The sequence below is a fragment of the Actinosynnema sp. NPDC059335 genome, assembly GCF_042752395.1.
Classification (GTDB): domain Bacteria; phylum Actinomycetota; class Actinomycetes; order Mycobacteriales; family Pseudonocardiaceae; genus Actinosynnema.
The window spans coordinates 1-46,077 of sequence record NZ_JBHYXZ010000060.1; the positions used below are offsets into that span (position 1 = coordinate 1).

Genomic DNA, 46,077 nt, shown 5'->3' on the forward strand with positions numbered 1-46,077 from the left:
CCACCAGGACGGCCGGCAGCGCCGCCAACGCGACCGCCGCGGGCCGGCGCCGGCGCGCGGGCCGGGACGGCGGGGCCTCGACCGAGGCGGCCACCGGCGCCGACCGCCGCGCCGGGTCGGGGGCCAGCATCCGCCCGATGGCCGTGGCCAGCGCGACCGGCACGTCGGGCCGGCTGACCGCGGGCACCGGGTCGCCGAGCACCCGCAGGATCCGCTCGCCGGGCAGCTCCCCGATCCGGCCCGGGTGCGGCGACCGCCCGGTCAGCGCGAAGTGCAGCACCGCGCCGAGGCCGTACACGTCGGTCGCCGCCTCGACCACGCCGGTGCGCAGCGTCTCCGGCGACACCCACTCGATGCCCGCCAACGGGTCGCGCCGGAACTGCCGCCGCTGCGCCACGCCGAAGTCGGCCAGCACGACCTCGCCGTTCGCGCGGAACAGCACGTTGGCCGGGGTGATCCCGCCGTGCAGCACGCCGGCCGCGTGCGCGGCGGCCAGGCCGCGTGACAGGGTTCCGCACAGCGCGTCCACCTCCTCCGACGACAGCGGTCCCTCCCGCCGCACCCGGTTCTCCAGCGAGTCGGCGCACAGCTCCATCCGGAACGCGTGCTTCACGCCGTCGACCAGCTCGACCCCGTCCAGCGGCAGCACCGGCGCGGACAGCCCGGCGAGCCTGGCCCGGTCCCGCTCGATCGTCGCGAGCGCGTGCCGGTCGAACCGGCCGGGGAACACCTTCAACGCCACGCCGTCGACGGCGTAGACCTCGGCGACCGGACCGGTGCCCACCAGCCGGGTCATCGGAGGGCGAACGCCGCTCGGACCCGCGCGCCGAACGACCGCCCGGCGAGCGCCCCGCGGATCTCCGCGACGGCGTCCCACGCGCCCGCCACCGCGTCGTCGTCCGCCCCGGCGCCCGACCACAGCGCCACGTCCAGGTGGCCCGCCAGGCGGTGCAGGCCGGCCACCACCGGGCCGGCGGACGCGGCCGCCACGTCGCGGACCGTCATGCCGGGCGTGATCCGCACGCCGTGCGCGCGCAACAGGTCGCGGGCCTCCCACCACGCGCCGACCACGCCGCGGACGCCGGTCCGCTTGCGGCGCGCGGTCCGGAGGGCCTTCGCGCCCGGGACGGCCAGCAGCACCACCACGGGCAGGGCGAGCACGCCCGCCAAGCCCCGCAGCACCACGTCGCGGACCCCCGTCCAGGGGATGCCCCCGTCCCCCGGTTCGACCGCGGCCACGGGCGGGTCGGGCAGCCGCTGGTCCGGCGGCGGCAGCTCGGCCCGCGCCTTGGCCACGACCTCGGCCAGCCCGGTCCGCGTCGGACCGGCGTCGGCCGCCGTGCCGGTCGGGTCGAGCGGCACCCAGCCGACGCCCTCCACCGCGACCTCGGGCCAGGCGAGCACGTCCCCGTTGCGCACCACCGCCTCGCCGGCCACCGGCCCGCGGGGCGCGCGGTACCCGACCGCCAACCGGGCCGGGATGCCGACGATCCGGGCGAGCACCACGTAGGACGCGGCGAACTGCTCGCTCGTGCCGCGCCGGGTCTCCAGCAGGAACTCGCGCAGCTGCGGCCAGCCGCTCCCGGTCGGCAGCTCCCCGCCGGTCGCGACCTTGAAGTGGTCGGCGAGGTACCGCTCCAGCACCAGCGCCGTCCGGAACGTCGGCCGCGCGGCCCCGGTGGCCTCCTCCGCCAGACCGGCGATCCCGTCCACGACGGTGCCGACGTCGCCGGGCGGGACGTCGGTCGACACCCCGGCGTCGGCCAACCCGGAGAGGTCGCCCGACGGTTCCCGCCACCTCAGCTCGTACTCCACCCGGCCGCCCCGCTCCGGCAGCAGCAGCGTGCCGGCGTCCTCGTCGACGAGGGGCCGCACCGCGCCCGTCACCGACGTGGGCACGGCCTGGCTCGGCAGCCACCGCGGTCCACTCGGGACGGTCACCCGCGCCGAGCGGGACGTCGTCGGCACGGTCACCCCGGCCGGCGGCGCGATCTCCGCGCCCAGCCTGCGGTACCGGTCGTCGGCCGTCCACGCGACGCCGTCGAAGCGGTCCAGCACCACCAGCCGCCAGCGGTCCACCGGGGCGTCGCTCGTGTACCGGAAGACCTCCGCTCCGGGGTCGGCCAACCGCGCCGCGACCTCGGTCAGCGGGCTCACCTCGCGCGGCAGCGGGACCTGCGCGACCTGGTTCTGCCGCACCGAGTACGCGGGTCCCACCGGCACCACCAGGGCGACCACCCCGGCCACGACGCCCAACCCGGCCGTCAACGCGACCGCGGAGCGCGCCGGGGTGAGGAACAGCCCGGCGACCGCCACCCCGTAGCCGAGCGCCACCAGCACCGCCACCACGCCCGACACCGCGACGAAGGTCTGGCTGAGCAGCAGCAGGGCCAGGCTCGGCAGCACGGCCGCGGCCGGCCACCGCAGCAGCTCGACCCCCGCCGACGCCGCGAGGAGCACGAGCAGCGGCACGAACAGCAGCAGGTCCGCCTCCGGCCGCACCGGCCACGTCGACTGGAGGGTGAGCTGCCAGGAGTCGGTCACGCCGGCGACCAGCCGCGCCACGCTGCCCGAGGTCGGCAGCCCGCCCCGCGTGGTGTCGAAGAGCGCCACCTCGACCAGCGCGACCGCGCCCACGAGCACCGCGCCCACGAGCACCGCGAGCAGGGGCCGCCACGGCCGCAGCGCCGCGACCCGGAGGCACAGCTCGAAGACCGCGTAGCACGCCACGACGACGGCGAGCACCGGCGGCGCCAGCGCACGCAACCCGAACACCGGCGCGAACAGCAGGCCCGGCACCGCGGTGGCCAGCAGCAGCCCGACCGCGTGGCCCCTCGTCACGCGATCACCTCCTGCCACCGGCGGATCGCGTCCACGGCGTTCGCCGCCCGCAGCACCCGCACCCCGGGCGCCTCGGGCGCGGCGCCGGCCTGCCCGACCAGCAGGATCACGTCGGCGTACCGCGGCCGCACGCCGACGAGCGCCGCGCGGTCACCCGCCGAGACCGTCGTCGAGGACGAGATCACGACGAGCGTGCCGCCGCCCGCACGCGCCAACGCGGCGGGCACGAGCGGCAGGCCCGCGTCCTCGGCGCGCGTCACGACGCACAGCTCCTCCAGGTACCGGTGGACCGCGTCCCACCCCGAGTCCGTGCCGACGTCGACACCGCCCGGCGTGACCAGCCGACACCGGTGATCGGCAGTGGCGGCGGCGACGACCAGGGACGCCGCGAGTTCGACCGCCTCCTCGAACTCCGGCGCCGCCACCTCGCGCCGGTCGTCCAGCAGCACGGTGAACTGCGGCCGGAGCGGGTCCGCGTAGTCGCGGACCATCAGCTGCCCGGTCCGCGCCGTCGCCTTCCAGTGCAGGTGGCGCACCTCGTCCCCGGGCACGTAGGGCCGCACCTCGCGGACGTCGAGCGACCCGCGCGGCGAGGTCTCCGCGGCCTCCCCGTCGTGGTGGTGCAGCGGGAGCCCGCCGGTGACGGCGCCGACCGGGTGCGTCCTCGGGTACACCCACAGCGTCGCCGTCGCGCCGAGGGTCACCTCGGCCCGGCCGAGCCCCAGCGCGTCGGTGCGGACCAGGGTCAGCGGGCCGACCCGGTGCCTGCCCCGCCGCCCGGTCGGCAGCTCGTCGAGGTAGACCTGTTCCGCGCCGGGCGCGAGCGGCCGGACCGCGACGGTCACCCGGTCCCCGCCGATCCGGTCGACCGCGGTGAAGCCGCCCTGCCGCCGCGGGCCCGGGTTGTGGACGCGCAGCGTGATCCCGGCCCGGCCGTCCCGCTCGACCCGGTCGGGGAACAGCTCGCGGATCACCTCCACCCGCGGCCCGCGCCCCGCGACCCCGAGCGCGGCGGCCACCGCGCCCAGCGCGATCGCGCCGAGCGCGACGGCCAGCGGGTACCCCGCGACCACACCGAGCGCGAGGAGCACGACCGCGACCGCGAGGGTGCACGTGCCACGTCGGGTCAGCCGCACGGTCAGGCCCCCGACGCGCTCACGACGGGGACGGGGACCTCGGCCAGCAGGTCGGCGACGACGCCCGCGGCCTCGCGCTGCCGCAGTTCGGCCTCCGGCTTGAGGATGAGCCGGTGGTCGAGCACCGGGTGCGCGACCTCCTTGACGTCGTCGATCGTCACGAACGCGCGCCCGTACGTCGCCGCGAGCGCCTGCGCCGCGCTGACGAGCGCGATGGTGCCGCGCGGGCTCGCGCCGTACCGGACCTCCGAGTGCTGCCGTGTCGCGGACGTGACGCTCGTCGCGTAGTCGATCACCGCGCGGTCGAGCCGGACGGCGCGCACCTGCGCGATGACGTCCCGCAGGGTCGGGAGGTCCACCACGGCCCCCAGCTCGTCGGGATCGACCCCGGCCCGGTTGCTCATGACCACCAGCGCCTCGGCGACCCGGTCCGGGTACCCCATCCGCAGCCGCATCAGGAACCGGTCGAGCTGCGCCTCCGGCAACCGGTACGTGCCCGCCATCTCGATCGGGTTCTGGGTGGCGATCACCAGGAACGGCCGCGGCACCTCGTGGGCCACCGCGTCGACCGTGACCCGCTGCTCCGACATCACCTCCAGCAACGCCGACTGCGTCTTGGGCGTGCCGCGGTTGATCTCGTCGGCCAGCACCACGTTCGCGAACACGCCGCCGGGGTGGAACGCGAACTTCCCGTCGCCCTGGTGGTAGACCTGCACGCCGGTGATGTCGCCGGGCAGCAGGTCGGGCGTGAACTGGATGCGGTTCCAGGTGCCGCCGACGCTGCGCGCCAGGCACCGGGCGAGCGTGGTCTTGCCCAGCCCGGGGACGTCCTCGATGAGCAGGTGCCCCTCGGCGAACAGCGCCGCCACGGCCAACCGGACGACCTGCGGCTTGCCCCGCACGACCTCCTGGACGTTCGCCGCGATCAGCTCGTACACCTGACCCGGGGTCAGCGTCACGATCTTCTCCTCCCGGATCGCCGGACCGCCGGGTTCGGGCGGACCGCCGCGGTCCCGTCGCGGTGGGCGAACGCTTCGAACGCCCCCGTCCCGTCGGCGTCGGTCCCCGCCCCGCGCCCGGGGTTGTCGTAGGGGCGCGCCGCGCAGTCCGGTCGGTCACCGCAGGGCGCGCCGCCGCTCGCGTTGATCCGCGCCCCGGCGTCGGCTTCGTGCGTGACCGACGCGGGCGCGCCGGTGAGGGTCTGCCCGTCCGGGGTCCGGGTCACCGCGAACACCGTGAAGGTGACGGCGCGGGCCGCCTCCACCTGCGGGTACACCACCTGCGTCCCGGTCACCCGCTGCGCGCCCAGGCCGGTGGCGGTGACCTCGTAGTGCACCAGCACGCCGCCGTTGAGCGGCGGCTGCCCCCAGGTCAGCGTGACGTCCCGGGTCGGCCGGTCGTCCACGTCGTAGTCCGCCCGCAGGCCGACCGGCGCCCCGGCCGGGGAGACCGGCGCGATCGGCGTGACCGGGCCGGACGTCGCGCCGGGGCCGGTGCCCGCCTGGTTCGTCGCGGCGACGGTGAAGGTGTAGCCCACCCCGTTGGCCAGGCCGCCGGCCCGGTACCCGCGCTCGCCGCCGCCGACCTGCGCGGAGCCGGCGTGGCCGTTGCTCCCCTGCCAGGTCACCAGGTACGCGGTGATCGGGGCGCGGTTGTCCGGGGCCGGGCCCCAGCCGACGTCGGCCCAGCCGTTGCCAGGCCGCGCGGTGACCGCGGTCGGTGCGCCGGGACGGCTCGGTGGCACGGGCGGCGGCGGCTCCGGGGTCGCCGGCGGTGCGGGCGGGGGAACCGCGGTCGGCCGGTCCGGCTGCCGGCGTTCGTCGGGCGAGGGGCGGGAGTCGGGCGGCGTCGGCCGGTCGGGCGGGGCCGGTTGGTCGGCCGGCTTCGCGGTCGGCGTGCCGGTCGACGGGGAGGGCTTCCGGGCCACCTCGACGTTCGTCACGCTGCCGTCCTCGGCGACCACCAACACCTGCGTGCCCCGGGTGTCCTCGACGTAGACCCGCTTGTCCTCGCCCAGGGTGAGCCGCGGCTCGCCGGCCTTGTCCCCGACCGGCTCCTCGTCCTTCTTGCGGCCGTTCGCGTCGTAGGTCAGCACGGTGCCGTCGCGCCGGTCCACCAGCGCGACGACCTCGCCGGTCGACACCGGGCCGTCGTAGTCCCCGGCGCCGAGCGCCACCGTGACCGACCGGGCCGGCGTGGTCGTGGTGTCCACCAGGACCAGGCTGCTCTGCGCCGTGCCCTCGTCGAGGACGGCCAGCCGCCCGCCCACGTCCTGCGCGGCCGGTCGCGCCGTGGGCGACAGCGGGACGCCCAGCTCGACGCCGTCGCCGAGCGCGTCGCCCTCGATCGCGTGCAGGGTGCTCGTGAACAGGTCGAGGAACGCGGGCCGGCCGTCCACGACGGTCAGCGCGCCGGGGTGGTCCGGCGGCACGGCCACCGGGCAGCCGGAGATCTCCACGGCGTCCTTGGCCAACGTGCAGATCCGGCCCTTCCCGGTGCGGTGGAACCACATCGTGCCGTCCTGGGTGACCACCGGGACGCCGATCGCGCCGTCGGTGGCGATCGACGCGGCCGGGTCGCCGAGCCGGACGATGCGGCCGCTGTCGGGGTAGACCGCGTACGGGCCGCCGACGACCTCGAAACCGACGGGGGTCCCGGTCGCGGGCGACCTGGTCGAGCGCCGCGGCGTCAGCGACTCCTTGTCGAACCCGGTGATCCGGTTGGGCCCGACGACCCAGCCGCCGGTGTCGCCCTGCAGCACCCGGCTGCCCACCTCGGCGTCGATCGGGAACTCGGCGTCGAGGTGGGCCGTCGCGCCGTCGAGGTGGAACACCACGCCGAGGACGGAGTTGTAGACCCAGTGGCCGGTGTTCGCGAACCTCGCGGCCGACAGCGGCGGCGTGACCCCGGCCAGGACCGCGCCCGCGACCGCCACGCAGACGACGGCGAGCAGGACGAACGGCTGGCTCGCGCGGGCGGCCGAGCGCTTGCTGGTCACGGTGCGGGAAGCTACCGGCGGTGCCCGGGGACCGGTCCCCGACGCCGTGACCTGCGGTGTCAGCGCTCGATCAGGTGGAAGCTGTCCCGGATCGCGGCGATCAGCGGTTCGGCCGCCGCCCAGCGCTCCGCCAGGGTCTCCTCGTCCGTCGCGTACAGGGAGAACGTCAGCTTGTAGAGCGCGCCGGCGGCCACGGCCCTCGTCCGCGTGCGGTAGTGGACCCCGCCCGCGCGGTAGGAGCACTCGAAGTCCGCCGACGCCGCGTTGCCGGACAGCTCGATCGGGCGGTAGTCCGTGATCTGCTGCTTGGTGCTCTGCGCCCGGTGGTCGGCGGTCAGCGCGTCGCGCGCCGACACGCCGGGCTTGTCGGTGATCCGCTGCACCTCGACCTTCAGCGCCCCGACCTTCGGGTCGGTCCGCTCGCCCTCCCAGGTGACGGAGCTGATCGTGCCGTCGATCGAGGAGGTGCGCGGCCACCCGGGCGGGATGCCGATCCCGAAGCCGAGGCGTTCCCGGTGGTCCTCCAGCGTGAAGTCCCGGGCGGTGGTCGTCGTGGGACCGGTCGACGTCGGCGACGCGCCGCCCCGGCCGCCCGGTGGCAGGTTCGTCAGCACCACCGCCACCACCGCGGCCGCGGCCACCGCGCCGAGGGCGAGCAGGGTCACGCGGCCCGACCGCGACTTCCCCGTCCGGGCCGAGGGCGGCGTGGGCGCGTCCGGCGACACCGGTCCGGCGGCGGGGCGGGGCAGGAAGGGCGGCACCGCGGTGCGGGTGTTGGGCACGGTCCCGTGGGCGACCGTCTGCTCGCCGGCCGGGTTGACCTCCCGCGTCGGGTACTCCAGCCGCACCCGCGTGCCGGGCGGCGCGGACGCCGGCAGGGCCGCGATCGCGGTCAGCCGCTCGATCGCGGCCCTGGCCGTCATCCGCTCGGCGGGCTTCTTGCGCAGCAGCCCGTCGATCACCGGGGCCAGCCGGCCGACCCGGGGGTCGGGCGCGGGCTCCCACGACAGCACCGCCCCCAGCGTGGCCTGGACGTCCCCGCGCGCGAACGGCGTCCGGCCGACGACCATGCCGTAGAGCATGATGCCGACCGACCACAGGTCGGCCGCCGGTCCCGCCTCGTCACCGCGGATCCGCTCCGGCGAGATGTACTCCGGCACGCCGGGCAGCTGCCCGGTCGCGGTGAGCACGGAGTCGCCGTCGATCAACGCGATCCCGAAGTCGGTGAGCACGACCCGGTCGTCCACGAGCATCACGTTGCCCGGCTTGACGTCCCGGTGCAGCACGCCGTTGCCGTGGGCGAAGTCGAGGGCCTCCAGCACCTGGACGCCGATGCGCGCGGCCCGGTCCACGGCCATCGGGCCGTCGGCCGCCAGGGCGTCGGCGAGCGAGCGCCCGTGCAGCAGCTCCATCACGATCAACGGCAACCCGGCCGCGTCCGTCACCACGTCGTGCACGGTGATGACGTTGGGGTGCTTGCTCAACTTCGCCGCGGCCCGCGCCTCCCGCAACGCGCGCCGCACCTCCGGGTCGTCCTCGCGCACCACCCGCCCCCTCGGCGGCACGATCTCCTTGATCGCCACCTCGCGGTCCAGGAACTCGTCGTGCGCGTGCCAGACGACACCCATCCCACCCCGACCGAGCGACCGCCGCAGCCGATAGCGCGCCGCGACCAGTCTCCCCTCGCCCTCAGTCACGTCGGTAATATAGCCACCACTCTCCGTCGCCGAGCCTGGTCGCCGTGCGCACGGGCACCCTGCCGACCAGCGTGATCACGCCGCAGCGCACCACACGTCCGGGTGAGAATGGTCGCCCGACCGAACGGTCCGGGCCGGCGTCAGGCCGACGTCGACGCACCACGCCGCAAGTGCCCGACCCGGGCACCACCACGCAATACCGAGGCACTGTCAACGCCGACCCTCGCCGGTGAAACTACGGCATACAACCCAATCAGACGGTTAATTCTTCACCAAAACCGGGATACTGGCGGTCCTGCACCTCTTCCCTGCGGAGGCGTCATGACCGTTCGAACCCGAGCCGCGGCGACCATCGCCGCGCTGCTGTCCACCACGATCGCCGCGTCACCCGCGACCGCCGCGCCCGCGCGGGCCGACCTCACCGCCGCCGTGGCCGACCGCCTCCACGACCGCGTCAGCGACCCGACCACAGCCGACCGGGCCACTGTGGTCACACCCGCGCGGCAGCACGGCGACTGGGCGATCGGCACCGCGGTCCTCACCACCCGCCCCGGCTCGCCGGACTTCCCCGACGGCCGGCTGTTCCTCGCCCGCCGGACCGACGGCACGTGGACCGTCGCGCTGGAGGGCGAGCCGCGGTTCGCCGAACTCGCCGGTCAGGCCCCGATCGTCGGCGACGCGGAACGCGCCCTGCTCGTCCAGCACGACGGCCGGCATGACGGCCAGGTCAGCACAACCGCCGGTGGAGACCTGCGCACCGGCATGGCGCTGCCGTTCGCGGTGGGCCAGGCGTGGACGATGTCCGGCGGGCCGCACGGCTGGTCCGGCGCCGCCGCGCCGTGGAGCTCGCTCGACCTGGCGGGCGGTGACCAGCGCGTGCTCGCCGCCCGCGCCGGCACCGCCTACACCATGTGCACCGGCTGGGTCCGCGTCATCCACGACCGCGGCTACGCCACCGACTACTACCACCTGTGGAACAACATCAACGTCAACGGCGCCGCCGTCGGCCAGGGCGCGTTCCTGGGCAACACCGGCACGGACGTCACCTGCGGCGGCTCGGCCTCGGGCAGGCACGTGCACTTCGCGTTGCGGCAGAACAACGCCTACGTCGGCATCGGCGACCACAACGTCGGCAAGTGGGTGCCGCAGAACGGCGCGTCGGCGTAACAGGGCTCGGCGCTGCACGGCAGCACCCGCGTGTACGCCGGTGGAACAGTCCACAACTACGGCGCGCTCGGCTTCACGCAAGGCGTGGTCGACGCCAACGGCGGCGGCACGGTGAACAAGCGCACCGGTCCCGGCGCCGGCTATGCCGTGGCGGGCAGCGTGGGCGACGGCGCGACCGTCACCATCTCGTGCTCCGCCAACGGCACCTCGCACACCGGGCGTTGGGGCGCCACCGCCCTGTGGAACAGGCTCTCGGACGGCGCCTGGGTGAGCGACGCCTTCCTGTGGACCGGGGTCAACGGTCCCGTCAACGGCTACTGCTGACCACCGGCCTGTCCGGATGTGACAGAACACCGTCATTGCGGCCACGCCCGCCGGTGGTGACGATGGGTGCATGCCACCCGCCCGCCGCGTCGTCATCGCGGTCTTCCCGGACGTCGACCTCCTCGACGTCACCGGCCCCGCCGAGGTGTTCGCGCTGGCCAACCGGCAGACCGCCGGGCGGGCGGGGTACGTGGTGCAGCTCGCCGGCCGGTCACCCGGCGTGGTCACGACGTCCGCCGGGGTCCGGCTGGTGACGGACCTCTCGTTCACGGAGGTGGACGGCGCGATCGACACGCTGGTGGTGCCCGGCGCGGTCGACCTGCGCCCCGGCGGTCCGGTCGCCCGGATCGACCGCGACGTGGTGGCGTGGCTGCGGACGACCGCGCCGCTGGCCCGGCGGGTGGCGTCGGTGTGCGTGGGCGCGCACCTGCTGGCCGCCGCCGGGCTGCTGGACGGCCTCACGGCCACCACCCACTGGTCGACCGCCGAGCAGTTGGCGGCCGACCACCCGGCGGTGGTCGTGGACCCGGACCCGATCTTCGTGCGGTGCGGGAACGTGTGGACCGGCGCGGGGATCAGCGCCTGCATGGACCTCGCGCTGGCGCTGGTGGCCGAGGACCTGGGCGAGGCGGTCGCCCTGACCGTCGCCCGGCAGCTGGTCATGTACCTCAAGCGGCAGGGCGGGCAGAGCCAGTTCTCGGTCCCGTTGAGCCGCCCGCCCGCCGCCCGCCGGGACATCGACGAGCTGCGCGCGTTCATCACCGACCACGTGGACGGCGACCTGTCGACGGCCGCCCTCGCCGCGCGGATGTGCCTGAGCGAGCGCCACTTCGCCCGCGTCTTCCGCCAGGAGACGGGCACCACCCCGGCCGCCTACGTGGAGGCCACCCGGGTCGAGGCCGCCCGCCGCCTGCTGGAGAGCACCGACCAACCCCTGGACCGGGTCGCCGCCGCCTGCGGCCTCGGCTCGGTGGAAACGCTCCACCGGGCGCTGCGCCGGCAGATCGGCGCCACGCCGGCCGCCTACCGCCGCCGGTTCCGCACCGCCGGCTGACCACTCACCGCACCGTGCCCACCACCCCCACCGAACGGAGTTCCGCCATGCCCGCTTCCCCGAGCCTGCGCGACGTGATCGGCCTCGGCGACCGGCTGCCCCGGCTGGCCGACGCCACCCTCGTCCTGATCGACTTCCAGAACACCTACCGCACGGGCGTCATGGCCCTCGACGGCGTCGACGCGGCCCTCGCGGCCGGCTCGCGCCTGCTGGCCGCCGCACGCGCCGCCGGCACGCCGGTGGTCCACGTCGTCAACGACGGCGGCGAGGGCTCCCCGTACGACATCCGCGCCGAGACCGGGGCCATCAGCGCCGAGGTCGCCCCGGTCGACGGCGAACCCGTCGTGGTCAAGCGGTTCCCCGACGCCTTCCACGACACCGACCTGGAACGGACGCTGCGCGCGCTCGGCCGGGGCGAGGACCTGGTGCCGGCCGGGTTCATGACCCACATGTGCGTCACCTTCACCGCCCAGGGCGCGTTCAACCTCGGCTTCCGCCCCACCGTGGTCGCCGACGCCACCGCCACCCGGCCCCTGGCCTCGCCCGACGGCGCGGTGATCCCCGCCGCGACGCTCTAGGCGGCGGCCCTCACCACCATCGGTGACCTCTTCGCCACCATCGCCCCCACCGTCGACGACCTCGTCGGCTGACCCCCTGGGCGCGGTCCGGCGGCGCGGGCCCCTGGTCAGCCGATCGCCACCTGCATGCCGCGCAGCTCGTACCCGGCGATCTCGTCCTTGAACGCGATGCGCGGCGGCCGGACCATCCGCACGCCGTCCGCCGACAGCAGCCTGTGCAGGAAGACGTCGGACTCCAGCATCGCGATGTGCGAGCCGGGGCACTTGTGCGGGCCGTCGCCGAAGGACAGCCCGGTCGAGCCGCCCCCGTCGCGCACCGGACGGCCGGGGCACAGCGCCAGCGGTCGGTCGCCGACGACCTCCGGGTCGGTGTTGGCGTGGTCGAGCTGCACCCGGACCAACGAGCCCGCGGGCACGGTCACCCCGCCGACCGCGACGTCGGCGGTGGTGCGCCGCTTCAGGTGGCCGATGACCGGTTCGAGGCGCAGCACCTCGTGCAGGATCAGCAGCCGCTCGGGTTCGGCGGCGGCGAGGTAGCGGGCCCGCAACCCGTCGTCGGTGAACAGGTGCCACGCGGCCATCACGATGAACTCCCGCGTGGTGACCATCCCGGCGGCCGCGAAGGTCAGGCACTCGCCCAGGATCTCCGCCGCCGTGCAGCCCTCGTCGAGCAGGTGCGAGATCAGGTCGTCCCGCCGCCGCGCCCGCCGCGCCCGCACCGCGGGCCGGACGTCGTTGAGGTAGATCGCCGACCAGCCCCGCAGCTGCCGCCAGATCCAGTAGAGGCCGTGCGGGCTGGTGAACCCCGGTCGGCCGAACTTCTCGGGGAAGAAGTAGTCCAGCCGCCGCCGGATCCCCGGCCTGCTCCCGGTCAGCCCGATCACCGCCGACGTGACCTCGATGACGAGCCGGAAGCCCACGTCCGCGAGGTCCACCGCCCCCGCGCCGCGCATCGACGCCACCTGCTCCTCGGCGACGCGTTCCATCACCGGGCGGTAGGACTCGTCCACCCGCCGGGGCGTGAAGAACCGCGCCGTCTGCCGGCGGTGCTCGCGGTGCTCGGGCCCGTCGCGGTAGAGCACGGGACGGCGGATCCGGCTCGGGAAGTTCTCGGTCGTCTCCACGCCCAGACCGGCCTGCACCGTGTTGTGGTCGCGCAGGAACAGGCGGGCGGCCGCGTACCCGTCGACCTGCCACGTCCCGTCGCGGTCCCGGTGCACGGGGCACCCGGCCGGCGGCGCCCCGCGGTCGACCTTGCGAGTGTTCACGACCCCCACGCTCCCCTCCGGAAGGCGGCGCCACGCCCCGCCCGCCTCCGCACCGCTACCGGTCGAGCCGCAGCACCGTTTCCTCGATCTCGGCGTCCCGCGCGGTGGCGTACGACGTCTCCGTGCCGACGACCGTGAACCCGGCCTTGCGCAGGACCCTGAGCGATCCGATGTTGTCGCTCGCCGCGCGGGCGTACAAGGGCCGAACCGGCACCAGGTCGAGGAAGAGCGCGAGGGCCGCACCGGCGACCCCCTGCCCCCAGACCGCGCGGTCGATCCAGTAGGTGATCTCGGTGTCGCCTGCCACGACGAAGCAGCCGATGCTGCCGACCAGGCGTCCCCCACGCGTCACCGCGCGCGAGGTGACGTCCGGCGAGTCCCGCAACCTCGCCATGTGGCGGTCGAACGCCTCCCGGTCGTCCGGGTCCTGCGCGGTGAAGGCGGCCATCCGCACCGCCTCGGGGTCGCGCATCTGCTCGAACAGCGCATCGAGGTCGGCGTCCTCGATCGGCCGCAACGCCACATCCGTCATCGGTGCCCCCCGGAGCCGCCCGTCACCCGCCTGCCCGCCTGCCCGCCGAACGTAGCAGCGGGGTCCGACAGTGTGGCCGTGCAGCGGAAGCGCAGGTCGCCCCCAGAGAGATCACGGAACGTCAACCACGGACGCCTACGGGCGGATCGATCGGTTCCGCGTAACCTTCAAGGCGCGCAGCAGCATGTCCGCCACGACTTGGGTGATCGAACGGGTACGCAGGGCCGGACAAGCGGTGACGACCTTCGACGAGCAGCGGAACGTCGCGGTGGGGCACGGACGGGTCTTCCCGCTCGGCGGATGGTGGTGACGCCTCCATCCGCGTCGCTGAAAGACCCGCCTCTCGTCTCACCCTCTACCTGCCGTCACCAACGTCATCTAGGCGGCGAGTGCGCCCCTCTTTCGCTTCGCCACGTACGGAATGTCGGCGAACTCCAATCGGAGACCGAGCCGCCGCATCCGTCGATCAAGGCGGAGAAGGGACAGCTGCGACAGGCTGAACAACCGGTCGACGTGCCACGGGCGACCGGCCGCGGCCAACACCACCGTGGTGGGCCCGTCCGGCGTCACCATGGTCGGGTCGACTGCCGCGACACGCCGGTTGAACTCGATCAACGCTTCCGGCTCGAACCGCAGTGACTCCGCCGAGACCTGTGCTTGGGTGAACAGGTGGCTGGCCGCCGTCGCTCGGCTAAGCCACTTCACGTGCACCATCTCGCCGGACGGTCCGACGAGGTCACAGAGCTCGAACTTGTGGTGCAACGGAGTGGCGGCGAGATCGCGGTCCAGGACGATGCCGCCTAGGTGAGCGGCTGCGTGTCCGCAATAGACATGCTCGTCGTTCCGCTTCCCGGTAGGGGTCCACAGCGGGAAGGAAAGCGTGCTGCGCCTACTCAGCAGTTCGTTGACCTGGTCGTGGATCTGCTCGACGAAGCTCTCACCGATCCTTACCCACTCGCCGTGGTGGTAGCAGTAGCGGACACTGTCGATGGTCGTCTCGAAGCTCACCCACCTGCGGAGTTGGGTCGCGGCCGCGAGCGCGTCCCGGCCCGAGTCGTCCGCGCACGGCGTCACCCGGACGCGGGCGATCTCCGCCAAGCGCTCGTCAAGCGGAACACCAGTGAGCAACTGCAGGATGTCGGCGATCTCCAGTGGCGCGACGATGGGTGCCCCACCACGACTCGACACCGCGTACGAGTGCGCGTCATCGGCGGCCCTCACGACGTTCGGTGGCCACGCCACGTCCAAGGGGCCGAAGCGGTCGTCACCACCGAGCGCTCGGGCCAACCGCTGCTCCAGTTCGGTGTAGTGCGGATGGCCGCGCTTGACCGGCCGGAGCTGCCCGATGAACTGCAGGCGGCTGTCCACATCGGTCTGATCGACGATCTCACCGATCTTCGCCAGGTCGCGTAGGAGCGCATCGGGATCCCGTGCCAACGGCACGGTCAACGAGTTCGCCGTCTTGATCCGGTAGGGCTTCGCGTTGTCGCGGTCGTAGGTCAGCCCGGACAGGTCTGCCAAGCCTCCGACGCGATTGACCAACTCGCCGAACCGCTCCAGGTCGAAGCTGCCGATGTCGCTCCCTCCTGGGAACGACGTCTCGATGTGCCGGGCGGTGGCGTCCAGCGCCGACCGGGCGACCGTGCCCAGGCGGTCCGGGTCGAGGCGGCGGATCCCGAACATCAGGCCGAAGCCCTGTTCCATCATCTGGTCGTCGAGCAGGTGGTGACCCGAGCCGCAGGCGATGGCATAGGTCCACGGCGGCAGCGGCACGAGCAGGACGGCGAACGGCAGGGAGCTCGGAAGATTGACGGTGACGTCGGTGACCGACTGGATGAAGGACGCCCACTCCGGCTGCTCGGAGCCGAAGCGCCCGGTCACCAGGCGACCGGTCACCTCTCCGATGCGCACCTCGCGGTTCTCATGGATGTCGTGCTGGGTAAGGGAAACAAGGTAGTCGACCAGGTCCAGGCCACCCTCGAAGCGGTAGAGGGTCTTGGGCGTGGTCGAAGAGCGGAGTCGAGGCAAGGTTGCATGTCCTTGGCGCGCGGCGGCACGGCGCTCACCACGAGGGCGGCGCACAGCCGGGAAGCAGATACCCATGGAGTCGGCTGCGAAGACGTTCGAAGTCGACTGGGGTCTGAGCAGGCAGCAGCCTGCTCAGACAGCCGGGATCGACAGCCGTGTGACGTGGCTGTGAACGATCGTGGCGGATCAGCCGGTCGGCAGAGCTGTCAAGTCCAACCGATCCAGTGATTCAGAACGGAAGTCCGCATTCCTGTGGCGTTTTCAGACAGCCTGGACTTAGAATCACAGGCGTTCCTCCTGACGGTTCTCTGGTGGGTAGCCAGTTCAGTTGGATGGGACGACATCACGCGGCTCCCTGTTGGCGCAGGGGGCCGCGTTCTCATGAAGAGACCATGCTAGGCCGTCATAGGGGCATCCTTACGTGCCGACACTCCAGGCGGTCCGGCGAAGCAGGAGCAAGGCGCTGGGCGGCCGTCACCCGACGGTGAGCGGTCAACCCCCATCGGTCGAGCCGATACACCGTTTGCGAACGTTCCGTCAGAGGTACGCCCATAAGTAGACCCCAACGTGTCCGAGTGTTCTCCGGAGGATACACCTCGTGAGCACAGGGAGTGCGCGGCGACAACGGAGGCCACCCACCGCGCCTACCAGGGCTGGAGCGCCGTCCGGCCTTGCAGCTCGCACGTCGTGACGGTGCATCCGAACGTCGCGGATGCCGTCCGGTGGCCTGCGTGGGCGTCGGACCGCTGAGGGTGGATCCGACTTCAGAGGTTGGCGTGGGCGGTGCGGATCGACTGCTCGGCCTGGGCGTCGCGGAACTCGAAGGTCGAGCCGTCGGCGAACGCGATGCGCACGAACCACTCCGGCCGCGCCAGCCGCCCCAACGGCACGGCCTGCAACCGCGCGGCGGCCACCGGGGACTCCCACCACGTGACCAGCGGCGGGACGTCGGGTGACGACTGGCCGAGGCCGCGGACCCGGCCGAGCAGTCCGCCGGACGCGGGCGCGGCGGGCCTGGTCGCCTCACCGTCCACGACCAGCGCGAGGCGCCGGTTCGTCAGCAGCAGGCGGCACTCGTCGCGGCCCGCGGTGAACAGGTCCGCCCACCGGGCCGCGGCCTGCTCGGGGCCCTTGGCGTGGGCCCACGCCCACACCGCGGGGTCGTGCACCCACTCGTCGTGGTGGAACCGCCCTTCGGCGACCGCGCGCGTCGGCAACGGCCACTCGGGCTCGGGCACCTCCAACGCCGCCGTCGCGGACCGGTGCGGCGCGGCGCGGGTCGGGCCGACCGTGCTGCCGACGTGGCCTTCCGGGTCCACCACCCACACGACCTGCTCGCCGGGCCCGACCCAGCGCCGCTGGGCCACCTCGCCGATCTTCAGCCTGTTCTTGGGCACCGCGGTCCGTCCTCTACCGACCGTTGACCAGGGCGAGCAGCCGCTGCGCGAGCCCCGGTTCGGCCCCGCCGACCACGTCGACGCCCGACCCGTCCGCGAGCGAGACGCGCAACACGTGGACCGTGCCGGGCGTGTAGTCGTAGGGCAGCCTGCGCTCGGCGACGGCGACCCCGGTGATCCGCTCGCGCGGCACCTCGGCCACCGGGACCACCCCCGCGGTCTCGACGGGCACGTGCGGCGGGAACGCGCTCCGGCCCGCGAACGCGTCACGGGCGCTCTTGGCGAAGCCCCACACCTGGTCGAGCAGCGACTTGTCCGGTTCCGCCCCCTCGGCCGGGGCTTCGGGCTCGGTGCGCAGCCAGGCCATCCGCCGCGGCGTGAGCACCCACCACGCGGAGGACTGCTCGCGCACGGCCAGGCCCGCTCCGGCCGCCACCGCGTCCGGCCCCGGGCCGAACACCACGACCTTCGGCGGCGACTGGGCCTGGTCACGGGGTCCGCCGGCGGTCACGGCGGCCGTCGCGGTGCCCAGGACCCGCAGCGCCTTGCCGCCGAGCCCGCGCTCCGGCGCGCCCCACCAGTCCAGCCCGCCCACGTCGAAGCCGGAATTGGTCGTGCCCGCCGGCGCGCAGACCAGCACGGGCTCGTCCGGCGCGGCCCAGTGCTCCCTGATCGCCAGGACCCCGTCGAGCTTCACCAGGCGAACCCGCGGTCCTGCGCCGCGCGCCGCTCCTCTTCGGACGGCGCGTTCCGCGCCTGGTCGTACGCCTCCTGCGTGCCGAACTTGATGCCGCCGTCCACGGCGGCGTCCACGCCCGCGCTGAACGCCGCGCCACCGACCCTGGTCTGACCGCCGAGCATGCCGGTGAGCACGGTCTGGGCGATGTTGCCCGCCAGCGCGCCCTCGCCGGTCACGCCCTGCATGAACCGGTTGCCGGTGGTGGAGGCCAGGGACACGTCGTCGGCCCGCGTCACGATGTTGACCAGCGGGTTCGCCCCGAGGTGGCGGCCCGCGAACTGCTGGGCCATGTTGCCGCCACGCAGGCCGTTCATCCGCTGGATGACCTGGCGCAGCGGTCCGCGCAACCGGGTGAGCAGGTCCTCCAACCGCTTGACGATCTTGAACAGCTCCATCTGGAGCTTCGACACGCGCATCGTGATGCGCATGCCCGTGCTGCCGACCTGCACGGTCGTCGTGGCCCCGGCGGCCGCGACCGAGCCGCCGGCGGTGATCCAGGACGCGGCCAGCGCCGCCAGCCACTGCACGATCAGGCCGATGATCAGCTCGGTGAGGATCTGGATCACGAACTCCACGAACATGTCGAACAGGTCGGCGATCATGTCCAGGGTCTGCTTGAGCCCCCGCACGTCCTCGGCCAGGGCCGACACGCCGTCGCCGAACTCGGTGACCTGCCTGCGGAACGCGTCGCCCGCCGCGCCCTGCCAGACGCCGGTGGTCGCCTCGGCGCGCTTCTTCTCGGCCTCGGCGACCTCGTCGAGCCAGCCGGCGACCTGCTCCCAGCCGTTGCCGGTGGCGCGCATCTGCTCCGGGTCGCCGACCGCCCACTCGGCGATCTCGATCAACGGGCTGAGCACGATGGACACCAGGAAGCCCAGGCCGTTGTCCAGCAGCGCCTGTCCCGGGCTGGCCATGGTCTGCAACAGCTCCATGCGCCCGGAGATCGTCGCCGCGGCCATCTGCGGCGGGCTGGTGGCGTCGGCGAGGTCCTGCAACGCGCCGATGCCCGAGCTGCCGCGCCCGGCGGCCTGCTCGAACCAGTTCTTCTGATCGCCGCCGTTGAGGTCGGCGAACGTGCCCGGTCCGCCGGTCATCGGCCACCGACCAGGCCGTCGGCGATCTGCTGCAACGCCTGCGAGATGCCGTCGTCCACGCCGCGGTAGACCTCGAAGCTCCCGCGCAGCTGCTCGCCGGTCTGCTCCAGGAAGCCCTTCGCGTCGTTGGCCAGCTGCCGGCACTCGTCGAGGCTCGAGAAGTAGCCGCTGCTCAGGCCGACGGCGTCGCCGATGGGCCCGAAGCACTGGTCGTCGACGCGCGCCTGTTCCAGCAGGTCGGCGAGCTGCCCGAACTTCCCGGCGAGGCTCTCGCTGCCCGCCGCGAAGGCGGTCAACGCCTCCGGCACGATGCTGAACGTCATCCGCTGCTCCCCCTCAACGCAGGTACGTGCTCGGTGGTTCCTCGTCTTCGACCGGCGGCGGGGCCGGACGGTTCCGCTGAGGTTGGCCGGGCGGCGGCGCGAACGGAGGCCGGCCGGCGGGCGGGGCGGCGGGCGACGGTGCCTGCGCCCCCGGCGGCGGGCCCGGCGGCGCTCCGGCCGGCGGCGGCGCGGACGGCATGATCGGCTCCACGCCGGACGCCGCCAAACCCTGCTTGAACTGCTCCAACCGGTCGCCGAGGATCGGGGCGACGGCCGCGTCGAGCTGCCGGGCGGCGTCCTGCGTCGCGGCCCGGATGGCGTCCAGGATCTCCTGCTGCAACGCCACGTGCGACCGCCCCATCGCGGCCGGCGACAACCGCAACCCCAGGACCGCCCCGGACGGCGCCGCGGTCACCACGACCGCCCCGTCCCTGCTGCGCCCCACCCCGCGCAGGTCCTTCATCGCCTCCTGGAGCCGGCCGGCCTTCTCCGCCTGCTCCTGGAACGACCGCATCATCTCCTGTATGCGCCGCTGCGGATCGGCCACGACAACCCCTCGTCCGACGGAACACCCCCGACGACCACCCTCGGGTGACGCCGACAGCACCGTATCGGCAACCACCCCACCTCGTCCGGGCGACCCGGTCACCGGCACGTGCGCCGTCGTCCGACGTGGTCGCGCGCATGGCCCCCCGACAGCCGAACCCGCACGTCACCACCGCGACACCGGCTCGCCACCGGTGCGAACCGGCGGTGGCGGCGACGCCTCCGTTCCGTGAAGTCAGGCCGCGCGGCGCGTCCGACCATCCGGGCGACCACGGCGAGCAGACCCGAGAACTCGAAACCGAGCACCCTCACACCGTGTCGGCGAGACCACCACCGGCGGCCATCACGCCGGTCGTTCCCCCACCAGCCGCACCGGGCTGCGGCGTGTCCGGCGCGGCTCCCGTGGCTTCGACCGGACCAATCTCGAACGGCACGGTCGGAGCAGGCACGGCAGACGACGGCGCCTTGACAACGGGAGCAGTCGTCGTGGCCTCGACGGGGCACCGAGATCGAGGAGTCGATTTCCTGCGCCCAAGCGGCCGTGCCGCTGAAGGCGGTGGTCCACGCCGGCACAACCGCCGCAGCGGTTCTCCGCCCACGCCTCCGAGCCGCACGCGGGCGCGCGGCAGTGCTCTGGACAAGGTGTCCCCCCCCCCTCAGTAGCTGCTCAACATCCCGCGTGCCGGCGAAGCCCCCGACGCGTCGCGCAGGACGAGCGGTGGATTCCCGCGCAGACCACTGGCCTGCGAGATCTTTTCGCGGCCACTTTTCGGCACAGTTGTGACCGACTACCCGACGGAACACCGATCCCGGCACACCGCTTGCGTTTCCCGGCGTCGGGATCACTTCTCCGGATTGTGAGCCCGACCCGATCGCTCAGCCGGCGCAACCGCTGAGCGCGCATTCCCGAGCCGTGGCCGCAGATAACATCACGGTCGCGCAGGTCGTGGATCCCGCGACCCTCCCACCGCTCGGGAGATCCCGACGGCGGTCAACATCGCTGTGCGAGCACCGAGCGCTCGCGGGGTCGAGTCGACCGCAAGTGGTGGAGCGGCAACGCCCCGATGGGCTGCAGCCGTGCCTCGTCCGGACAACTGCCGACTTCAGCGCCGTGAAGTAGTTCACGTGCGCTACGACACAGGTGTTTCACCATTCGGACCACGCAGCGCGAAACCCGCAAAAATCGGATTCGCGGGCACCTCGTAGCGCTCCGGTCGAATGACGGGCCCGACCTGCGCACGTGACTGAAGCTCATATTTCTTGCCGTGTAACCATGTCATCCGAACGAGCGATGGTCCATGAGCGCACGGCTGCTCACGCAATCCAGGAGGGGGACTCCACTGAGATTCTCGAACACGCTTTCGACCGTCTCCCCCACTCGTCTCAAAGCAGGCTGGTCACCGTGCGGATGATCCCGGATTCGGTACATCCCGGTGCCAGTCGGGCCGAGCAGGAGATCTTCGCCCAGTTGGCCGCACTCGAAGTTGCCGGGTGGGACTACGCCATGCACAGCACCAACCTGCCCGAGCACGACCGCAAGCGCGTCTGCGAGATCGACTTCTTGCTGCTGGGCGCCCGCGGGTTGCTGGTGCTGGAGGCCAAGGGAGGCGAGATCCTCCTCAAAAAGGACGTCTGGCACACGCGTGACCTCAAGGGCAAGCGGCACCGACTCAAGGAGAGCCCGCTCGACCAGGCTCAGACCAGCATGTTCGCCCTGGCCAAGGTCCTCCGCCGCACCACCGGCGACCCGGGGTTGGTCGACCGCACGGTGTTCGGGTACGGGGTCGTGTTCCCGGAGAGCGAGTTCGACGCGGTCAGCGTGGAGTGGACGCCGGAGATGGTGATCAACTCCGCGCGCCTGGCGTCCGAGGGGTGGGCGGACTGCCTCGACCGGTTGGGCGCGTTCTGGGAGAGCAAGCCGGGCAGCTGGGGGCCTTTGTCGGCCGATGACGTCGAGCGCTACCTCAACGTCCTCCGCCCCGACTTCGACCGGGTCCTGTCGCTGCGCCGCCTCGACGACCTGGTGGAGAAAGAACTCGTCGCCCTCACCAAGAGCCAGTACAAGGCACTCGACCAGCACCGGAGGAATCCCCGACTCGTGTTCGAGGGCGGTGCGGGCACGGGCAAGACCATGCTGGCCGTCGAGATGTGCCGGCGTGCCCGTGGCTCCGGTGAACGCATCCTGCTGACCTGCCGCAGCCACGTCCTGGCGGCCTTCATCCGATCGCAGCAGGACCTGGGCGGCATCACCGCGGTCCCCTTCGACGAGGTGTCCTCTCTGGAAGCGGACGCCTTCGACGTGGTCGTCGTGGACGAGGCACAGGACGTCATCAACGGACACGACCTCGACGTGCTGGACACCGTGCTGGCGGGCGGGTTGGCCGACGGGCGCTGGGCCTTCTTCCTCGATTCCAACAACCAACGGGGGCTGGTCGGGCGCTACGAGGACGATGCGAAGGCCAGGTTGGACTCGCACCGCCCGACCTTCGTCGACCTGATGGACAACTGCCGGAACACCGTCGAGATCGTGCGCGCCACCCAGGAACGGACAGGAGCCGACCTGGGCGTGACCACGGCCGGCCACGGCCGTGAGGTCGTGGTGGTCGAGGAGGATCGCGAGAAGGCGATCACCATGGTCTCGGCAGCCTTGGTCGAGCTGGAAGAGCACGGCGTGCCGCTCGAACAGGTCGTGCTGCTGTCACCGCACGGCCTGGCCGCGTCGATCTTCGCCGAGTTGCCCGCCGAGTGGTTCGAGCGGGTGGACGTGCTGGACCTGATGCGCATGCGCCGGCCCGGTCGGGGACGGGTCGGGTTCGCACGGGTCGCGGACTTCAAAGGGTTGGAGAGCCGGTACGTCTTCCTCGAGGTGGACGACGCGGCGGACGAGCGGGCGGCGCGTGCGCAGCTGTACGTGGGCATGACCCGCGCCAAGGCCGCGCTCTGGGTGGTCAAGCCCGGCGGAACGGGGGAGGACCGGTGACGGAGGGGTACAACACGGGATTCCCCGACCGGGACCGGGTGCTCGACTACCTGCACGACCAGTTGGTCGGCCCGGTCGACGGTGACGACGAGGTCCTGTACGAGAAGGCGCCGCAACACCGGTACCTGACCGCCGTGCTGTTCCCCATGTCGCTCACCCCGACCGTCACCGACGCGAGCGGCCCGGCCGATGACGCCGAGGAGGTCGACGAGCAGGCGGGATCCCTGCCCCAGGACGACGACGAGGATCCCATCACCCTGGCCGGCCAGGGCCGACCGAGTTCCGCCGGTATCAGCTTCATGACCACCACGCGGTCCACGATCACCGTGGAGGTGCGGGCAGCGCGGTACCGCAGCGTCGCGGACGACGAGTGGCAGCGTGAACCGCTCGACCTCGTGGCGGGTGAGGCGCTGTCGATCGACTCCCCGCCCTCCGGATCGGGCCACAAAGAGCAGCTCTGGAACGGGACGGCCAGCGTCGAGGTCACCTGGCGCCCGCACCGCGACGGGATGATCGTCACCGTCATCCTGGTCAACCGCAAGGTGCAGGAAGAGCGTCGAGCGGTGAACCCGGAGGACTGCCTCTTCCAGGTCGGGCTCCGCTGCTCCGTCGCGGAGGGCGCCATCATCAGCTATCCGGCGCAGCTGCGGGCCCACAGCGACGAAGAAGCGGAGGAACTCGAACTCCAGTACCGCGACGTGCCGGTGTACGCCGTCGGCCACGGGACCGCGGCCGGTTGGGACACCACCGGCGAGCAGCCGGCATGGGTCGGCACGTCGTTCCTCCCGGTGCACGTCGTGCCCGGTGTCACCTCCGAGCTGCCCGACGTGGCGGACGCCGTTCGCCTGAAGGACCTCGCCGGGATCGACGCCGATCCCGAGCCCGTGTTCGCCGCCCTGACCCGCTTCGTCGACCGCTACTCGGACTGGATCGAGAGGACGTGGCGCTCGGCGTCGGAAGACCTCGCCCCGCGACTCCGCCCCGCCGCCGACCGCCTGCGGGACCGCGCGACACGGGCCAGGGACCGCATGCTCGCGGGCCTCGACTTCCTGCGAGAAGACCGGAAGGCCCTCAAGGCGTTCGCACTGGCCAACGATGTGATGGCCATGCAGATGGCGCACAGCCGACCGGACCTCGGCGGCTCGCCGCACGCCCTCCCCGACGCACCGAACCCGGAAGTCGACCACCGCTCGCTGGACCTCACGTGGCGTCCGTTCCAGCTCGGCTTCCTGCTGATGACGGTGAAGGGCGTAGTCCAGGAGGGGGAGGACCGGGACCTGGTCGACCTGATCTGGTTCCCCACCGGCGGCGGCAAGACCGAGGCGTACCTCGGCCTCGCCGCGTTCACCATCCTCCACCGACGACTGACCCTGGGAGACGCGGGAGCCGGCACGGCAGTCGTCACCCGGTACACCCTGCGCCTGCTCACCAGTCAGCAGTTCCAGCGCGCCGCGACCATGATCGCCGCCTGCGAGCTGGTGCGCCGCGGCTCCGAGGCGCAGCTCGGCAGCCGCCCCATCTCGATCGGCCTGTGGGTCGGCGGCGAGAACAGCCCCAACAGCTACGCGGAGGCCCGCCGATTACTCGCGCGAGCACGTGACGGCGTGGGGATCGATCAGGGTTTCCAGATCGAGACCTGCCCTTGGTGCGGTACGCGGATCGTGCCGAGCGGCCCGGACGACGAGCAGCGCTGGGGCATCTCGGCGACCAACAGCTCCTTCCGCGTGCGCTGCCTGAACGACAAGTGCCCGTTCCACACCGAGCTGCCGATGTCCTCCGTGGACGAGCACCTCTATGACAACCCGCCCACCATGCTGGTCGGCACGGTCGACAAGTTCGCTCGAACGGTGTGGAACGAGAAGGCCGGGGTGTTCTTCGGCGCCGGCGCCGACCCGGGCCCGTCACTGATCATCCAGGACGAGTTCCACCTCATCTCCGGTCCGCTCGGCACCATCGTGGGACTGTACGAAGCGGCTTTCGACGTGCTGATGGAGCACCTGGGGAACAAGCCCAAGATCGTCGCCGCCACGGCCACCATCCGCCGGGCGGACGAACAGACCAAGGGCGTCTTCGGGCGGCCTGTCGCGCTGTTCCCACCCGCCGGCGTCGACGCGGCCGACTCCTACTTCGTGCGCACCGACCGCGAAAGGCCCGGTCGCGCATACATGGGAGTCATGCCGCAGGGACACACGCCGCTCACCGCGCTCATCCACGTCGCCGCGGCGCAGTTGCAGGCTCCGCTGGAGGTCGAGCTGTCACCGGCGGTGGAGGACGCCTACTCCACGCTCGTCGTCTACCACAACAGCCTCCGCGAACTGGGCAAGACGATCAACCTGGCGTCCGACGACATCCCGTCGAGGCTGAAGGTGATCGCGCGGGCCGAGGACCACGTGCGGCGCCTCGACGACGACAACGTGGTGGAGCTGACCAGCAACGTGGCATCCGCGCAGATCCCACAACGCCTGGACCGCCTCAAGAAGCGGCACGACGCACCGGGCGGGATCGCCTTCCTGGCCAGCACCAACATGATCTCCGTCGGCGTCGACGTCGGCAGGCTCGGCGTCATGACGGTCGTCGGCCAACCGAAGACGACAGCCGAGTACATCCAGGCGACCAGCCGCGTCGGTCGGAGCGCCGACCGCCCCGGTCTCGTGGTGACGGTCTACTCGCCGTCCAAGCCGCGCGACCGGTCGCACTACGAGTCGTTCACCCCCTACCACGCCAGCCTGTACCGCTGGGTGGAGCCGAGCTCGGTGACCCCGTTCTCGGTGCCGGCGCGGTTGCGCGCCCTCCACGCCGACCTCGTCGTGCTGGTGCGCCACGCGCTCGGCCTGTCCCGCGACGGGGAGGCCGCGTCGTTCGACCCCGACGACGAGCGTTTCTCCGCGCTCGTCCGAGCGTTCCTGGATCGCGTGGAACGCGCCGACGACACCGAGGTCGCACGGGTCCGAAGCCACCTGGACGACCTCATCGAGACGTGGGCGAAGCGGGCCGCCGAAGCTGAGCCCTTCGGTGGCTTGCGCTACAGCCAGGGCGGCCGGGAGCGCCCCAAGCTCCTCAAGCGGTTCACCGACCGCGGCGAGGGCTGGGCGACGCTTGACTCGATGCGCAGCGTCGACGTGGAGGTCCAGGTCCAGGTGAGGGGGGTTCGGAAGTGACCGTGCGCAAGGTTCGGCGCTCGCAGATCATCAGCCCGTTCGGTCCCGGCGCGATCATCGACCTCGTCGGCGAGTCGTTCGTGGTGGAGGACGCGGGCAGGTGGCGCGGCCCTCGGGTGGTCATCGACTTCCCCCGCCTCGCCTCCTACCTCAAGGTGGACGCGCTCGCGGCGCCGTCACCGTCACCCCGCTGGCCCATCCCCTACTACCGGTTCCCCCAGTGGCTCTTCTGCTCCGGTTGCCGGCGCATGAGCCGGTGGTCCTACACGAAGGAGGTCGCCAACGCCGCTCCTTCCTGCGAGCACTGCACCGGCCGCAAACAGCTCATCCCGATGCGGTTCGTGGCGGTGTGCGCCAACGGGCACCTGTCGGACGTGGACTGGGTCCGCTGGGCGCACTCCGCGATCCGCCGCGACCGGAATCAGAACCAGTGCCAGCGGCCCGACCTGAAGTTCTTGAACAAGGCCAACGTCGGCGGTGGCCTGAACTCGCTCGTCGTGCGTTGCGCCACGTGCGGCGGCGAGAGGTCGTTGGACGGCCTGACCACGAGGCTCGGCCTGACCCAGATCGGCAGCAAGTGCTCGGGCAGGCAGCCCTGGCAGGACCAGAGGGACGCGGTGCCCTGCTCCGAGCAGATCGTCGCGATGCAGCGCGGGGCGTCGAGCGTGTACTTCCCCACCGTGGAGAGCGCGATCGACATCCCGCCGGACTCGGCGTGGAGCAGCGTCAGCTCCCCTCTCGCCACCCTCCGGAAGAGCAGCGAGTTCAAGTTCCTCCTCAGCGAGCCGAACCACGAACTGGCCAGGGAGATGATCGGCATCGCCGCCCGCAAGTACGGCCTCTCCCCCACCGAGGTGGAGGCCGCGCTGGCGCGGGAGTCCACGGACCCGCGCACCCCCGTCGAAGGAGGCCCGGAGAACATCCGTCCCGACGAGTGGGCGGCTCTGATCGACCCCCAGGGGAACCACGACCCCAAGGACTACTTCATCTCACGACGGGCGGATCGACCGCTGGGTGACGCCGAGGGCGCCGCGACCGGTTGGGGCAGGTTGATCTCGGACGTCGTGCTGGTCGACCGCCTTCGCGAAGTCCGCGTGTTGACGCACTTCGAGCGCCACACCATGAAGGAGAAGGTGCCGTCGAACCTCGGTGACGAGGGCGACTTCCTGCCGGCCGTCGAGGTGTTCGGCGAGGGCTTCTTCCTCAGGCTCGACGAGGAGGTCCTGACCACCTGGGAACAGTCCGGCGCCGTGGTCGACCGGTGCCGGAAGTTGGTGGAGAGGCACAGTGCCAAGGGCGCGAAGTGGCTCTCCGAGCCCACACCGCGCTACGTGCTGCTGCACACCTTCGCACACGTCCTCCTGCGCAACACCGCCTTCGAAGCCGGTTACTCGACTTCGGCGTTGCGGGAGCGCCTGTACGTGACGAAGAAGGGCGCGGGTCCCGCCATGGCCGGGGTCCTGATCTACACCGCGGCCGGTGACTCCGAGGGCACCCTGGGCGGCCTCGTCCGGATGGGCGAGTTCCCGCGCCTGGGCAGGCTCCTGGACATGTCGATCACCGCGGCTCGGTGGTGCTCGTTCGATCCCGTGTGCGCGGACCACCCGGGACAGGGGCCGGACGGGTTGTCGCTGGCCGCCTGCCACGCGTGCTCGCTGGTGCCCGAGACCAGCTGCGAGGCGACGAACAGGCTCCTGGACCGACGTCTGCTGGTCGACCCGGAGTTCGGGTTCTTCAAGGAGCTGGCGGCCACCATCGGCGGTGTCCCGGGGAACGCGCTGTGAGCGCCGCGTTACACGCGCGGACCCACGAGGCGGCCCGGTACGAGGTGGTGGTCGCGGCCCCCGGCGTCGACCAGGTGGTCAAGGCCGTCGCGATCTACCACCGCCTGCGCGGACGCGGCAAAGAACTCCACGTCATCACCAAGTCCAGCGTGCTGAAGAACCGAATCCGCGCGCTGATGCCGTTCGAGAGCCGCGGCGACGTGGTGATGACGTACCACTCCTACTTCGCCGACGTGTGGCGTGCGGTGCTGCAGACGCGGGCACCGCAAGCGGACGACTACGACATCGACTACTGGGAGTTCGAGCGACGCCTCCGAGCACGTCACGTCCGGCCGCTGAACCGGCGGCACGTCATCGTGGTCCAAGGGCAGCAACTGCCGCCGGACTTCTACGCCGCGCTCCGATTGCTGAGCGTCGAGGCGACGGTGTTCGTCGATCCCGTCCAGGTGGTCGACGACTCCGGCACCACGCTCGAAGACCTCGAAGCCCTTCTGGACGTCACCAGCCCCACCACGTCACACGACATCGACGGCGGCACCGCGCAGGTCCACGAGCTGCTGGAGCACCTCGGTGGGGGGTTCCCCCGCGCGGACGCCCCTCGCCGTGACGGCCCGCGTCCCGTGCTGATCGACCACGACGACGTCGACGAGGAGATCCGTTTCGTCGTGGAGCAGGCGGCAGCGCACCGCGACGAGCAGATCGGGGTGCTCCTCCCGAGCAGGGAACTGGTCCGGGTCTTCAAGGACGGGATCGGCGACTCGTTCGACGGCAGGACGCAGTGGCACCTGTCCGGCGTCAAGGTTCCCGGACATGCCGCGGTGACCGCGTCCGACCCCGGTGTGAAGGTCCTGACCTGGGTAAGCGCCGTGGGAATGCGGTTCGACCACGTCGTGCTGGCAGGGCTCGACCAGGTGGAGGACCGCTTCCGGTTCGAGACCGCGCTGCGAGTGCTCGGCCCGACGACCCGCTCGGGGTTGTACCTCTCCTATTCCGGTGCGGGACGTCCCACCGCACTGTCCGCCCTGCCCCTCGCTCTGCTGGACGACCGAACCCGCAAGACCGACGGCGACGAGTGGGTGGAAGTGGCGCCCGCCACCAAGCGCACGAGTCCTCCTCCCGCCGCAACGGACGAGCCGCCACCACCGAGTCGATCAGCCGTCGACAGCGCCCGCGCCGTCCTCGCCGCGCCGATGCGGAGCGAGGACCGCGCCAAACGCCTGCTGACCGCCGAGGAGGAGGTCGGGTTGGCGCAGCTGATGCGCCCCACCGGCGGAGACCTCGCGGAGGAACTGCCCAGGGGTTTCCGCTCATCGCTGCGCGGAGACGACGAGCGGGCGAAGGCGTTCGACGCCATGGTGCTGCACAACACCGGCCTCGTGAGATCGTGGATCCCGCGGCACCTCGGAGCCGGCCTCGACTACGAGGACCTGTACCAGCACGGTGTGCTCGGCCTGATCCGCGCGATCGAGAAGTGGGACGGCTCGCGCGGCCTCAAGTTCTCCACCTACGCCGTGAACTGGATCAACCAGGCCATGGGTCGCGCCGTCCCCGACGAAGGCACGACGATCCGGCTGCCGGTCCACAAGTACGAGGAAGTCCGCAAGGTCCGCGCCGTTCGGGACAGGCTGCGCCTCGAACAGGACGACGTCTCCATCGCGGACATCGCCAAGCACACGGGGTTCTCCCCGGAGAACGTGGTGAGCTGTTTGCGGCTGTCCAGGGGTTTGCTCAGCCTGGACGCCCCGCTGGGTGTGGACGGTGAGATCTCACTCGCCGAACTGGTGCCCATCCCGTTCGAGCACGACTCGAACCCGGACTACGTGGTGGACCGCGCACTGGGCGCCGATCTCGTGCGGCAGGCCGTGTCGCGGTTGAAGGAGCGCGAGGCCGAGGTCCTCCGGTTGCGATTCGGCTTCGACAGCGGTGACGACCGCACCCTGGAGAAGGTCGGCGAGCACTTCTCGGTCACCCGGGAGCGGGTGCGGCAGATCGAGAACAAGGCGAAGAGCAACCTGATCGGCAAGCTCGCGGAGGTGGGGCTGGTCGCCGGCGGTGCGGATCCGGTCCCCGCTCCCCCGGTCGTTCGCCCGACCCGTCGGTTGAACGTCGTGCGCACACCAGCCCAGGAGAAGCGGCCAACCGGCACGGAGGTCGCCACGGGATCGGGACTCGTGGAGCGGCTCGGCGCCTCAGGCGGGGACAGCGCCGTCGGGCACCTGCTGACCGCCCTGGTGGACCGGGTGTTGCGATCGGGCGCACGCCACGTGCGCATCAGGAGCGCGGGTTCAGGCACGGGTTCCAGGCTCGCGCTCCTCCACGACGGTGCGACCTTTGCCGGGTACGCGTTGCTCTCGACCCTCTGCGAGGGACGCGAGGTGTCGCGCGGATCGGCGGCCCTGGGTGTCGCCGCGTCGCTCTACGACGAGATCACCACCTGGGAGTCGCACGCGTCGCCGGACTGCCTGGTGCTCACCTCCGCGGTGGATACCGACACGTGGTGGTTGCACCGCACCTCCCGGAGGCTCCCCGCTGGACTGGTGGCAGAGGACGAGTCGGACCGCTGGTCGGTGGTGCTGCTCCGTGTCCCACGTCCCCAAGTCGCACGTGCGCACCTCGGCACGATCCTCGACCGGTGCGTCCGCGACTTGGGCGTGGTGTTCGGCGAGTTGTTGGAGCGCAGGGTCGGCATCGACGTCAACGGACGCGCGGTGACCGCGAAGGACCCGTTCCTGTGGAGCAACCCGGCCGGGCAGCACCTCGGGGAGGAACGGCTGGCCACCGAGGGGTTCTCGGTGGTCGCCAGCCCACGTGTGCTCCCCCACCCGGACCTCCTGCGCGCCGGCGACGTGGACTCGGTCGGCGACCCGGTCGACTGGCGAGCCTCCCAGGGCTTCTACGTGCGGTGCGACGGTCGGTACCTCTCACGCGGCGGCTGGCTCGGCCTCGACGGCCTGGACATGGCGGAGAGCACCGCACTGGCCCGGGTGCTCGTCGAGGTGCCGCTCACGCAGCGCTCCGCGTGGGGCGAGGACCACCCGGGAGCCGCGGTCGTGGCTCCCGAACCATTGCGGCCCAGGCTGGCCGCTCTCGCGCGCATAGCGCGCGGCAAGTCAGAACTCGTGATCGAACGACACCGAACCGGGGGTACGACGTGACGGACGGCGAACTCGCCGCCTTCGCGGCAGAGCTGCGTCGCAGGGTCGAGGACCGCGTCCAAGCCGAGCCGGAGCTGATGGCACGGGACGCGTTCGTGACCCTGGTCGGCGAGCACCTGATCGACGACGGGGCGCTGGACGACCTCGACACCTGCTACCTGTTCGTGCCCTGGCAGAGCCGTCGCGTCGAGGTCGCGGGGTACGACATCACGGGGGACGGCACGATCCTGCACCTCGTCACGGCCGATTACGGCTTGGACGCGCAGCCGCTGAAACGCGAACGGCTCACCCAGTTGGTGCGCCGCGTCGGCGCGTTCGCGGAGTTCTGCCGCAGCGGCATGCACGAGCAGCTGGAGCCGTCCAGCCCGGCTTACGACATGGTCGAGCGCATCCACAGCGGGTGGCCGCAGCTGCAGATGATCAAAATCTTCGTCTTCACCGACGGCAGGACCGGGTTGCGCAGGGCGGAAGAGGCCACCGTCGCCGGCCTTCCGACCCTGGTGAACGTGTGGGACGTCAACCGCCTCCAAAAGCTGATCGGCTCGGGCGCCCAGCAGGAGGACATCCTCATCGACGTCGCGAAGATGGGGTACGAGGTGCAGTGCCTGGAGTCCCCCGAGCAGGTCGACGGGTACCGCTGCCTGATGGCGATGTTGCCCGGGAAGCTGCTCGCCGACCTCTACGACGAGCACCACAGCCGCCTGCTCCAACGCAACGTGCGCGCCTACCTCCAGGCCCGGGGGAAGGTCAACAAGGGGATCGCGGACACGATCAGGGACCAACCCGGCCGGTTCCTGGCCTACAACAACGGCGTCTCCGCCACCGCCCGCGCGGCGGACCTGGAACGCACGTCGAACGGACTGGTGCTCCGGACCCTGACCGAGCTGCAGATCGTCAACGGCGGGCAGACCACGGCATCGCTGCACCACGCGGCCCGCAAGGGGATCGACCTGTCGCAGGTGACCGTGCCCGCGAAGATCACCTTGATCCCCGACGACCGGTTGGACGGCATGGTCCCGGAGATCTCCCGCTTCGCGAACTCGCAAAACGCCGTCACCCCGGCCGACTTCGAGGGCAACAGCCGCTTCCACGTGGGGTTGGAGCGGTGGTCCCGCACCACCTGGGTGACCCCTCTCGGTGTCGACGTGGAACAGACCCGTTGGTACTACGAGCGCGTGCGCGGGCAGTACGACGTGGAGAAGAACCGGTTCACGACCGCCGCCGCGCGGCGCAAGTTCGATCGCGAGAACCCCGTGCGTCAGAGATTCGGCAAAACCGACGCCGCGAAGTACGAGTACGCCTACTCGCTCCGGCCGGAAGTCGTGTGCCAGGGCGCCGAGAAGTGCTTTCGGACCTGGACGTCCGAGAAGGGCTTGGCCGAGCGTGAAGCCCCCGACGACGTGTACTTCCGCCACTTGGTCGCCAAGGGGATCGTGTTCCGCCAGGTGAGGTCGATCATCCAGAAGCAGAACTTCGGCGGCTACCTCGGGCAGACCGCGGCGCACACCGTGTCGCTGATCGTGCACACGCTCGGTGGTCTCGACCTGGACCGGCTCTGGCGCGAGCAGGCGCTGCCCGAGGCGATCGCCGCGGCGGTGCCCGACGTCGCGAAGGCGGTGCGGCGGGTGCTCACCTCACCTCCGAGCGGCGGGAACGTGACCGAGTGGGCGAAGAAGACCGCCTGCTGGGACCGCATCCGCGCGATGGGTTGGGTGCCTCCCTCCGACGTCCTCGCCGGTTAGGCGACTTCATCCCCGTTTTCATCGTTCGCGCGTCGGGGCGGCCGAGCGGACCGGTCCCGGGAAGTGGCATGGAAGAAGTTGAGCAGAACCAGATCGACGGTGGTGGAGGTCCCACGCGGATCCCTGTTCGGAGGACGGGAGGCGACGTGGCGGTCTACGCGGTGAAGCTCGAGCGCAGCGACCTGCTCCAGTTGCCGGTGCACCCCGACGCCTGCACCGAGGAGACGTTCGAGCAGTGGTGCGCCGACCGGGTGGCGAACGGCGCACGGCTCGCGGTCGACCTGTTCTCCGGCGGCGGTGGGTTGAGCCTCGGCCTGTCCGACGCCGGGTGGACCGTCGCGGCCTCGGTCGACCACAACAAGTTCGCGCTGCAGACCCACCGGGCCAATTTCCCCGGCCTCGCGTTCGACGCGGACCTGGGGGACCCGAAGCAACGCGCTGCCCTGATCAGGACGCTCAGGCGCGTCGACATCGACCTCATCGCCGGCGGACCTCCGTGCCAGCCGTTCAGCAGAGCCGGGCGCAGCAAGATCCGGAGTCTGGTGGACGCGGGCGTGCGCGACGAGTTCGACGAGCGCAAAGAGCTGTGGCGGGCATACGTCGACGTCGTGCTGAAGGTCAAGCCGCGCGCGGTGCTCATGGAGAACGTCCCGGACATGGCCTTGGGCGACGACTTCCACGTCGTGCGGCGGATCGTGGACATGCTGGAGCGCGCGGGTTACAGCACCAACCTCCGCTTGGTGGACGCCTGGCGTTACGGCGTCCCCCAGCACCGCAAGCGCCTGATCCTGCTGGCACGCCTCGACAGTGACGCTTTCACGTGGCCCGAGCCGGGCGAACCGGTGAGCGTGCGGGCGGCGATCGCGGACTTGCCGGAGCTCGGCCTGACCACCGGTGGACGTGAAATGCCGTACGCGCCCACCGCCGAGCTGTCGGACTTCGCCAAGGTGATGAGGCGGAACACCGACGAGGACACGGTGTGGGACCACATGACCCGGCCGGTCCGCGAAGACGACCGCAAGATCTTCGGCCTGATGACGTCGAAGACGCTCTACGCGCACATCGATCCCGAACTGCGCAGGTACAAGGCCGACACTTTCGACGACAAGTACAAGCGCCTCGACTGGGACGAGTTGAGCCGGTCGATCACCGCGCACATCGCGAAGGACGGCTACTGGTACATCCACCCGTCGGAGAACCGCACCCTCACCGTTCGCGAGGCCGCACGCATCCAGACGTTCCCGGACGACTTCCGCTTCGCGGGGAGCCGCAGCCACGCGTTCCAGCAGATCGGCAACGCCGTGCCGCCGATGTTGGGCAGGGCCGCGGCCACCGCCCTGGTGCCGGTACCGGTCGCCGACAAAGCTCGCCGGAACCGGTGGCGCGTCCTCGCCACGCACCTGGCGGCTTGGGCCGAGGAGCGGCGTGCCGGGAACTACTGGTGCGTGCTCCCGGGCGAGCGGCTCACCCCTCCGGTCGCCGCGGTCGTGGCGATGCTGGATCCGTCACCCGTCGAACTCGCCGGGTACGCCCGTGGCTTGCTGGAGGTGGCCGCGAGGGGGCGGGTCACCAAGCGGGCAGTGGACCTCATCGAACAAGCGGCGGCCACGCGCGGAGCCGCTGCGGCGATCCTGCGCTTGCGGCAGCTGCAGGACGACCGGAAGCTCTGGCTGCACCCCCAGGACATGCCGGAAGTCTTGGCCCTCCCACCGGGGAGGACCACCCTTTTGAAGCTGTTGGCAGGCGACGACGTCCTGCTGACCAGCCAGCCGGTCATTCGCGTGTCGTCGCGTGTGCTCAACACCGGTTCGGAGCGGGCGAACAGCCTCACCGACGGCAGGGTCGACCTCTCGCGCTTGGTGGGAGGCGACGACAGAGCACCGTTGCGCATGGCTGCCCTGCGACTGGTCGGCCAGCTCCACTGCCACAAGCAGGCGCCGATGTGCGAGGGGTGTCCACTTGCCCGCCAGTGCGCGACCGCTCGCGACAGCGAGTCCTCGGACAGGCTGTTCTGACCACTCGCAGACAGCGTTGACGGCCCGGTCAACACCCTCGCCACGTGGATCGGGCCGTCGGCGACGGGAGGTGACCCCACAGCTTCCGCGAACTCCGCCGCCGACACATCCGCTCGACAGGTTCCCACCCGTCGTGTACGAGTCGTGCAGCAGCGCACCTCGTACTCACAGCCATGGCCGACGTCGCGATGCCTGTTCACCCGGCAGTGGCGACACCGTGCCGGGTCGGCGGTCGCCTGGACGGCGTCGTACCCCGATTTGTGCGGATGAGGGTGTGAGCGCGGGCACTAGTGTCACGTCGGCTTGGGGGTCTCGATGATCGATGCTTCACCCGACGACGGGGCCGACGGTCGGGCCGCGACGACGAACACGCAGAGCGGTGCGGCCCGCAATGTCGTGCAGGCGCGGGACATCCACGGGGACGTCCGCCTGGACACGCCTCCACAGCCGCGTTCGTGGGCCCCCGCCGCGGTGCTCGGCGTGGCGGTGATCGTGGGAGCGTCGATCATCGCCTGGCCGCGGTCGTCGGACGACCCCGCGGCGAGTGCGCCCTCGGAGTTGCGCGTGGTGGTCGACATGTCGCACAACGACCAGGGCCCGTGGGGGTACGTCTCCGAGTCGTCCGACTTCCCCGGCCGCGCGATCGTGGACCGGCTGGCCGAACCGATGGCCGCGGTGGACCGTGACCTGGTGCGGGATATCCGCACGTCGGACGGGGCGATCAGCCTTCACCGGCACCTGGTCCGGCTGCACCTGGTGGGCCCCGTCGGGGGCACGAGGATCACCGACATCCGGCCGGTCGTCCGGAGGACGGCGCCGCCGCCCTCCGGCAGCCTCGTCCACGCGCAGTCCCAGGGCGAGGAGGAATCGTCGGAGGTGCTGCTGTCGCTGGACGACGGCTTCCCGGTACTGCGGAGTTCCGAGCCGATGCCCTCACCCGCTCCGGGCGAGGAGGGCCGTCGGGTACCCACCGGTCCTTACTTCCCTGGTCACACGATCAACCTCGCGCCGGGGGAAACCCACGAGATCGTGCTGACCACCACCGCGCGGTCCCGCAGCTACGAGTACGACCTGACGATCACCCACCAGACCGGGACCGTGATCCGTGAGACGGTGGTCGACAACAACGGCGAGCCGTTCCGGGTCGCCGGCCGCTCGTGCCGCAGCGACCACGTCGCGACTTACCAGGCCGCCTACAGGCTGGCCGGCGGGTTCAGCGTGGTCGCCGAGCCCGACCCCGCCCACATCGATCTCAGCCCGCTGCTCTGCTGACCATGCCCGACGACAACCGCAGACGGCTCGTGTCGAGCGTCGTCGCCGGCGCGCTGATCATCCTGGCGGCCGTGGGCGTCCGCACGATGCTCGCCCCTTCCGACACCGGGCGAACACCGCCGCCACCGACCACGACCACCACCACCACGACCACCACCACGACCACGACCACGACCACGACGCCATCGTCAACGACCTCGAGCACGTTCCGGCCCATTGACCCGACGTGCGGCGAGATCACGGGTGTGGACGCCGACGGGCGACCGGTGCCGGCGACCCTGCTCGCACAGGTGCGGGCGATCCACGAGGCAGCGTGCCGGTCCGACCCCCGCCCGCTGCTCGACCTCCTCCGCACCACACCGGGCCACGAACTCCCGGAACCCACTCTCGAACTGCTGCGCACGGACCTCGAAGCCAGGACAGCCCTTGCCGTCGCACTGGAAACGACGCCACACGCGGACCAGGGAGGCCACACCTACTGCGCACCATCCGGCGGCGCCGCGGTCTTCGCTCGCGGAACGCACGACCATCCAGGTGGACTGACAGCCTTCGCCACCCGGCCCACCAGCTTGACCGAACTACTCTGCCCGGCTTGACGCGCTGACGGAGATCGGCCGTGCCGTCCTCGCTCGCACCGGATCCCCGCGCCGCGACGGCGTCTACCGGCTGCTGCCCGGGGCGGCGGGCGAACCCGCCAGAGCGGTCACCATCAACAGGTCCGGTCACCGAGCGGGTGGTGACCAGCCTCGGACAGGTCTACACCGAACCCTTCCCTGGCGTAGGCGATCATCGCTTCCAGCACCGGAAGAGCGATTTCGCCTTCGATGCCGACGTAAAGAGTTCCTGTCGGATCATCGTCTTTCCGGGCAATCGCCACACTCGGGACCGGAAGCTTCCCGGGACCAATAGCCACAAACTCGTAGCGCTCTTCGTCGTCGACCACGCTGCTCACCGACACCACCTCGAACGTCTCTCCCGAGAATTCAGCAACAACCACGACGCCGCCGACCTCCCAACACGAATCCGAAAAAAGATCATTGAATCCCAACGGGCGCACGACGTCCCAGCCGCCCCGGACCACTTCGCCGCCGACACCGGGGTCCGTCGACCTGGCACTCGATCGACGGGCCAGTCGCCTCGGGCGGGAGTCGTGTGACGCCAATCCCGGGACGCCGCCTCGCTCAACCCTCCAGCTTCGTGATGGTCGAGTCGACTTGAGCCGTCCGGTTCTGCGCCCTGTAGAGGTCGAGCGCTCGCTGCCACTGGACCCTGGCGGCAGCGGGGTCCACGGCGGCGTAGGCGTCTCCCAGGCTGGCCATGGCGTCGGCTTCCTTGTAGGTGTTCTCCAGGGAGCGGAACTCCCGCACGGCTTCCCGGTAGTGCGCTACGGCCTGGTCGTGGTGACCGCTCATGCGAGCTATGTGCCCCAGGCAAACCGCCGCTTCGGCGACACCGTAGTGATTGCCGTGCGACCGCTGCGCCTGCATCGACTCCTCGCCGAAGCGCCAAGCCTTGGCGTAGTTCCCCACCCCCGCCTGCGCCCACGCCGCGGTCGTGAGCCCGAGCGCCGTTCTCAGCGCGTTCCCGATCCTCCGGTACCGTTCCAAAGCCTCCATTGCGTGGTCGACCGCTTCGTGGTGCAGGCCGCGACGGGAGCAGTTGCGGGAGAGCGTGCGCAGTGCCGCCGCTTCGCACGACAGGTCGACGTCGCGTGCCAGGGTGACGGCTTCGCGGAGGTGGTCCTCGGCCTCGTCGAACCGGCTCAGCCGCGAGCACGCCTGGCCCATCTGCCGGTGCGCCCACGCCAGCCGCCGTCGGTCGCCCAGGGCGTGCGCCGCTTCCAGCGCGGTCGTCCACGTGTCGTAGTAGTCGTGCAGGTGCCCCCGCCACCGCTGGAAATCCATGAGGTGCCAGGCCACGCTCCAGGCCACGTCGTGCCACTTCCGCCGCAGCGCCTCCCGCTGGACGGCCAGCAGGTTGCGATGCTCCGCGCTGAACCACGGCAGCACGTCGGACGCCTCGATGCGGGCGACCGGCCAGGCGAGGTCGTCCGCCGTCTTGTACGGGGTCAGAAGGAGGTCGGCGGCGCGCGCGGTAGCCAGGTAGTGGTCGACGAGGCGCCGGAGCGCGACGTCGCCGCCGCCGGCCGACTCGCGGGCGTACAGGCGAACCAGGTCGTGCATCCGGTAGCGACCCCCGTCGACCGACTGGACGAGGTTCATCGTCTCCAGGGTGTCCAGCAGCGGGACGACGTCGTCCACCGGGCGGTCGGCGAGGGCGGCCAGGCCGGTCACGTGGAGGTCCTGTCCCGGGTTCACGGCCAGCAGCGAGAAGACCTCGCGGGCCTCGTCGCGGAGTGTCGCGGCCGAGTTCGCGAGCACGTCGCGCACGCTCTCCGAGCCGTCCTTGGTCCTCATCGCGTCGAGACCCCGGGCTGCCAGCTCCCGGGCGAGCGCCGACAGGGGCAGGGCCGGTCGGTCGATCGCGCGCCCGGCGGCGATCAGCAGCGGCAGCGGCCACTGCCCGCAGCGCCGCGCGATCTCGGCCACAGCTCCGGGCTCGACCACGAGGCGGTCGTCACCCTCCGGCAGCGCGCGCCCGAACAGCGCACCCGCCTCCTCGGCGCTCAACGCCCCCAGCCGCCGCAGGCGGAACCCGTTGACCCGCAGGCCGTCCAGGTGGACGCGGCCGGCTGCGATCAGCGTGGAGTCCGACGGTCCCGGCAGCAGCGGCCGAAGCTGCTCCGGGGATCCCGCGTTGTCCGCGAGGACCAGCACCCTCAACCCGCTGAGCACTGTCCGGTAGTGGTTGACGAGTTCGTCCGGGTCCCGGGGGATCGCCTCGTCGGGCTCGCCGAGCGCCTCCAGGAAACGCCGGAGCACGGCAGCGGCCACCGGTCGGACCTCGGCCGGGTCGGCGCCGCGCAGGTCCACGTACAACTGGCCGTCGCCGTAGCGGTCCCGGCGCGAGTGCGCCCACTGGAGGAGGAGCCCCGTCTTGCCGATCCCCCCGACCCCGCTCACGTACGGCGCGTGCCCGTCGGCGACCACCTCGTCCAGCCACCGCAACTCCTCGGACCGCCCGACGAACGACGAAGACCCCCTCGGCAGCTGCGCCGGCCTGTTCGACGGGCGCCTGGGGATCGAGATGTGGACGCCACCCGCGATCGCCCCCGCCTGCACCGCGACCCCGACGGATTCGGCACCGACCTCGTTGCGCCATAAGGCGGCATCATCACCAGCCTTGTCCACGCACCCACGGTATCCCACCGAACACGCGCTCCAACCCGTCGATCTTCGGCACCGGTCCCGCACATCTGCGGAGCACGAGGAGGGCCCGCAGTGGAGACTCGCCCGGTGGACGTCGGCAACCGGGTGGCCGCCGAGGCCGTGGAGAACATCGTCCAGGTCGGGGTCGCGCATTTCCACTCGCCGGCGCCGGTGGCGCCATGCCAGCTGCCGGCGGTTCCGGGCCCGTTCGCCGGGCGGGTCGTCGAACTCGCCGAGCTGGATCGCCGGGCGCCGGTGAACGTGATCGTCGGCACGGGTGGGATCGGCAAGACCTGGCTCGCCGTCCGCTGGGCGCACCTCCGGCGCGAACGGTTCCCGGATGGACAGTTGTTCGTGGATCTGCGCGGGTTCAGCCCCGAAGGTCGGGCCCTCGCCTCGGAACGGGCCTTGCGCGCGTTCCTCGCCGCGCTCGGGGTACCGCACGACGCCATCCCCGTCGACCTGGACGCACAGGCGGCGATGTACCGGAGCCTGCTGGCGGACAAGCAGGTGCTCGTGGTGCTGGACAACGCCGCCGACGCACGACAGGTCGAGCCGCTGTTGCCGGGCGGCGACACGTGCACGGTCGTGGTCACCAGCCGACGACGACTCAGAGACCTGATCACCCGATACGACGCAAGACACCTGCTGCTGGACGTGTTCGGGCCCGACGACGCCCACGCCGTGCTGGTCCGGCGATTGGGCGCCGACCGGGTCGCCGCCGACCCGGCGGCGGTGGCCGACCTGGTGCGGCTGTGCGCCGGTTTCCCCCTCGCCCTCGGCGTCGTCGCCGCCAACGCGCGCACGCATCCCGGGTTGCCGCTGACCGAATTCGCCGCCGAACTGCGCCACCTCGACCTGCCCGAACTCCACGACACCGTGCTGACGTGGTCGCTGCGCAGGATGTCCGCCGAGCAGCGGACCGCCTTCGCCCTGCTCGCCCACGCGCCCGGACCCGACGTCGGACTGCCCGCCGCGGCACGCCTGTTCGACCTGCCCCACGGGGAAGCCCGCGTGCTCCTCAACGACCTGACGGACGCGTCCCTGCTCGAACGCAGACCCGGCAGTCGCTACGGGATGCACGACCTGGTCCGCGCCTTCGCCACCGGCCTTCGACTGCCGGCGTCCGTCCGCACCGAGGCGCTGTCCCGGGTGGTGCACTTCTACACCAGCGCGGCGCACACCGCCGACCGCGTGATCAACCCGAGCAGGCCCGAACCGGTGTGGCGCGGTGACCCACCGGTCGAGTTGCCCGACCTCGACACCGCGCAGGCGTGGTTCGACCGCGAACACGCCAACCTCCTGGCCGCCCAACTCGTCGCCGACCACCCCGCGGCGTGGCACCTGGCGTGGTGCCTCAACGACTTCCACCGCCGACGCGACCTCCGCCACGACGAACTGGCCACCTGGCGGACCGCACTGTCCGCCGCCGACCACCTCACCGACCCGCACGCCCGCACCCGTGCCCACCGCTTCCTCGGCCGCGCGTGCAACGAACTGGGCCGTTACGACACCGCCGCCCACCACCTGAACCAGGCTCTCAAGCTGAGCCCGGATCCCGTGCAGCACGCCCACGCCCACCGCGAGCTGGCCCGCACCTGGTCTCAACGCGGCGACGACCGCCGAGCGCTACACCACGCCACCCGTGCCCTGGAGATCTTCCGCGCCGCGGACGAACCGGTGTCCCTGGCCCGCAGCTTCAACCAGATCGGCTGGTACACCGCGTGCCTCGGCGACTACGACACCGCCCGCGCCCACTGCCGGACCTCCCTGGCGCTGCACCGGGAACTCGACGACCCGGACGGCCTGGCCGACACCGAGAACAGCCTCGGCCACATCGGGCGACGCGCCGGCAGACACCTCGAAGCCCTCACCCACTACACCAACGCGCTGACCGCGTTCCGCCTCCGCGGCAGCACCTGGCAGACCGCACAAACCCTGAGCCACCTGGCCCACACCCACGCCGCGCTGGACAGGCCCGACCAAGCCCGGGCGGCCTGGGCCGAAGCGCAATCCCTGTACCGCCGGCTGGGCCGCTTCCCCGACCCGGACCGGGCCGACGCCGGCCTGCACCCCGCACGCTGACCCGGGAACTCCGCCACCCACTCACTGGCGACACGCAACGTGGTCGACCGCGGAATGCTGCGGCCTGCGACCGAACCTCGACTGACCCGGCCTATGCTGTCTTCATGGTGGACGATATTCCGTCGGGGCACGTCTTCCTGTCCTATGTCCGCGAAGACGCCGATCGGGTGAACCGATTGCAGCGCGCGCTCGTGGGCGCAGGTCTGCCCGTCTGGCGGGACACGGACAGCCTGTCGCCGGGGCAGGACTGGAAACTGGAGATCGGCAACGCGATCAACCGCGACGCCTGCGCGTTCATCGCGTGTTTCTCCGAACACAGTGCAGCGCGTGACAAGTCGTACCAGAACGAAGAACTGGCCCAGGCGTCCGAACAGATGCGGCTCCGACGCCCCGGAAAGCCCTGGCTCATCCCGGTGCGCTTCGCTGCCGTCACGCTGCCCTACTTCAGCCTCGGGGCAGGGCGAGCCCTGAGTGACCTGCACGGGGTGGATCTCATCGGCGATGACTGGGACTCCGGTGTCGCCACCCTGGTCAGAGCGACGCGAATGATCCTCGACGCGCAGCGCTGAGCACGGTCGTCAGTCGGTTCCCGACAGTGACCTGAACTGCCACAGGTACAGGATTGCGTTGTTGTCGCCCGCGGCGAGCATCTTCCCGTCCTCGCTGAACGCGATACTCGTGATGCTGGACCCGTCGCCGACCTGGACGCTCTTGGCGGCTTCGTCCACCACCATGCGCCCGGCGACCTGTCGCGAATTCCACAGGTGGAGCCGGCCGTTGAAACCCACGGCGAACATCCGTCCATCGGGGCGGAAGGCGATGACCGCGTCGCCGACGGTGAATCCGGGCTCCTCGAGCAGGACGGCGATCTGCCGGTCGGCGGGCAGGTCCCATGCCACCAAGTTGTGCGCGTTGCCGTCCGCATCGATCGCCCCGGCGGCGATGAGCAACGTGCCATCGGGGTTCACCATGGTCGGCCGACCCATCTCCGGGAATTCGTGGAGCCTCCTGGCCGACGTCACGTCCCACACCACCACGCTGCCCTTGCCGCTCACGTCGCTGTGCAGACCGCAGGTGATCATGTTCCGGTCCTGGTCGAAGGCCACCGCGTCCACGATGTGCGGTGTGGTCGTGGACGCGACGAGCGTCGCCGAGGTCACGTCCCAGGTCTGCAACCTCCCGTTGCCACTGCCACCCACCACGAGATCGGTGCCGGGGACGAAGGTGAGGAACTGGAGGTTGTCCGTGGCGAGGGGCGGACTGCTGGTGAAACTGGACATGTCCCAGATGCGGACCTGGGAATCCGACGTGCCGGTCGCCAGGTGCCGCCCGCTGGCGTTGAACGCGACCGGCGCCGCGCCACCGGTCAGGATCTGCACTCGTTGGTGACTGACCGTGTCCCACAATCGCGTCGTGCCTTCGAGGGTCTCGTTGCCACCGGTGGCGATGAGCGCGCCATCCCGGGTGAAGGCGATGTCGGCAACGCCCAGGAGGCCCCAATGGCCGGTTTCCCACTGTTGGGGATTCCCGATCTCCACCGTGTGCGACGCGCCGGAAGCCAGTCGCCCGTTGTCCGGGCGCCCCCTCGTGTCGGCGGACGTGGACGTGACGTAGACGAGTGCCGCGCCGCCCGCGGCGGACAGCAGTCGACGCCGGGTCAACAACCGCGGTTGGTCGTCCGACTCCAGCGCGTGGACCACCACGCGCACGAGCTTGGCGATTCCCTCGTCCCAGTGCCCGTCGAAGAGGTCGATGCGCTGCAACGAATCCAGGCTCTTGCCCGCGCCGAGGTCGAAGTCGGGCAGGGTGCACTCGGCGAACCGGATCGGGATGATCCACGGCCGGCCGGGTCGGCGCACCCGCATCTGCTCGACCGCTTGGTTCAACTCTTCGTACTGGTAAGAAATCTCCCGCTTTTCGCTCACCTCGGAGAAGCAGGCGATGAAAACAAGGCTGTCGTGGGTTATCGCGCGACGGATCTCGATCTTCCAGTCCTGTCCCGGCCACAGGTCTCGGGTATCCCGCCACACTTCCACACCGGCGGCCTCCAACGCCCGCTGCACGCGGTCGGCGCGAAGAGCGTCTTCCCGAACGTAGGAGATGAAGGCGTGACCGGGCGGGCGCCCTACGACCATCGGGTCCACCCGGTCATCGTAGGGCAGGGGCACCGCTATCGAAAACGCCCGTCAAACCTATTCCAGTGACCGCAAATATGCGGACATGATGCGCTCGACCACGATTCTTCGGCACAATTCCACGCCGACTGACATGCCGCCTCCGGGTAGCGATCCGCCCGCGGACGCCATCCGGAACCGCTGGGCCGTGCCGACAGCGCGACGGCCTTTCCGTCGGCGATGACCTCGCGCGCCGCGACGCGTCCGGCGAGCCGGGCGGCGATCAGCGCGGCGGCCGTCATGCCGGCCGCGTTGGCCGCGAGGTCGGCCGAGTACGCGACCGGGGACGTCCCGTTCATCGAGTGCAGGACGAACGATGAAGACCTTCCACCTCCACGTCGTCGGTGATCTCGACCTGGCGCACGAGAGCATGGAACTCCGCGCCGAGCCGGACCTCGTCCTGACGATCAACGCGGCCGAGCCCGCCTCGCCGGCGATGTCCCTGCTCGCCTCCTGGGCGGCCTTCGAGGCCGGCATCGCGTCATCGCCCGAGCGCTGAGCACCGGGCGCTTGGCGGATGCCTGCGGGCCACCGGGTCCTGTCGGGTCGGATCGAGCCCGGCAAGGTCTTCGACCTCACCCTGCCCCTGGAGCAGGCAGCCGAGAGCCACCGGGCCGTGGACGAGCGCCGGGCCATCAAGGCCCTCATCACCTCCCGATCGTGACGCCGCAGCGTCCCCTCCGGGGAGAATTCCCCCCACCGATCCGTCTCGACGCCGCCGAAGCGGCTCCACGTGGTGTTCCACTCAACGGAACCGCCGCCGTCGTCACCCCAGTCGCGGGCGCATCCTCGGCGGAGTCCCGGAGCGGAGGTGAGCCCGGTGGGCGTGCACGACACAACGCTGCGGCGGCGGAGGTTCCACCAGGGCGCGTTGGTTATTGCGGAGGAACGATGACGACACCCGCGCCGACGGCGCACGACACGACCGTGGACCTGCTCGTGGTGGGGTCCGGCACGGGTTTGGCCGCTGCCTTGGGCGGACGGGAGGCCGGGCTCGACGTCCTCGTGGTCGAGAAGACGCCCCACGTCGGCGGGTCGACGGCGCGGTCGGGGGGCGCGTTCTGGATCCCCGGCAACCCCGCGCTGCGGGCGGCGGGTTCGGGCGACACCGCGGAGGGAGCGGCCGAGTACCTGCTCGACCTGGTGGGCGACTCCGTCCCGCGGGAGCGGTGGCGTGCGTTCCTGGAGCACGGGCCCGCCACCGTGGAGATGTTGCTGCGCACGACGCCGATGCGGTTCTCCTGGGCCGAGGGCTACTCGGACTACCACCCGGAGCGGCCCGGCGGGAGCGCGGTGGGGCGCAGCTGCGAGTGCCGCCCGTTCGACGCGTCGGTGCTCAAGGCGGAACGCCGGCGGCTGCGGCCCGGTGTGCTCTCCGCTCCGGTGCCGATGCCGGTCACCGGAGCGGACTACCGGTGGATGAACCTCATGGCCCGCGTGCCCCGCAAGGCGGTGCCGCGTATCGCCCGCCGCGTCGTGCAGGGCCTGGGCGGTCTGCTGTTGGGCCGGGAGTACCTGGCGGGTGGTCAGGCGTTGGCCGCCGGGCTGTTCGCGGGCGTGCTGCGCGCGGGCGTGCCGGTGTGGACGGAGACCTCCCTGGTGCGCCTGACCACCGACGGCGACCGGGTGACCGGCGCGGTTCTGCGGCAGCGCGACCGGGAGGTCACCGTGACCGCGCGGCGTGGTGTCGTGCTCGCGGCGGGCGGTTTCGACCACCACGGCGACTGGCGGCGTCGGCACCAGTCGCCGGCGCTGGAGGGGTGGAGCCTGGGCGCCGAGGGCAACACCGGTGACGCCATCCGCGCCGCGCGGGAGGTCGGGGCCGGGACCGCGCTGATGGACCAGGCGTGGTGGTTCCCCGCGGTCGCGCCGCTGCCCGGCGGGTCGCCGCAGGTGCTGCTGGCCGAGCGGTCGCTGCCCGGCTCGTTCATGGTGGACTCGACGGGCCGCCGGTTCGTCAACGAGGCCACCGACTACATGTCGTTCGGGCAACGGGTGCTCGCCCGGGAGAAGGCCGGCGACCCGGTGGGCGCGATGTGGCTGGTGTTCGACCAGCGCTACCGCAACAGCTACGTGTTCGCGGGCACGGTGTTCCCCCGCATGCCGCTCCCCCGCGCCTGGTACGCCGCGGGCATCGCGCACCGCGCCGCCACGCCGGGCGACCTGGCGCGTGCCGCCGGGCTGCCGCCCGAGCGGTTCGCGGGGGCGTTCAGGCGGTTCGCCGAGCTGGCCGGGTCCGGTGTGGACCACGACTTCGGGCGCGGGAGCAGCGCCTACGACCGCTACTACGGCGACCCCACGGTGACGCCCAACCCGAACCTGCGGCCGCTCGACCGGGGACCGCTGCACGCCGTGCGCGTCGTGCTGTCCGACCTGGGCACGTGCGGCGGCATCACGGCGGACGGGTCGGCACGCGCCCTGCGGCAGGACGGCGCCCCGATCGAGGGGTTGTACGCCATCGGCAACGCCGCCGCCAACGCGTTCGGCCCGACCTACCCCGGCGCCGGGGCCACCATCGGCCAAGGGCTGGTGTTCGGCCACCTCGCCGCCCGGCACGCCGCCTCTCTCCCCTCGCGGTGACCGGCCGCGGGACCTCCCCGGAAGGACGGACGCACCGCGCTCGCCACCGGCCGGGCCACCGCCCTGCGCCTGCCCGCCGAGGGCGCGCCGAAGGGCGGCGCCCACCGGTGAGCGGCCCCTCCCCGCGCCCGCCGGCTAGGC

34 protein-coding genes and 1 pseudogene are annotated in these 46,077 nt (G+C 71.8%); 17 read left to right on the plus strand and 18 right to left on the minus strand.

Annotated elements, in window-relative coordinates:
* The 6 genes from ACFXGA_RS19980 to ACFXGA_RS20005 all read right to left on the minus strand — a co-directional run.
* Positions 1 to 796, minus strand: a 796-nt coding sequence (locus tag ACFXGA_RS19980; RefSeq protein ID WP_378089935.1) for a protein kinase, incomplete at its 3' end; no start/stop codon positions are given.
* Positions 793 to 2,841 carry a transglutaminaseTgpA domain-containing protein gene (locus ACFXGA_RS19985; protein ID WP_378089937.1) on the minus strand — a complete coding sequence of 683 codons (2,049 nt, stop codon included), beginning with the start codon at positions 2,839 to 2,841 and terminating at the stop codon, positions 793 to 795. The genes ACFXGA_RS19980 and ACFXGA_RS19985, both read right to left, overlap by 4 nt.
* Positions 2,838 to 3,977 carry a DUF58 domain-containing protein gene (locus ACFXGA_RS19990; RefSeq protein ID WP_378089939.1) on the minus strand — a complete coding sequence of 380 codons (1,140 nt, stop codon included), beginning with the start codon at positions 3,975 to 3,977 and terminating at the stop codon, positions 2,838 to 2,840. Before ACFXGA_RS19990 ends, ACFXGA_RS19985 begins: the two co-directional genes overlap by 4 nt.
* 2 nt (positions 3,978 to 3,979) lie before the next feature.
* A complete protein-coding gene (locus ACFXGA_RS19995; RefSeq protein WP_378089941.1) occupies positions 3,980 to 4,936 on the minus strand; it encodes an AAA family ATPase in 957 nt (318 codons plus the stop codon).
* Entirely contained in the window at positions 4,933 to 6,975 is a 2,043-nt protein-coding gene (locus ACFXGA_RS20000; RefSeq protein ID WP_378089943.1) for a fibronectin type III domain-containing protein, read from the minus strand. The genes ACFXGA_RS19995 and ACFXGA_RS20000 overlap by 4 nt, the downstream gene beginning before the upstream one ends.
* A 59-nt stretch (positions 6,976 to 7,034) precedes the next feature.
* Positions 7,035 to 8,672 (minus strand): serine/threonine-protein kinase, encoded by a 1,638-nt coding sequence (locus tag ACFXGA_RS20005; protein ID WP_378089945.1) that lies wholly within the window; start codon positions 8,670 to 8,672, stop codon positions 7,035 to 7,037.
* A gap of 321 nt (positions 8,673 to 8,993) precedes the next feature.
* Here ACFXGA_RS20005 and ACFXGA_RS20010 point away from each other — a divergent pair, with 321 nt between their 5' ends.
* The 4 genes from ACFXGA_RS20010 to ACFXGA_RS20025 all read left to right on the plus strand — a co-directional run bounded on the left by ACFXGA_RS20010 (position 8,994) and on the right by ACFXGA_RS20025 (position 11,795).
* Positions 8,994 to 9,839, plus strand: coding sequence for a M23 family metallopeptidase (locus ACFXGA_RS20010; RefSeq protein WP_378089947.1), 846 nt, complete (start codon positions 8,994 to 8,996; stop codon positions 9,837 to 9,839).
* A 30-nt stretch (positions 9,840 to 9,869) separates the two neighbouring features.
* Positions 9,870 to 10,163 carry a hypothetical protein gene (locus ACFXGA_RS20015; RefSeq protein ID WP_378089949.1) on the plus strand — a complete coding sequence of 98 codons (294 nt, stop codon included), beginning with the start codon at positions 9,870 to 9,872 and terminating at the stop codon, positions 10,161 to 10,163.
* Between the two features lie 70 nt (positions 10,164 to 10,233).
* Positions 10,234 to 11,217 carry a GlxA family transcriptional regulator gene (locus tag ACFXGA_RS20020; RefSeq protein ID WP_378089951.1) on the plus strand — a complete coding sequence of 328 codons (984 nt, stop codon included), beginning with the start codon at positions 10,234 to 10,236 and terminating at the stop codon, positions 11,215 to 11,217.
* 47 nt (positions 11,218 to 11,264) lie between these two features.
* Positions 11,265 to 11,795 carry an isochorismatase family protein gene (locus ACFXGA_RS20025; RefSeq protein ID WP_378089953.1) on the plus strand — a complete coding sequence of 177 codons (531 nt, stop codon included), beginning with the start codon at positions 11,265 to 11,267 and terminating at the stop codon, positions 11,793 to 11,795.
* A 107-nt stretch (positions 11,796 to 11,902) separates the two neighbouring features.
* On the opposite strand, the gene ACFXGA_RS20030 is transcribed toward ACFXGA_RS20025, so the two are convergent.
* From ACFXGA_RS20030 to ACFXGA_RS20065, 8 genes are all read right to left on the minus strand, one after another.
* Complete coding sequence (locus ACFXGA_RS20030) at positions 11,903 to 13,063, minus strand: cytochrome P450 (RefSeq protein ID WP_378089954.1); 1,161 nt, start codon at positions 13,061 to 13,063, stop codon at positions 11,903 to 11,905.
* 55 nt (positions 13,064 to 13,118) lie between these two features.
* Complete coding sequence (locus tag ACFXGA_RS20035) at positions 13,119 to 13,595, minus strand: GNAT family N-acetyltransferase (RefSeq protein ID WP_378089956.1); 477 nt, start codon at positions 13,593 to 13,595, stop codon at positions 13,119 to 13,121.
* A gap of 378 nt (positions 13,596 to 13,973) precedes the next feature.
* A complete protein-coding gene (locus ACFXGA_RS20040) occupies positions 13,974 to 15,623 on the minus strand; it encodes a TIGR04141 family sporadically distributed protein (RefSeq protein WP_378089958.1) in 1,650 nt (549 codons plus the stop codon).
* Between the two features lie 764 nt (positions 15,624 to 16,387).
* On the minus strand, positions 16,388 to 17,020 hold the full coding sequence (locus tag ACFXGA_RS20045) for a hypothetical protein (protein ID WP_378089960.1): 633 nt from the start codon (positions 17,018 to 17,020) through the stop codon (positions 16,388 to 16,390).
* Positions 17,021 to 17,033: 13 nt separating this feature from the next.
* Positions 17,034 to 17,717 carry a hypothetical protein gene (locus tag ACFXGA_RS20050; protein ID WP_378089962.1) on the minus strand — a complete coding sequence of 228 codons (684 nt, stop codon included), beginning with the start codon at positions 17,715 to 17,717 and terminating at the stop codon, positions 17,034 to 17,036.
* Positions 17,714 to 18,853 (minus strand): WXG100 family type VII secretion target, encoded by a 1,140-nt coding sequence (locus ACFXGA_RS20055; RefSeq protein ID WP_378089964.1) that lies wholly within the window; start codon positions 18,851 to 18,853, stop codon positions 17,714 to 17,716. The genes ACFXGA_RS20050 and ACFXGA_RS20055 overlap by 4 nt, the downstream gene beginning before the upstream one ends.
* The gene (locus tag ACFXGA_RS20060) at positions 18,850 to 19,176 is read right to left on the minus strand and encodes a hypothetical protein (protein ID WP_378089966.1); all 327 of its coding nucleotides are present in this window, start codon (positions 19,174 to 19,176) and stop codon (positions 18,850 to 18,852) included. Before ACFXGA_RS20060 ends, ACFXGA_RS20055 begins: the two co-directional genes overlap by 4 nt.
* 13 nt (positions 19,177 to 19,189) lie before the next feature.
* Positions 19,190 to 19,723, minus strand: coding sequence for a YbaB/EbfC family nucleoid-associated protein (locus tag ACFXGA_RS20065; protein WP_378089968.1), 534 nt, complete (start codon positions 19,721 to 19,723; stop codon positions 19,190 to 19,192).
* 1,407 nt (positions 19,724 to 21,130) lie between these two features.
* On the opposite strand from ACFXGA_RS20065, the gene ACFXGA_RS20070 reads away from it, so the two are divergent.
* The 8 genes from ACFXGA_RS20070 to ACFXGA_RS20105 all read left to right on the plus strand — a co-directional run bounded on the left by ACFXGA_RS20070 (position 21,131) and on the right by ACFXGA_RS20105 (position 36,424).
* The gene (locus ACFXGA_RS20070) at positions 21,131 to 22,702 is read left to right on the plus strand and encodes an NERD domain-containing protein (protein WP_378089998.1); all 1,572 of its coding nucleotides are present in this window, start codon (positions 21,131 to 21,133) and stop codon (positions 22,700 to 22,702) included.
* Positions 22,699 to 25,860, plus strand: a complete 3,162-nt coding sequence (locus ACFXGA_RS20075; RefSeq protein WP_378089970.1) for a helicase-related protein — start codon at positions 22,699 to 22,701, stop codon at positions 25,858 to 25,860. Before ACFXGA_RS20070 ends, ACFXGA_RS20075 begins: the two co-directional genes overlap by 4 nt.
* The gene (gene drmB / locus ACFXGA_RS20080; protein ID WP_378089972.1) at positions 25,857 to 27,644 is read left to right on the plus strand and encodes a DrmB family protein; all 1,788 of its coding nucleotides are present in this window, start codon (positions 25,857 to 25,859) and stop codon (positions 27,642 to 27,644) included. The genes ACFXGA_RS20075 and drmB overlap by 4 nt, the downstream gene beginning before the upstream one ends.
* The gene (locus tag ACFXGA_RS20085) at positions 27,641 to 30,799 is read left to right on the plus strand and encodes an RNA polymerase sigma factor RpoD/SigA (protein WP_378089974.1); all 3,159 of its coding nucleotides are present in this window, start codon (positions 27,641 to 27,643) and stop codon (positions 30,797 to 30,799) included. Before drmB ends, ACFXGA_RS20085 begins: the two co-directional genes overlap by 4 nt.
* Complete coding sequence (locus tag ACFXGA_RS20090) at positions 30,796 to 32,541, plus strand: AIPR family protein (RefSeq protein ID WP_378089976.1); 1,746 nt, start codon at positions 30,796 to 30,798, stop codon at positions 32,539 to 32,541. The genes ACFXGA_RS20085 and ACFXGA_RS20090 overlap by 4 nt, the downstream gene beginning before the upstream one ends.
* A 146-nt stretch (positions 32,542 to 32,687) precedes the next feature.
* Complete coding sequence (locus ACFXGA_RS20095; RefSeq protein ID WP_378089978.1) at positions 32,688 to 34,556, plus strand: DNA cytosine methyltransferase; 1,869 nt, start codon at positions 32,688 to 32,690, stop codon at positions 34,554 to 34,556.
* Between the two features lie 315 nt (positions 34,557 to 34,871).
* Entirely contained in the window at positions 34,872 to 35,828 is a 957-nt protein-coding gene (locus ACFXGA_RS20100) for a hypothetical protein (protein WP_378089980.1), read from the plus strand.
* A 2-nt stretch (positions 35,829 to 35,830) separates the two neighbouring features.
* A complete protein-coding gene (locus tag ACFXGA_RS20105) occupies positions 35,831 to 36,424 on the plus strand; it encodes a hypothetical protein (RefSeq protein ID WP_378089982.1) in 594 nt (197 codons plus the stop codon).
* 113 nt (positions 36,425 to 36,537) lie between these two features.
* On the opposite strand, the gene ACFXGA_RS20110 is transcribed toward ACFXGA_RS20105, so the two are convergent.
* Positions 36,538 to 36,780 carry a hypothetical protein gene (locus ACFXGA_RS20110; RefSeq protein ID WP_378089984.1) on the minus strand — a complete coding sequence of 81 codons (243 nt, stop codon included), beginning with the start codon at positions 36,778 to 36,780 and terminating at the stop codon, positions 36,538 to 36,540.
* Between the two features lie 229 nt (positions 36,781 to 37,009).
* Positions 37,010 to 39,079 (minus strand): hypothetical protein, encoded by a 2,070-nt coding sequence (locus ACFXGA_RS20115; protein ID WP_378089986.1) that lies wholly within the window; start codon positions 39,077 to 39,079, stop codon positions 37,010 to 37,012.
* 90 nt (positions 39,080 to 39,169) lie between these two features.
* Between ACFXGA_RS20115 and ACFXGA_RS20120 the strand changes: the two genes are divergently transcribed.
* Both ACFXGA_RS20120 and ACFXGA_RS20125 read left to right on the plus strand, forming a co-directional pair.
* A complete protein-coding gene (locus ACFXGA_RS20120; RefSeq protein WP_378089988.1) occupies positions 39,170 to 41,182 on the plus strand; it encodes an ATP-binding protein in 2,013 nt (670 codons plus the stop codon).
* 104 nt (positions 41,183 to 41,286) lie between these two features.
* Positions 41,287 to 41,751 carry a toll/interleukin-1 receptor domain-containing protein gene (locus tag ACFXGA_RS20125; RefSeq protein ID WP_378089990.1) on the plus strand — a complete coding sequence of 155 codons (465 nt, stop codon included), beginning with the start codon at positions 41,287 to 41,289 and terminating at the stop codon, positions 41,749 to 41,751.
* Between the two features lie 9 nt (positions 41,752 to 41,760).
* Here ACFXGA_RS20125 and ACFXGA_RS20130 read toward each other — a convergent pair whose 3' ends face one another.
* Together ACFXGA_RS20130 and ACFXGA_RS20135 are read right to left on the minus strand one after the other, a co-directional pair.
* A complete protein-coding gene (locus ACFXGA_RS20130) occupies positions 41,761 to 43,317 on the minus strand; it encodes a toll/interleukin-1 receptor domain-containing protein (protein ID WP_378090000.1) in 1,557 nt (518 codons plus the stop codon).
* A gap of 35 nt (positions 43,318 to 43,352) precedes the next feature.
* On the minus strand, positions 43,353 to 43,655 hold the full coding sequence (locus ACFXGA_RS20135; protein ID WP_378089992.1) for a hypothetical protein: 303 nt from the start codon (positions 43,653 to 43,655) through the stop codon (positions 43,353 to 43,355).
* Here ACFXGA_RS20135 and ACFXGA_RS20140 point away from each other — a divergent pair.
* The 3 genes and pseudogenes from ACFXGA_RS20140 to ACFXGA_RS20150 all read left to right on the plus strand — a co-directional run.
* A pseudogene (locus tag ACFXGA_RS20140) lies at positions 43,610 to 43,855 on the plus strand (hypothetical protein); the annotation flags it as partial. The gene ACFXGA_RS20135 and the pseudogene ACFXGA_RS20140 sit on opposite strands and share 46 nt — an antisense overlap.
* An 18-nt stretch (positions 43,856 to 43,873) precedes the next feature.
* Positions 43,874 to 44,020, plus strand: a complete 147-nt coding sequence (locus ACFXGA_RS20145) for a hypothetical protein (protein ID WP_378089994.1) — start codon at positions 43,874 to 43,876, stop codon at positions 44,018 to 44,020.
* Between the two features lie 227 nt (positions 44,021 to 44,247).
* The gene (locus ACFXGA_RS20150) at positions 44,248 to 45,936 is read left to right on the plus strand and encodes a 3-ketosteroid-delta-1-dehydrogenase (protein ID WP_378089996.1); all 1,689 of its coding nucleotides are present in this window, start codon (positions 44,248 to 44,250) and stop codon (positions 45,934 to 45,936) included.
* Positions 45,937 to 46,077: the final 141 nt, after the last annotated feature.

Bases quoted from the DNA above. Each gene is read 5' to 3' on its own strand.
- ACFXGA_RS20145 (WP_378089994.1), top strand. From the start codon at position 43,874: ATGCCTGCGGGCCACCGGGTCCTGTCGGGTCGGATCGAGCCCGGCAAG.
- ACFXGA_RS20105 (WP_378089982.1), top strand. From the start codon at position 35,831: ATGCCCGACGACAACCGCAGACGGCTCGTGTCGAGCGTCGTCGCCGGC.
- ACFXGA_RS20060 (WP_378089966.1), bottom strand. From the start codon at position 19,176: ATGACGTTCAGCATCGTGCCGGAGGCGTTGACCGCCTTCGCGGCGGGC.
- ACFXGA_RS20100 (WP_378089980.1), top strand. From the start codon at position 34,872: ATGATCGATGCTTCACCCGACGACGGGGCCGACGGTCGGGCCGCGACG.
- ACFXGA_RS20010 (WP_378089947.1), top strand. From the start codon at position 8,994: ATGACCGTTCGAACCCGAGCCGCGGCGACCATCGCCGCGCTGCTGTCC.
- ACFXGA_RS20035 (WP_378089956.1), bottom strand. From the start codon at position 13,595: ATGACGGATGTGGCGTTGCGGCCGATCGAGGACGCCGACCTCGATGCG.
- ACFXGA_RS20025 (WP_378089953.1), top strand. From the start codon at position 11,265: ATGCCCGCTTCCCCGAGCCTGCGCGACGTGATCGGCCTCGGCGACCGG.
- ACFXGA_RS20125 (WP_378089990.1), top strand. From the start codon at position 41,287: ATGGTGGACGATATTCCGTCGGGGCACGTCTTCCTGTCCTATGTCCGC.
- ACFXGA_RS20135 (WP_378089992.1), bottom strand. From the start codon at position 43,655: ATGAACGGGACGTCCCCGGTCGCGTACTCGGCCGACCTCGCGGCCAAC.
- ACFXGA_RS20020 (WP_378089951.1), top strand. From the start codon at position 10,234: ATGCCACCCGCCCGCCGCGTCGTCATCGCGGTCTTCCCGGACGTCGAC.
- ACFXGA_RS20055 (WP_378089964.1), bottom strand. From the start codon at position 18,853: ATGACCGGCGGACCGGGCACGTTCGCCGACCTCAACGGCGGCGATCAG.
- ACFXGA_RS20130 (WP_378090000.1), bottom strand. From the start codon at position 43,317: ATGGTCGTAGGGCGCCCGCCCGGTCACGCCTTCATCTCCTACGTTCGG.
- ACFXGA_RS20070 (WP_378089998.1), top strand. From the start codon at position 21,131: ATGATCCCGGATTCGGTACATCCCGGTGCCAGTCGGGCCGAGCAGGAG.
- ACFXGA_RS20150 (WP_378089996.1), top strand. From the start codon at position 44,248: ATGACGACACCCGCGCCGACGGCGCACGACACGACCGTGGACCTGCTC.